This is a genomic window from Streptomyces sp. 3214.6 (genome assembly GCF_900129855.1).
GTDB classification, from domain to species: domain Bacteria; phylum Actinomycetota; class Actinomycetes; order Streptomycetales; family Streptomycetaceae; genus Streptomyces; species Streptomyces soliscabiei.
Genome location: NZ_LT670819.1, coordinates 1,600,504 through 1,658,174 on the forward strand (window position 1 = coordinate 1,600,504; position 57,671 = coordinate 1,658,174).

Here is a 57,671-nt window from a genome sequence, read left to right on the forward strand (position 1 = left end):
GACCAGGCGCTGCGCGAGTGGATGGACAGCCTGGCCCGCTTCGCCGTCGCCAAGGTGGGACTCGCCGAGGCCATGCGCCAGACCATCGGCACGTCGACCGCCTCGGAACAGCCGGGGTACGCGTTGGTGGTCGCGGCGATCGAAGCGCTGCTCGAGGCCAACCACGAGGCCGGCACCATCCGCCCCGGCGTGACCGCCGACGACTTCATCCTGGCCATCGCCGGCATCTGGCAGATCGACATCCACGGCGACTGGCACGACCAGGCGGCCCGGCTCCTGGACCTGATCATGGATGGCCTGCGCGCGGGCGCTCCCGGGCGGGACTGACGGCCGAGCAGGCGATAGCGGGAAGACCGGGCAGTGCAGCGCCGCACCGCGCCCACGCCCTGCGGCCTCGTCCTCTCGGCTCCGAGGACGAGGCGGCGGCCTTGATGCCCGGTGGGTGGACCGATACCACCCGGGAGGTCAGAGCAGGGCTTCGGGGGTGATGGGCAGTTCGCGGATCCGGCGGCCGGTGGCGTTGAAGACCGCGTTGGCGATGGCGGGCGCCACTCCGACGAGGACGATCTCACCGAGCCCCTTGACGCCGATCGGGTCCGCTTCGTAGTCCTGCCCATCGACGAAGATCGCTTTCCCGCCCGGCCGGAAGGCCGGGATTCCCTGCGAAGATCAAGGGATGGCCGGTTTCCAAGGGTCGTATGTGCTCATAGTCCACCTCTAACGCGAGGTGACCACAGCCAGGCACTCTTCCGTGACACGGAAGCCGTATTGCGCCCCCGTGCAGCCCGTCACGACGATGTCGCCACGACCCAAAGACGGGAGCCAGCCGCCATGCCGCACATCACCGCTTTCGCCAGGAACCAGTGGTACGTCGCCGCCTACAGCCACGAGGTCGGGCGTGAGGAGTTGCTCGGCCGGACGATCCTCGGTGAGCCGCTCGTCTTCTACCGGACCGAGGAGGAGGGCACCCCGGTCGCACTGGCCGACCGCTGTGTGCACCGCCGGTTCCCGCTGCACGAGAAGCCGAGCCGGCTGGACGGCGACCGGATCGTGTGCGGCTATCACGGCTTCACCTACGACACGACCGGTACCTGCGTGTACGTGCCCGGCCAGAAGCGTGTGCCGCGCACCGCCCGGGTCGCCTCCTACCCGGTCGTCGAGCAGGACTCCCTGGTGTGGGTCTGGATCGGCGACCCGGCGCTCGCCGACCCGCAGACCATCCCACGCGCCCGCCACCTCGACGCCCCCGGCTGGACGACCGTGCGGGGCATGGAGCCCATCGACGCGGACTACGGGCTCCTCGTCGACAACCTCCTCGACCTGTCCCACGAGACGTATCTGCACGGCGGCTACATCGGCACCCCCGAGGTCGCCGAGACACCGATCACCACCGAGGTCGACGAGGGCGCCGGCATCGTACGGGTCAGCCGGCACATGGACGACGCCGAGTGCCCCCCGTTCTACGCCAGGTCGACCGGCATCGAGGGCCGGATCACCCGCTGGCAGGACATCGAGTACCACGCGCCCTGTCTGTACCTGCTGCACAGCCGCATCGCACCGGTGGGCGTCCTGCCCGAGGCGGACGGCAGCGACCCGAACGGCTTCCACACCGAGATCACGTACGCGATCACACCGTCCGGGGACGGCAAGGTGTACGACTTCTGGATGGTCTCGCGGGACTGGGCGACGGACGACGACGAGGTCACCGAGTTCCTGCGCGGCAACAACCACACGGTGGTCATGCAGGATGTCGACGCGCTCAACCTCCTGCAGCGGACGCTCGGTTCGGAGCGGGCCGGGTACCAGGAGCTGAGCATCAACATCGACACCGGCGGCCTCGCCGCCCGCCGAATCCTCGCCCGGCTGGTCGAGGAGGGCGACAAGCCCGTGGAGAAGGTCCTGTGAGCACCGGCGCCACCGGCGAGATCTACCGCATCGACTGGCTGCCGGGCACCGACGTCCTGCACGGCACCTGTCACTGCGGAGCCGAGCACTCCTCGCAGGACCCGATCGAGATGTGGGAGTGGATGCTCGCCCACCCCGAAGGACACGAGCCACAAGGAAAAGCGTCATGAGCGACGTGTATGAGGCCGAACTCGTCGTCGGCCAGCGGGAGTTCGCGGCCGACGGCGTGCTCGCCCTCACCCTGCGCCACCCCCTGGGCGAGGCGCTCCCGGCCTGGGAGCCGGGCGCCCACGTCGACGTGGTGCTCGGGTCGGGCCTGGAGCGACAGTACTCGCTGTGCGGCGATCCGGGCGACCGTCACGCCTGGCGGATCGCGGTGCTGCGGGAGCCGGACGGGCGGGGTGGATCCGCCTATGTGCACGAGCAGTTGGGGCAGGGCGACAAGGTACGGGTGCGCGGCCCCCGCAACCACTTCGCCCTGCGCACGGCCGCGCGGTACCGCTTCATCGCGGGCGGGATCGGCATCACGCCGGTCCTGCCGATGCTGGCGGCCGCCGAGGCGGCGGGCGCCGACTGGACGCTCCTGTACGGCGGCCGCTCCCGCAACTCCATGGCGTTCACCGGGGAGTTGGCCCGGTACGGCGCCCGGGTCACCGTCGCCCCGCAGGACGAGACCGGGCTGCTGGACCTCGGTTCGGTGCTGGACGCGCTGCCCGAGGGCACCCTGGTCTACTGCTGCGGCCCCGGTCCGCTGCTGGACGCGGTGGAGGAACGCTGCCCGTCCGGTGCGCTGCACGTCGAGAGGTTCCAGGCGAAGGAGCAACCGGCGGGCCAGGACGGTGAGTTCGAGGTAGAGCTCGCGCAGAGCGGCCGTACGCTGACCGTCGCGCCGGGCGTCTCCGTCCTGGACACTGTGCGCGCCGCGGGCGTCGAGGTGCTCTTCTCCTGCACCGAGGGCACCTGCGGCACCTGCGAGACGGACGTCCTGGGGGGCACGCCGGAGCACCGCGACTCCGTGCTCACGGCCGAGGAGCGCGAGGCCGGGGAGACGATGATGATCTGCGTGTCGCGCTGTCTCGGGAAGAAGCTCGTCCTCGACCTCTGACCACGCGGGCAGCCGACCCCGAACCATATCCGTGGCAGTTGTCGGGCCGCATGCAGCAACGGGCGGCGATCGCCCGGGCACTCGCCTACCAGGAGCAGCTGAAGGTCGTTCTGCCGCCGGAGCGCGACCAGTTGTACACCCGGGTGGCTCCGTGTTTCGCCGAACTGCGGACCCATGTGGACCGGCAGATCCAGGCAGCCAAGCTGGGGTGTGACGGTCGCCCGCCGAGCCGGCCTGGCCGACCAGGGCGCCGTCGGCGACCTGAACGCCGACGGTGCCCGGTCGGCCTCGGGGTCGCTCGGGCCTCGGAGGCGCTCAGGCCTCGGGGGGTGGGACCACGCTGAGATGGCCCGCCGTGCGGCGCACGGGGCGCGTCCTGCGCGGTACGAACGCCGGACGGGTGTCGCGCAGCACCATCGTCAGCCGTGTGTACCCCATGTCCTGCAGCGTGCGCGGGGTGTCGCCGATAATGCGACACTCGGTGGCGCCCCAGCGCGGATCGGGGTGCAGGAGGGGGCGGACGGTCCCGTCGTGCTCGACGGCCTCCGCGCCGACCGCGCGGATCCAGTGCGGCAGGCCCTGCCGGTAGGCGGCCTCCATGATCGGGTCCGCGGCGATCTCGCGGCGGATCGCCTGCAGCACATGGTCGTGGCCCCGCCGCTCCACCGCCGCCGCGAAACAGGCGAGCATCGGCAGGCACCAGCGGGCCTCGTGATCGCCGAGAACCGAGGACGCGTCCGGATGAAAAAGGACGAACCGCATGAAGTTGTCGCCCGGCAGGGCCGTCGGATGCGGGCTCACGTCCCGGAAAAGTGACGCGAAAGCGGCGTTGGACTGCAGCACGTCCCAGCGGTGATCGAGGACGATGGACGGGAAGGGGACGGCCTCCAGGTATGCGGCGTAGTCCTGCAGATACGCCCGGGCCTCGGGACTCTCGGGGACGGGCCGCGGCACGGACCGCTGCTCTCCTGCCTGATATGCCATCGGGAGGTCACCCCTCTTGCCTATGCGGCCTTCACGCGGCGCCCCGATCCTGCTGCCCCGACGCGAGGCATGTCAACTATCGTGGCATTCCATGCTCGTTGACGGCTGAAATTGGCCACAGTTGTGGCGAGACCTGGATGTGAGTTCGAAAGACCGGTTACTCTCCACGCAGTTCAGGCGACCGTCCATGCCTGTGTGAGGGACGTGAGAGACCTAGGAGACCTTTCGGTGGCGGAGGATGGCTTCGAGGTTCCGGGCGCCACGGCGACGGTGCTGCTGTCGGCCGTCGTCGCCCGTGTCGCCGCGCTCGCCGACCGGCTCGGCGTGCCGCACGCGGAGGTCTTCGGCACCGGGCGGCTGTCCGTCGCCTCCGGTGTCCCGGAGTCCGTGGTCAAGGCCCTGCTGAGCGGCCGGCCCGCCGGTGAGCCCGATGTGCAGGCCCGCTTCCTGCAACGTCTGGACCTGCTGCGCCGTACGCGGCTCAAGCCGAATGGCCGCAAGTACACCCAGCAGGAGATCGCCGACGGCGCCGGCATGTCGCGCCAGCAGGCGGGCGCCCTCATCAACGGCGACCGGCGCCCCACGATGGAGCACTGCGACGCCCTCCAGCGCTTCTTCCGCGTCCACGCCGGATTCCTCACGGCCGAGGACCCGGAGGCGCTCGCGGGGGCCCTGCAGCACATCGAGCAGGAACTGCTGCAGAAGCTCGCCGCACGCGAGGCGGCCGCGGCCGTCGCGGACCCGCTGGAGCGGCTGTTGCAGGACCACGGCGTGCGCGGGATCGCGTGGCGGGCCGCCCAGCTGCCCACCGACCAGCACCGCGACAAGGTCGCCGAGTGGCTGGACATGCTCTTGGAGAGCGTGAAGCGGCCCGAGTCGTGATCCGGGGGAGAACTGTGAGCATCGCCAAGGAAATGCGCCGCCTCAGCGGCGAACTGGTCGCGGAACTGACCCTCTCCGCCCCGGCCGCGCCGGCCGAGCTGTACAGGGCTCTGTGCGACGGGATGAGCAGACGACGTGGCCGCCCCGTCCATTTCCGCATGGCCGCCTTCCCCGCCGACACGGCCAGCGGGCTGTGGCTCGACATGGCCGACCAGGACCTCGTCGTCATCGAGGAACGCACCGCGCCCGAGCACCAGTTGGTGATCCTGGGCCATGAGCTGTGGCACATGAAGGCGGGCCACTGCAGTCACCACGTCGAGGGCGCCGCGGTCGCGGCCCGTTTACTCACCGACGGGGCGGACCTCCAGGCGACGGTCCGCAGTGTCGCCGCCCGCACCCGCTTCGACCTGGCCGACGAGAAGCAGGCGGAGAGCTTCGGCCTGCTGCTGGCGAGCAAGTGCCGTACGTGGCTGGCCGGTTCGTCGCTCCGCGGTCGCGGCCAGCGGGACCACCTGGCGGGCCGCATCGAGGCGTCGCTGGGGTATCGGGGCCCGCAGAACTGAGACCCCGCACGGCGCGCTCAGGTCGCGCTGCGCTCGCCGGCCTCCCGCACGGCGCGTGCGGTGCCGTCCGCCCGGCCCGTCGCCCCTGCCGCGGGGCGGCCCTCGCGCAGTAGTGCCCGCCAGCGTTCGCGGCTCCAGTCGGCCGGGGCCGTGGTGCGGATGAACTCCTCGACGACCGCCCGGAATCGGGCGGGGTCGCTGTGGAACGGGAAGTGACCGGCCCCCTCGAAGATCTCCAGCCGGCTGCCCGGCATCGCCTCGTGGGCGTCGTACGCGTGCCGCACCGGCACCACGCTGTCCCGGTCTCCCCACAGCAGCATCGTCGGCATCCCGGCCGTCAGATAGCAGCGGTCGAGCATGGTCACGACCTGACCGCGCCAGTCGACGACCGCCCGCAGGGTGCGGATGAAGGCGCTGCGCGACGTCTCGTCCGGCAGCGCGTCGACGAGGTGGAGCAAGTCGGGGGCGTCCTGGCCGAGATCGGTGTCCAGCAGTTTCATCAACCGTATGACCAGGCCGACTTGAAGTCTGGCACCGGGCAACCGCAGTGCGGAGAGCGCCAGATGGGCGCCCGGCAGGGAGACCAGCCGTAGCGCGGGGTTGACCTCCCGACCGACTCCGCCCGCGCTGACGAGGACCAGCCGTTCGGTGCGCTCGGGGAACTGGTAGGCGAACTGCATCGCCACTCCCCCGCCGAGCGAGTGCCCCACCAGGGTCGCCGACTCGACGCCGAGCGTGCTGAGCAGATCACGTAGCCCGTTGGCGTACGCGGCCACCGAGTAGTCGGCGCGCGGTTTGTCGGAGGCGCCGTGACCGAGGAGGTCGGGGGCGATGACGGTGTGGTTGCGGGCGAGGTCGGGGATCAGCCCGGCCCAGGTCTTCGAGGAGTCGCCGATGCCGTGGATGAGGACCAGCGCGGGGCCCTCGCCGGCCATCCGGAAGGCGCGCCGGTAGCCGTGCACGACCCGGTACTGCAACTCCAGTTCCGCGTCGCCCACCGGGCGCAGTCGGGCGGCGCGCGCCGGGCGCCGCCGGGGGACGTCGACCATCCGCTCGCCTCCCTCGGTCGTTGGCCGTCGGCGGTCCGCCGAAAGCCGTTCACACCAGCGTAGGACCGCTTTCCGTCAGGGGATTTCGAGAAGGTTTCGCCTCCGCTAAGCGGGCGAACCATGCCCGGGCGAGACCGGATTGTCAGTGGTGGGCGGCAAGCTGGAAGGTGCGCCGCCGCACGGGGGCGTACGCGCCGTCAGGGGCGCGGGGGAGACGACGCCGACACGGGGAGAGCCGACCGATGCCCACAGCTGTACTGACCGACCGCGAGCGCACCGCCGTACGGGCATACCTGCGGCTGCTGCACACCGTACGCGCCGCCTTCGGCGACGAGGGGAGCGGCGAGGCCGTCGGCGCCTCGGGCCCGGCGCACGACCGGTTGCCGCCGATGGTGCCGCCCGCCGTCCTGGCCGAGGCGGAGCAGGCCCTGGCGGACGCGGGTCTGGCGGGCAACGAGGAGGAGTTCTTCCGGCTGCTGCACAGCTGGTACCCCGGCCCGTGACCGCCCGCACCTGAGCCGGCGCGGGCGGTGCCTCAGGCGTGCCGGACGGTGATCGCCGTGGCCACCAGCCCCCGCTGCACGGTCCAGCGGCCGTCGAAGTGCCCGAGCCGGTGGCCGCCGACCATCGGTCCGGGCACCAGCAGCCGGGCCCGGAAGGCCCCGTACGAGCGGTCCGCGGGGCCGACGGGGGTGAGGTCGATGTCGGCCTCGCCGAAGTCGAGCCACTTACGGGTGAGGGGGAACCACGCCTTGTAGACGGACTCCTTGGCGCTGAACAGGAGCCGGTCCCAGTGCACCTCGGGGCGGTCCGCGGCCAGTCGGCCGAGCCGCTCCGCCTCCGCGGGCAGGGCGACGGCGGACAGGACGCCCTCGGGAAGGGGCGCGTGGGGTTCGGCGTCGATGCCGACGGAGGCCAGATCACCGGCGCGGACCAGGGCGGCGGCGCAGTAGCCCTCGCAGTGGGTCATGCTGCCCCGCAGACCCTGCGGCCACTGCGGGGCGCCGCGCTCGCCCGGCAGCAGGGGCTGTGGGGGCACGCCGAGCTTCTCCATGGCGCGCCGCGCGCAGGAGCGTACGACGGTGAACTCGCGGCGGCGTTTGTCGACCGCCCGCACCATCAGCGCCTCCTCCTGCGGGTACAGCGGCGCGTCCCCGAACTCTCGGACGCCCTCCTCCCCGAAGGCCTCCACCGCCACCACCGACGCCGGCAACAGTTCGTCGATCACTTGGCCTCGGCCTCCCGGGGCAGGATGCGCCGCAGCCGGCCCGGGGGCTGCGGCCGCTTGCGCCATTCGCGGGGGTAGCCCACCGACACCTCCTCGAAGCGGACGCCCTCGTGCCAGGTGGTCCGCGGTATGTGGAGGTGGCCGTAGACCATGGTCTCGATCCGGAACCGGCGGTGCCAGTCGGCGGTCAGCTCGGTGCCGCACCACATGGCGAACTCGGGGTACCACAGGACGTCCATCGGGTGGCGGTGCAGGGGGTAGTGGTTGACGGGGACGACGGGCAGGTCGTCGGGGATCTCGGCGAGCCGCCGTTCGGTCTCGGCGACGCGGGCCCGGCACCAGGCCTCACGGCTCGGGTAGGGGTCGGGGTGCAGCAGGTACTCGTCGTTGCAGACGATGCCGGTGCTGTGCGCGTAGGCCAGCCCCTCCTCCTTGGTCGTACAGCCGGCCGGGAGGAAGGAGTAGTCGTACAGCAGGAACAGCGGTGCGACGGCCACCGGACCGCCGGGGCCCTCCCACACCGGGTATGGGTCCTCGGGTGTCGTCACCCCCAGGTCGCGGCAGACCTCGACGAGGTGTTCGTAGCGGGCGACGCCGCGCAGGGTGACCGGGTCGCCGGGGTGGGTCCACAGCTCGTGGTTGCCGGGCGTCCAGACGACCTTGCGGAAGCGGCTCGCAAGCGTCTTCAGCGTCCAGCGGATGTCGGCCACGTTCTCCGAGACGTCGCCGGCGACGAGTAACCAGTCCTCGTCCGACTCCGGGGCCATGGCCTCGACCAGGGCCCGGTTCTCCGGATATCCGATGTGCAGATCGCTGATGGCCAGCAGTTGTCCGGCGCCACCGGCCGTCGACGTCACCTTCCGCCCCCGCTCACTAGTCCACGCTCCGTATGCTCACGAACACATCAGTGCCACCACGAGAACACATTCACGCGTGGCGGACAAGGTCGAATCGGGTCGCCCTCGGGGCCGGCACCCGGCTCCACCTGCGCCGCAGCGCGCCTCTACACCGAGCGAGCGCCCCACGTGAACAAGATCGGAAAATCCGTAACACGCGTGTTGCACGCCGCACCCCTCGGAAGCCGTATGATCGCCCCAACACCACCGCCATGGACGTCCCTTCACGCAGGGCGGTTTGGTGACCCACCATTCCCCCTGCCCGGGCCGGGCTTGCTTCGCCCTGCCCGCGAACCGTGAAAGGCGGCCTCGCATGGTCTCTCGCGTACGCGTCTGGCTCAACCGCACGTACGCGGAGAACGTGTTCTTCACGGATCAGCTGCGACGAAATCCCAGCGACCGGGCCGTGGAGATCCACGCCACGCACGGTGACGCCGATTCCCCCGTCCTGGCCGCCGCCGACACCGCCGAGCTGGAGCCGGAGGGCCTCTCCCCCGCCGCGTACGTCGAGTACGCGCTCGCCCAGTGCAAGCGCCGGAGCATCGACGTGTTCGTGCCCCGGCTGCACCAGGAGGCGATCGTCGCGCACCGCGCCGACTTCGAGGCGGCCGGCACCGCGCTGCTCGCGCCGCCGCCGGAGGCCGTCGCCGTCTTCCATGACAAGGTGATCGCGTACGAGGCCGTACAGGCGATCGGGGTCCCCGTGCCGCCGTGGTTCCGGGTCCGCACCGCCGACGAACTCGTCGCCGCCGTCAAGGAGTTGGAGGAGGCCGGACACAAGGCGTGCTTCAAGCCCGCGTCCGGCGCGGGCGGGGTGGGCTTCCGGGTGATCACGCACGCCCCCTTCTCGCTCACACACCTCAGCGGGTTCCCGAGCCCGTACGTCCAACTGGACATGGTGGTCGAGGCGTTGAATCGGGCGGAGGAGCCGGTCGACTGGCTGGTCATGCCGCGCCTGGAGCAGCCGGAGGTGTCCGTGGACTGCCTCACGGGCCCCGACAACGTCCTGCGGATGGCCATCGGCCGGACGAAGAACGGCCGCCGCCGGGGCTTCACGCTGCACGAGCAGTGGCTGGAGCCGGCGCGCCTCATCGCCGAGGGCTTCGGACTGCACTACCTGTCCAACATCCAGTTCCGGATGTTCGGCGACCGGCCGGTGCTGATGGACGTCAACACCCGTCCGGCCGGCGGGCTGCACCAGCTGTCCCTGTGCGGCGTCAACGCGCCTTGGGCGGCAGTGCAGTTGGCGCTCGGCGAGGACCCGGGCGAGATCGTGCCGCCGTTCCTGGGGCAGGACTACACGGTGGTGTCGGGTCCGCGGCAGCTCCGCGCGGTGTCGCTGCCGCATCAGCGGGTCGAGGACACCGAGCCGTCACTGCCGGCCGTGCCCGCGCCCGCCGACCCCGTCGAGGTTGCCCCCGCGAGCGCGGCGCAGGCACTGCCGCTTTAGCCTGTCGGCTGGACAGCCCACCGGTATGGACCAATTCTGCCCGTCACCTTGACAGGTCGATTGGTCCATACCAACTTTGTTGCGCACCCCCTTGCACTCCCCCTGCACTCCCTTGCACTCCCGAACGCCCCCATTCCTCCAGGGAGATCGCGTGCGCAGCACACCGCTCGGACGCCCATGGCGTCGATTCCTCGCCCTGCTCGGCACCGCCGGGCTCGCCCTCGCCGGGGCCGTGGCCCTGCCGGGTACCGCCCAGGCGGCCAACGTCCTCAGCAACCCCGGTTTCGAGTCGGGCTCCCTCTCGCCCTGGTCCTGCACCGGCAATCTCGGCTCGGTCGTCTCCTCCCCCGTACATGGCGGCTCCAAGTCCCTTACCGGGGCGGTGAGTTCGAGCGACAACGCCAAGTGCAGCCAGACCGTCGCCGTCCAGCCGAACACCACCTACGCGCTGACCGGCTGGGTGCGCGGCTCCTATGTCTACCTCGGCGTCGACGGCGGAGCCTCCACCTGGACGTCGTCGCCGTCGGCGTACAGCCAGTTGTCGGTGTCCTTCACCACCGGGGCCTCGCAGACCAGCGCCACGATCTACGTCCACGGCTGGTACGCGCAGGGCGCCTATTACGCCGACGACATCAGCCTCGACGGGCCCGGCGGCGGGGGCGGCGGCACGGACACGCAGGCGCCGACGGCGCCCGGCGGACTGACCTCGACCGGCAAGACGTCCTCCAGTGTGTCCCTGGCGTGGAACGCCTCGACCGACAACGTGGGCGTCACGGCGTACGACGTCTACAGCGGGTCCGCGCGGGTGCTCACCGTCTCGGGGACGTCCGCGACGGTCAGCGGACTGTCCGCGAGCACCGGATACACCTTCACCGTGAAGGCCCGCGACGCGGCCGGGAACGTCTCCGCGGCCTCCAACGCGGTGTCCGTGACGACGAACGCGGGCAGCGGCGGCGGGACCGGGTTCAAGCAGGCCGCGCCCTATCTGTTCGAGGGCTGGGGAGACCCGCCGAACGTGTCGACGGTGATGAACTCCACCGGCGTCAAGTGGTTCACGATGGCGTTCGTGCTGGACGGCGGCGGCTGCAACCCGATGTGGGACGGCAACCGTCCGCTGACCGGCGGGGTCGACCAGAGCGTCATCAACCAGGTCCGCTCGGCGGGCGGTGACATCGTGCCGTCGTTCGGTGGCTGGCAGGGCAGCAAGCTCGGCGCCAACTGCTCCTCGGCGAGCGCGCTCGCGGGCGCGCTGCAGAAGGTGATCGACGCCTACTCCCTCAAGGCGATCGACATGGACATCGAGAACACCGACGAGTTCGAGAACGAGGCCGTGCAGGCGCGGATCCTCACCGCGTTGAAGACGGTCAAGGCCAACAATCCGGGCCTGAAGACCATCGTGACCTTCGGGACCTCCACCACCGGGCCGACGTACTACGGCAACCGCCTCATCGAGCAGGCCAAGTCGCTCGGCGCCGACATCGACGTCTTCACCATCATGCCGTTCGACTTCGGCGGCGGTGCGGACATGTACGGCAACACCGTGAACGCGACGGAGGGGTTGAAGGCCAAGCTGAAGTCCGCCTTCGGGTGGGACGACGCGACGGCCTACGCCCACATCGGCATCTCCGGCATGAACGGCCTGTCCGACCAGCAGGAGAACACCACTCCGGCGATCTGGACGCAGATCCGTGACTGGAGCAACAGCCACCACATCGCGCGGCTCGCCTACTGGGCCGTCAACCGCGACCGGCCGTGCCCGGGCGGGGGCGTGGTGAGCAACTGCTCCGGCATCAGCCAGAGCACCTGGCAGTTCACCTCCATCACGGCCGGCTTCACGGGCTGAGCTCCTCGGAAGCGAAACGAAAGTCCCCCGGATTCCGGTCCGGGGGACTTTCTTTCGCGGAAGGTGTATCAGGACCCGGGGTGGCTGCTCTTAAGGGTGAAGGGCCCCACGGGGGGAGCTTGGGGGAAGCGCCGGGGCCCGGCGGGGGAAGCACAGGGATCGACGGGGGAAGAACGGGAATCGACGGGGGATTCCCGGGGGATCGGGGGATCGGGTCGGTCGGCCGCTGTCACGGGGAGCGACCGACCGACCCGAACGCATGTCCCCTCTTCCCTTCAGAAGCGTCCCGAGCCCCGGTACAGCTCCAGTTCGCCCTCCAGTTCCACCGCGAGCACCGTGGCGTGCGGGTCGAGGTCGGACCCCGCCGGGGGGTCGATCCACAGCACACCGACGGCCTCGTGCAGCCCGCCGACCACGCGATGGGCCAGTTCCGTTCCGGTGCCGAGCACCGTGACCCTACGGACCGGTGTGACCAGACCCCGCACACCGATCTCGGAGCGCGGGATGTCGAACAGCGTGAGGTAGAGCGTGCGACGGTCGGCGGACAGGGTGCTCGGCCCGTAGTGGTGCCCGGCCGGGAGCCCCCGCACCGTCCCGTACACGGCCTCCGCGTGTTTGCGGATCCACTCCCCCAGCCCTTCGAGGCGCTCGACCTGCGGCCGCGGGATGGTGCCGTCCTCCATCGGGCCGACGTCGAGCAGCAGATTGCCGCCGCCCCCGATGGTCTCCGTGAAGTAGCGGACCAGCTGGGTGAGCGACTTGTGGTTCTGGTCGTGGTGCCGGTACCCCCACGAGTCGTTGATGGTGAGGCACAACTCCCAGGGCCCGGGCGGGGGTTCGATGGGCGCGCCCTGTTCGGGGGTGGCGTAGTCGCCCTCGCTGAGCATGCGGGCGTTGAAGACGACGTCCGGGGAGTACGAGCGGATCAGCGCGGCGAGTTCCTTGATGCGCCACTGCTCCTCGCTGCGGTCCCATTCGCCGTCGAACCACATGAGGTCGGGCCGGTAGCGGGAGGCCAACTCCGTGATCTGGCCGTCCCGGTAGGCGATGAACCGCTCCCAGGCCACCAGGTCCTCGTCCTCGGCCGAGCACTCCGAGTAGCGGTTGTCCTCCATCTCCGGCGGGCGGCCCGGCTTGCGGGTGGTGGCGTAGTCGGGGTGGTTCCAGTCGGAGTGCGAGTAGTACAGGCCGACCTTGAGGCCCTTCTCGCGCAGGGCTTCGGCGTAGCCGGTGAGGTAGTCGCGGCCCAGGTTGAGGTTCCCGTAGGCGGTGTCCCACAGGGCGACGCCGTCGTGGTGGCGGCTGGTGAGGACGGCGTACCCGGCGCCCGCCCGGGCGAACAGGTCGGCCCAGGCGCGCGGGTCGTAGTGCGCGCCGGTGAAGCGGTCGAGCTGGGACATGTACTGGTCGTGCGGCACGATGTCGTCGTAGAACGACCAGGACTCCTGGACGCCGTCGACGGCGTAGATCCCCCAGTGGACGAAGATCCCCAACTTGGCGTCGGTGAACCAGGGTTGCATGGGCACGGCTGAACTCCTCCGCAGGGCAGGGCACTTCGAGGGCCGGGGGCGGGCGCGCGGTGAGGCGTGATGCCTGGTGTGGGTCGCGGGCCCGCCCCCTGGGGGGCCGTTGCTAACGGCTGGTGGCGGCGCGTTCCAGACGGAGCGTCAGGATCTGGAAGGGGCGCAGGACGACGTCGACGGCGCCGTCGGCACCGAGGGTCGCCGGTTCCAGGGGCCGCTCCAGCAGGTCGGTGATCTGCGCGCCCGCGAGCGGGAAGCCCGTGCGCAGGGCGCCGGTGGCCCGGCCGCCGCGGGACTCGTAGAGCCGGACGACGACGTCGCCGGACTCGTCGTCGGCGAGCTTCACCGCCTCGACGGTGATGCCGTCGCCGGTCACCGAGACGACCGGCTCGGGCGCGCCCGCCGCGTCCGCCACGCGCAGCGGAAGGTTGAGGGCGTAGCCCTCGGCGACCGCGTCCTCGATGCTCGCGCCGGGCAGCAGCGCGTAGGTGAAGCGGTGCCGGCCCTGGTCGGCCTCGGGGTCGGGCACGCGCGGGGCGCGGACCAGGCTCAGGGCGACCGTGGTCGTCGTACCGCCGTCCTCCCGGACCGTGCGTGAGACGTCGTGGCCGTAGGTCGAGTCGTTGATGACCGCGACGCCGTAGCCGGGCTCGCCGATGTGCACCCAGCGGTGGCCGGAGACCTCGAACCGGGCGGCCTCCCAGCTGGTGTTGGTGTGGGTGGGGCGCTGGATGTGGCCGAACTGGATCTCCGCGGAGGAGTGCGGTGCCCGGACGTCGACCGGGAAGGCCGCCTTGAGGATCTTCTCCGCCTCGTGCCAGTCGATGTCGGTCTCGAAGTCGATGCGGGGGCTGCCGGCCCGCAGGGTGATCGTCTGGGTGATGGTCGAGCCCTTGCCGAAGGAACGGGTGACCCGGATCGCGCCGACCAGCGGGTCCTCCTCCACGACCGTCACCGCGTCCGGCTCCAGCAGGTCGGTGTAGCGGTTCTTGTAGTGCTTGTCGATGTCCCAGGCGTCCCAGTAGTTGGGGAGGTCGGTGTGCAGGCGCAGCAGATTGCCCGGGTCGGCGAGGACTTCGCGGTTCGAGCGCAGATCGTAGACGGAGGACAGGGTGCCGTCTTCCGCGACCTGTACCCGGACCAGGCCGTTGTCGAGGATGCGTCCGGCGACCGTCACGGGCTGCGGGAGCCCGGCGGCGGTCGGGCCGGCCAGCGGCGCGCTGCCGCTCGCGGACACCTCGACATACGCGGGTGCGCCCTCGGGCGTGCGGACCACCTCGGCGCGGGCGTACGGGCTGGTGTTGAAGACACGGGCGTCGCCACCGCCCAGTGCGGCCACCGCCTGCGCCGTCAGCGCCTCCAGTTCCTCGGCGACACGCGCGTACTCGGCCTCCGCCTCACGGTGCACCCAGGCGATCGAGGAGCCCGGCAGGATGTCGTGGAACTGGTGCAGCAGGACCGTCTTCCACAGCCGGTCGAGCTTGTCGTACGGGTAGGCGTAGCCCGGCGCGTGCAGTGCGGCCGTCGTCGCCCAGAGCTCCGCCTCGCGCAGCTTGTGTTCGCTGCGCCGGTTGCCCTGCTTGGTGCGGGCCTGGGTGGTGTAGGTGGCACGGTGCAGCTCCAGGTAGAGCTCGCCGACCCAGACCGGCGCGTCCGGGTACTCGGCGCGGGCCTTGGCGAAGAACGCGTCGGGGTGTTCGACGACGACCTTCGGCGACCCTTCCAGGTCGGCCAGCCTGCGTGCCCGTTCCATGATCTCGCGGGTGGGGCCGCCACCGCCGTCGCCCCAGCCGAAGGGGGCGAGCGACCGCGTACCGCCGCCCTTCTCGGAGTAGTTGCGCACGGCGCGGTCCATCTCCTCGCCGCTGAACCGGGCGTTGTAGGTGTCGACCGGCGGGAAGTGCGTGAAGATGCGGGTGCCGTCGATGCCCTCCCACCAGAAGGTGTGGTGGGGGAACTTGTTGGTCTGGTTCCAGGAGATCTTCTGGGTGAGGAACCACTCGTTGCCGGCGAGCTTGGCGAGCTGCGGGTAGGCGGCGTTGTAGCCGAAGGAGTCCGGCAGCCAGACGCCCTTGGTCTCGATGCCGAAGTGCTCGATGAAGAACCGCTTGCCGTGCACGAGTTGGCGGGCGATGGCCTCGCCGCCGGGCAGGTTTCCGTCGGACTCGACCCACATGCCGCCGACCGGCGCCCACTGCCCCTTCTTCACCGACTCCTGGATCCGCGCCCACACCTGCGGGTAGTTGTCGCGCACCCACTCGTACTGCTGGGCCTGCGAGCAGGCGAAGATGAAGTCGTCGTACTCCTCGGCGAGCGAGGTGACGTTGGAGAAGGTGCGGGAGGTCTTGCGCTTGGTCTCGCGGATCGGCCACAGCCAGGCGGAGTCGATGTGCGCGTGGCCGACGCCGGAGATGGTGTGGGCGCTGGCGTGCGCGGGGCGGGCCAGGACGGGGGCGAGGACCTCGCGGACGGCGGCGGCGGTGCCGGAGATGTCGTCCAGGTCGAGGGCGTCCATGGCGCGGTCCAGGGCGTGCATGATCTCGTGGCGGCGCGGCTCGTGCTCGCCGAGGTGGACCATGAGCTCGCGCAGCACCTGGAGGTCGAGGTCGAGGTGCCAGACCTGCTCGTCGAGGACGGCGATGTCGGCGCGGCGGAAGGTGTAGAGGGGACGGTCGCCCGCCGTCAGCACATCGCCCAGCGGGGTCGGGCCCGCGAAGTCGTTCGCCAGGATGTCCGGGTTGGAGGCCGCCTCCACCAGGTAGTCGATGCTCTCCCCGCCCGTCGCCGGGTTGCCGATCGGCACATACTGGTTGAGCGGGTTGACCGCCTTCAGCGGGGTTCCGTCGGTGCGGTGGACGAGGGCCTCGGCCTGGTTGCCGGGCCAGTCGCCCACGAAGCCGAGGTCGATGACGGCCTCGACGCGCTTGCCGGCCCACTCGGCGGGCACCTGGCCGCGCATCCGGAACCAGGTGGTGCCCCAGGGCGGGCCCCAGGGGGTGTCCATCGCGAAGGGCTCGTAGGCGGCGGCCGCGGCCTCGGCGAAGGGGACCGGCTCCCCCGGCGCCTGCCAGGCCTCGACCTCGAAGGGCACGGTGGCCGCGTAGATCGCGGGCTTGATGCGCTGGTTGTGGACGCGCTCGACGCGCTCCTCGATGCGGCGGCGTTCGTCATGCATGGGGAATCTCCAGAGAGGGACCACGGAGGGCGGGGAAGGCGGGGAGGCCCGGGGCCGGGGGGCTGGGCGGAACGAGAGGCGGGAAAGCGCTTTCCGTCGGGCGCCTACTTAAGGTACGCCAGCCCGGGGTGGACGTCGGTGTAGCCCTCGACCAGCCGGCGGGCCACGTTCACCGAGTCCACCAGCGGGTGCAGCGCGAACGCCTTCACGGCCGTCGTGCGGGAGCCGGACTCGGCAGCGGCGAGCACCTCGCGCTCGACGCCCTTCACCGCGCAGACCAGGCCGGTGGCGTGCTCGGGCAGCGGGGCCACGGCGACCGGGTGCGCGCCGTTGGCGTCGACGAGGCAGGGCACCTCGATGACGGCGTCGGTGTCGAGCACCGAGAGGGTGCCCTGGTTGCGGACGTTGAGGATCAGGGTCGTGCGCTCGTCCCGGGCGATGGCCCGCATCAGGGCGAGGGCGACCTTCTCGTAGCCGCCGGAGAGGTCGTCGGCGTCGCGTTCGCCGGCGCCGGCCGTCTCCCGGTTCTCTGCCATGTAGGTGGCCTCGCGCTCGGCGCGGGTGCGGTCCCAGGTGGTCAGGGCCGCCGCGTCGGGGCGCTTCATCTCCTCGTAGAAGCGGGCCTGCTGGTCGGCGAGGAAGGCGCCGCGGGTCTTCTCGGCCTGCTGGTAGGCGCGGACGGCTTCCCGGTTGAAGTAGTAGTAGTGCAGGTACTCGTTGGGGATCGCGCCGAGGGACCGCAGCCAGTCGACGCCGAAGAGCTTGCCCTCCTCGAAGGAGCCGAGCAGGTCGGGGTCGGCGAGCAGCCGCGGGAGTTCGTCGCGTCCGGCGACGCGCAGGCCGCGGACCCAGCCGAGGTGGTTGAGACCGACGTAGTCGATCCACGCCTCCTTCGGGTCCGCGCCGAGGACGCGGGCGATCCGGCGGCCGAGGCCGACCGGGGAGTCGCAGATGCCGATGACGCGGTCGCCGAGGTGACGGGACATGGCCTCGGTGACCAGGCCGGCCGGGTTGGTGAAGTTGATGACCCAGGCGTCGGGGGCCAGGCGGGCCACCCGCCGGGCGATGTCGACGGCGACGGGGACCGTGCGCAGGCCGTAGGCGATGCCGCCGGCGCCGACCGTCTCCTGGCCGAGGACACCCTCGGCGAGAGCCACCCGCTCGTCGTGGGCGCGGCCTTCGAGGCCGCCGACGCGAATCGCGGAGAAGACGAAGTCGGCGCCGCGCAGCGCCTCGTCGAGGTCGGTGGTGGCGGTCACCTTCGGGGCGTCGGGGACGCGGGCCGCCTGCTCCTCCAGCACCTTGGCGACCGCATACAGCCTGCTGTCGTCCAGATCGTGCAGGACGACCTCCGTAACCCGCCCCTCGGCGCGGTCCGTCAGCAGCGCCCCGTACACGAGCGGCACCCGGAACCCGCCGCCGCCCAGAATCGTCAGTTTCACCCTCGCACCTTTCCTGCCACGACCACCTCTACGCCCGCCTCCTCCAAGGAGGACCGGGTCACCGGGTCGACCGGCGTGTCCGTCACCACCACGTCCAGGTCCTCGGGACCGCAGACCTTCGCCATGCCCGTACCCGGGAACTTCGCCGAGTCGGCGAGCAGGACGACCTTGTCACCGGCCTTGATCATGGCCCGTTTCACCGGCACCTCGACGACCGTCGTGTCCATCACCTGCCCGGCCGGGCGCACTCCACTGGTGCCGAGGAAGAGCCAGTCGGCGTGCAGCTGGCGCAGATTGTCCTCGGTGAGGAAGCCGACCAGGGAGCGGTACTCGCGGCGGACCATGCCGCCGAGCAGCACCAGTTCGATGCCCTCGTCGTCGGCGAGCTCCTCGTAGACCACCAGGTTGGAGGTGATCACCGTCAGGCGGCGGCCGTGCAGCTGGCGGGCCAGGCGGTAGGCGGTGGTGCCGATGTCGAGGAGCACCGACTGGCCGTCCGCGACCATCGCCGCGGCGTGCGCGGCTATCGTGTCCTTCTCGGCCACGCGCACCTCGGCCACCTCGGCGAAGGGCTGGTCACCCTCCTCCGCTACGGCGCCGCCGTGCACCCGGGTGAGCAGGCCGTCCTCCTCGAGTTTGACCAGGTCACGCCTGATCGTGGCGGGGCTCACACCCAGCTGCTCGGAGAGATCGGTCACGGCCGCGGGACCGCCTGAGCGCAGGGCCCGCAGGATGAGTTGATGTCGTCGTTCTGCCAGCACGACGTGAACACTACTCGTCATCTTCAATCAAATCCATGCTCAGTTCTGCTGAGGTATTGACCAATCTCGCCGAGGGGCGCACGATTCCGGTCACCGAATTGAAGAGTTTTGACGAGAGGATGTGCGGTGGACGACGACCGGCCCGAGGTGCTGCTCACCGGGCTGCTCTTCTACGACCTCGTCCTCACGGGGCTCGGCAAGCCGCCGACGCCCGGCGAGGAGATCTGGACGGCGGGCATGGGCTGCGGCCCCGGCGGCATCGCCAACCTCGCGGTCGCCGCGTCCCGCTTCGGCCTGCGCACCTCGCTGGCCACGGTCTTCGGCGACGACTTCTACGGCGTCCACTGCCAGGAGGTCCTCGCCGGGCAGGAGGGCGTCGACCTTGCCCTGTCCCGCGTGGCGGACGGCTGGCACACCCCCGTGACCGTCGCCCTCGCGCACGGCCACGACCGGGCGCTGGTCACCCACGGCCAGGAGCCGCCGTACTCGCAGGACCAGCTGATGGGCGACCCGCCCGAGGCGCGCACGGCCCTCGTGCACCTGGAGGCCGAACCGCGCGCCTGGCTCGCCAAGGCGGCCGCGGGCGGCACGCAGATCTACGCCGACGTCGGCTGGGACCCCACCCAGCAGTGGTCCACCGACCTCCTCGAGCAGCTCGCCCTGTGCCACGCCTTCCTCCCCAACGAGACCGAGGCGATGGCGTACACCCGCACCGACAGCGCGGTCGCCGCGCTCGGCACGCTCGCGGAGCTGGTGCCGGTGGCCGTGGTCACCCGGGGCGCCGAGGGCGCCCTCGCGGTCGACCAGACGACCGGGGAGTACGCCGGGGTCCCCGCCCTCGCCGTCGACGTCCTGGACGCGACGGGCGCCGGGGACGTGTTCGGGGCGAGCTTCGTCGCGGCCTCCCTGGGCGGCTGGCCGCTGGAGGAGCGGCTGCTGTTCGCCGTCCTGTCCGCCGGGCTCTCGGTGCAACACCACGGCGGAGCCCTCGCCGCGCCCGGCTGGTACGGCATCGACCGCTGGTGGCGCTCGGTGACCGACCCCGAGCTGAAGCGGACGTACGGCTTCCTCGCCGACCGCATCCCGGCGGACGTGGGTCCGGCCGTGCACTACGCGCCGGTCACCCCGCCCGTCCGGCTCTGACCCCGCCCGCCCCCGAACACGACACCACCTCACGCTTGCCCCTCGAATGGCACATCGTCTGCGAAGACGCGAACAGATCCGAAAGGCGGTGGGAGCTGTGCGGCTCTCCCGTAGAGGCCTGCTGCGAGCGAGCCTGGCCGGTTCGGCCGTCACGGCGCTCGGCGGCCTGGCGTCCGGCTGCGCCGTTCCGACCGGTTCGACCGGGCGGAACATGGTCCTGTGGTACTGGGACGGCGGCCTCGGCGACACGGTCGTCAAGAACGCCAAGGCCCGATACGACACCTCCGTCGACCTCCAGGCCATCAAGATCGGCGGTTACTACCGGTCGAAGCTGATCACGACGATGGCCGGCCGCGCCCACATCCCCGACATCGCGGGCCTGAAGGGCGAGGACATGGCGTCCTACCTGCCCAACGCCGACCAGTTCGTGGACCTGCGCACGCTCGGCGCGGACAAGTACAGGTCCCAGTACCTGCCCTGGAAGTGGGAGCAGGGCATCGCCGACGACGGCACGATGATCGGCTTCCCGATCGACTGCGGCCCGGTGGGGCACTTCTACCAGTACGCCGTCTTCCAGAAGGCGGGACTGCCCTACGAGCCCGCCGACGTGTCGAAGGAGCTCAACACCTGGGAGAAGTTCTTCGCGGCGGGCGAGCAGCTCAGAAAGCGGATCCCGGGTGCCTCGCTGCTCACCGACGTCAACAGCGTCTACGACAACGTGGTGAACCAGGGCAGCAAGCGTTACGTCGACAAGGACCGCCACTTCATCGGCGACCAGGAACATGTGCGCGACGCCTGGGCGCTCGCCGTCGAGGCGAAACAGCGCAAGATCGTGTCGAACCTGGTCACCGGCACCCCGGACCAGCTGTCGGCGGTGGAGGACGGCAAGCTGCCGAGCCAGCTGGGCGCCTCCTGGGCCACCAGCGACCTCAAGAACGGTGTGCCGAAGACGAAGGGCCGATGGCGGGTGGCCGACATGCCGGTGCGGCCCGCCAACAACGGCGGCTCGTTCCTGTCGATCACCAAGGCGTGCCGGGAGCCCGAGCAGGCCTTCCAGATCATCAGCTGGATGCTCGACGCGGGCAACCAGGCGCAGGGCTTCGTCGACGCGGGACTCTTCCCCTCCACCCCCGCCTCGTACGGCGCGGCGCAGCTGCGCGAGCCCGACCCCTTCTTCGGCGGCCAGGTCACGATGGATGTCTTCGGGCCCGCCGCGCAGAAGATCGTCGTCGCCTACAACAGCCCGTTCGACATCGCGCTCGGGCAGCCCATCAAGGACGAGATCAAGAACGTCGGCGTCCTCGGCAAGGACCCGAAGCAGGCCTGGAGTGACGCCATGAGCAAATGCCGGCGGATCGCGAAGCACCTGGGGGTGAGCTACTGATGGCCACCCTCCCCGCCCTGGAGAAGCCCCCGGCGGTTCTCACGGAGACACCCGTGACACAGCCCCGGAAAGGTTTCCGCAAGTACTGGCACCTCTACGCCGCGATCTCCCCTTTCTACCTGCTCTTTCTCTGTTTCGGCCTGATACCCGTCGGCTTCTCGCTCTATCTCTCGTTCCACCGCTGGGACGGCCTCGGCTCGATGGAGTGGGCGGGGCTGTCGCAGTACCAGTACCTGCTGAGCGACTCCGAGTTCTGGAGCTCGATCGGGACCACGATCGTCATCTGGGCGCTGGCCACCTTCCCCATGATCTTCCTGGCGATGGTGACGGCCGTGATGCTCAACTCGGCGGTCCGTTTCAAGAACCTCTACCGCGTTGCCTACTTCCTGCCGAACGTCACCTCGGTCGTGGCGATCGCGATCATCTTCGGTTCGGTCTTCTCCACCAACTTCGGTCTCGTCAACGCGTTCCTTCAGGCGATCGGTTTCGACCAGATCGCCTGGCTCAACACCCCGTGGGGCATCAAGGTCGCCATCGCGACACTGATGACCTGGCAGTGGACCGGTTACAACGCGATCATCTTCCTCGCCGGGCTCCAGACCATCCCGGGCGAGCTGTACGAGGCGGCGCGGATGGACGGCGCGGGCCCCGTGCAGACGTTCTTCCGGATCACGCTGCCGATGATGCGTCCGGTGCTGCTGTTCGTGCTCGTCGTGTCGACGGTCACCGGTCTGCAGAGCTTCTCCGAACCCCAGGTCCTGCTGCAGAACACCTCGAACGACTCGACGTTCTCGGGCGGGCCCGGCCACGCCGGCCGGACCATGGTCCTCTACTTCTTCCAGCAGACCTTCGACAACAACGACTTCGGCTACGGCGCCGCCGTGGCATGGGGCATCTTCCTCGTCGTCGTCCTCTTCTCGATCATCAACTGGCGTCTGGTGCAGCGCCGGGGCGAAGACTAGGAGGCCCGCTCACCATGACATCCATCCAAGAAACCAGGCCCCGGCGTACCAAGAGGATCGACGGGTCGCTGCGCAGAGGGCTGGCGCTGCACGCGAGCCTCGTCCTCGGCGTCCTGCTCTCGGCCTTCCCGTTCTACTGGGCCGTGATCATGTCGACGCACACGTCGTCGGAGATCTTCTCCTACCCGCCCAAGCTGCTGCCGGGCACCCACTTCCTGGAAAACGTCCGCAACCTTTTCGACAACATCGATTTCTTCGGCTCGATGTTCAACTCGCTGCTGGTCGCGGGTTCGGTGACGTTCCTGGTCCTGTTCTTCGACTCGCTGGCGGCCTTCGTCTTCGCCAAGTTCGAGTTCCCGGGCAAGCGGCTGCTGTTCGTGTTGCTCATGTTCATCTTCATGGTGCCGGCACAGCTCCAGGCGATCCCCCAGTTCGTGATCATGGCGAAGCTCGGCTGGATCGGCTCGATGACGGCGCTGATCGTGCCGGCGGCCGCCAACGCGTTCGGCATCTTCTGGATGCGCCAGTACATGACGGGCGCGATCCACGACGAACTCCTCGACGCCTCCCGCATCGACGGCGCGAACTTCCTGCGCCAGTACTGGCACGTGGCCCTCCCGGTGGTCCGGCCGGGCCTCGCGTTCCTCGGCATCTTCACGTTCATGGGCCAGTGGAACGACTACGCCTGGCCCCTGATCGCCCTCACCAACCCGGACAACGTGACCCTCCAGGTCGCCCTGTCCCAGCTCAACGGCACCCACGGCACCACGGACTACGGAATGGTCATGACCGGCGCACTGCTCGCCCTCGTCCCGCTGCTGATCGTGTTCGCGATCGGCGCCCGCCAGATGATCGGGGACCTCGCCAAGGGAGCGATCAAGTGAGCGATCACGTGACGGACCCGCTGCTGGCGCTGCGCCCGTGGGAGGCACCCGAGGTGACCTCCTGGGGCCGGCTGCCCATGAACGCCGTCGACCGGCGCACCGGAGCACACTCCCTGGACGGCGACTGGCGTTTTCGGTTGCTGTCCGCTCCGGACGCGCCGGTCGGCGGTCCCTGGTCGACGGCGACCGTGCCCGGCGTATGGACCATGCAGGGCACGGACGACCTTCCGCGGTATCTGAACATCCGGATGCCGTATGCGGAATTTCCTCCCCTGTCGCCGGCCGGCAATCCGACCGGGGTGTACGAGCGGGAGATCGACGTCCCCGCCGAGTGGGCAGGGCGCCGGATCGTGCTCCAGGTCGGGGCCGCCGAGAGCGTGCTGCTGGCGCACGTGGACGGGCGGCCCGTCGGCGTCTCCAAGGACTCCCATCTGGCGGCCGAGTTCGACCTGTCGAGCGTCGTGCGCCCCGGCGGGAGGTCCGTGCTGCGGCTGACGGTCGTCAAGTGGTCGGACGCCTCGCACATCGAGGACCAGGACCACTGGTGGCACGGCGGGATCACCCGCTCGGTGCTGCTGTACGCCACCGACCCGCTGCACCTGGCCGACGTGACCGTGCGGGCGGGGCAGGACGGTGAACTGCGCGTCGACTGCCAGGTACGGCGCGCCGGCGGCGGGGCGCTGCCCGAGGGCTGGTACGTCAGCGGGGACCTGGACGGGCTGCCGGTGACCCAGGACGCCGCGTTCGACCTGGCCAACGCCGAGGACGAGCGTGTCTCCGACTTCCTCGGCGAGGCCCGGCTGACCGCACGCGTGCCCGAGGTGCGCACCTGGACGGCCGAGACGCCCGAGCTGTACGGCCTGACGGTCCGGCTGCACCGCGCCGACGGCACCGTCGCCGACACCTCCCGGCACCGCGTCGGCTTCCGCGACGTCGAGATCGTCGGCCGGGACCTGCTGGTCAACGGCGAGCGGATCTTCGTCCGGGGCGTCAACCGGCACGACTTCCACCCGCTGACGGGGCGGACGGTGTCGTACGACGACATGCGCGCGGACCTGGTCCTGCTCAAGCGTTTCGGCTTCAACGCGATCCGCACCGCCCACTACCCCAACGACCCGACGCTGTACGACCTGGCCGACGAAATCGGTTTCTACGTCGTCGACGAGGCGGACATCGAGTCGCACGACCACGCCCACGAGATCGCCGACGACCCGCGCTATCTGAACGCCTTCGTCGACCGGGTCTCGCGCATGGTGCTGCGCGACAAGAACCATCCGTCGGTCATCATCTGGTCGCTGGGCAACGAGTCCGACTACGGCGCGAACCACGACGCGGCCGCCGGCTGGGTGCGCCGGCACGATCCGACCCGGCCGCTGCAGTACGAGGGGGCCGCCAAGCGCGGCTGGGCGGATCCGGGGCTCGCCTCCGACATCGCCTGCCCGATGTACGCGCCGCTGGAGGACTGCGTCGCGCACGCGCTGTCCGGGCAGCAGACCAAGCCGCTCATCCAGTGCGAGTACTCCCACGCGATGGGCAACAGCAACGGCACGCTGGCCGACCACTGGGCCGCCATCGAGGCAACCCCGGGTCTTCAGGGCGGGTTCATCTGGGAGTTCTGGGACCACGGAATCCTTCAGTCCGTGAACGACGGAAGACCGGTCGGGCGTGGGGGCGCCGGGCTCTACGACAACGGTGTCGCCGCACCCGGGTACCGCTGGGCGTACGGCGGCGACTTCGGCGAGAAGGACCATGACGGCGCGTTCATCGCCGACGGCGTCGTCTTCCCGGACCGCACTCCGAAGCCGGTGATGTACGAACACCGTGAGCTCGCCGCGCCCCTGCGGCTCCAGGGCTTCCGGCACGAGGGGCTGGTCCTCTCCAACCACCAGCACTTCCGCGGCCTGGAGTGGCTCGCCGGCGAGTGGGAGCTGTCTCTCGCCCACGGCGGGACGCTCACCGCGACGGCCGAGCTGCCCGACCTGCGGCCGGGCGAGACGACCGTGGTGCCGCTGCCGTTCGCGCTGCCCGAGGACGGCGGCGAGGCATGGCTGACGCTGCGGGTGACGACGGCGCAGGACCTGCCGTGGGCGCCGCGCGGCACGGAGGTGTGCGCACCGCAGGTGCAGCTCCGAGCGGCCGCTCCGGCCGAGGAACCGGTGGGATCCGGTCGGGTCGAGATCGACGCCGACGGACTCCTCGTCCACCCTCTGCTGACCGCCGCGCCCACGCTGTCGCTGTGGCGGGCGCCCACCGACAACGACGAGCTGGGCGGGATGGCGCTGCGCTGGCGGACGTGGGGCCTGGACTCCCTCGTGCGCAAGCTGCTCTCGGTCCACCAGGAGGGCGACGGGGTGAGCGTGCTCTCCGAGTACGCCGGCACCACCGGCGTCGTCCGGCACCGGCAGGTGTTCACGCCGGTGGAGGGCGGGGTGCGGATCGACGAACAGGCCGAGCTGCCCGAGGAGTTCGACGACGTCGCGCGGGTCGGCTCGGTCTTCGAGACGGTCGCGGGGCTGGACCTGCTGGAGTGGTTCGGGCAGGGCCCCTGGGAGTCGTACCCGGACCGCAGCGGTGGCGCGCCGGTGGGCCATCACTCGGTCCCCGTCGACGAGTTGTTCACGCCGTACCTGCGTCCGCAGGAGAGCGGGGGCCGGCACGGGGTGCGGCGCTTCACGCTCTCGGCGCCGGACGCCACCGGCCTCGCCGTCACGCTGGACGAGCCGCGCCAGGTCTCCGTCACGCGGTACCGCGCCGAGGACCTGACCGCCGTCTCCCACCATGACGAACTCGTCCCGCGCGCCGGCTGCGTGGTGCACCTCGACGCGGCGCACCGCGGCCTCGGCACGGCATCGTGCGGGCCCGACACCTTCCCCTCCTACCTCGTCGCACCGGGCGTCCACCGCTGGAGCTGGACCCTGCGCGTTCTTTAGAACTTCCTCTCCCGGCAACGGACTTCCTTACGGAGCACACATGTGTACTTCGCATGCCCACGATTGCGGCGAAGCCGCGCAGGCCGGTGCCGGAAGACGCGGTTTCCTCCGCGCCACCGCGCTGCTCGGCGCCGCCGCCACGGCCGGCATCGCCCTGCCGGCCACCGCCGAGGCCGCCTCCGTCGAGGCGGCCTCGGCCAAGACCTGGCGTCCCGACCCCGACAGCCGCCGCTTCACGCTCGCCGTCATGCCCGACACGCAGTACCTCTTCGACGGCCCGAGCATCGACAAGGCGCCGGTCGAGGCGTCGCTGCGCTATCTGCTGGAGCACGGCAAGGACGAGAACATCGTGTTCCTGTCCCACCTGGGCGACCTCACCCAGAACGGGACGAAGGACGAAGTCACCGCGATCAGCGAGGCGTTCGGGCTGCTGGACCGGCGCGGGGTCGGCTACAGCGTGCTGGCCGGCAACCACGACGTGAAGTCGTCGACGACCGACCAGCGCGGCGCGACCCCGTACCTGGAGGCGTTCGGTCCCCAGCGCTTCCGGGGGAAGTCCACGTTCGGCGGGGCCTCCCCCGACGGCTACAACTCGTACCACCTGTTCCGGGCGGGCGGCCGGGAGTGGATGGTGCTGGCGCTGGACTGGCGGTTGTCGGACCAGGGCTACGCCTGGGCCGCCGGCGTCCTCGCCAAGCACCCGAGGACTCCGGTCGTCCTGACCACGCACGAACTGGTCGTCGAGGACGACTCCCTCTCGGCCTACGGGCAGCAGTTGTGGGACCGGCTGATCGAGGACCACGACCAGATCTTCCTCACCCTCAACGGGCACTACTGGCCGGCCGGCCGGGCCACGCGCAAGAACGCGGCGGGACACGACGTCCACCTGCATCTGACGAACTATCAGAACCGTTACTTCGGCGGTGCGGCGATGATCCGCCTCTACCGCTTCGACCTCGACCGCGACGTGATCGACGTGGAGACCGTCTCCCCGTGGATCCTGGGCCGGGCCGCGAAGGGGCTCAACGAGCTGGAGCGGCAGGAGATCGAACTGAGCGGCGACGCCGACCGGTTCTCCGTCGACATCGACTTCACCGAGCGTTTCTCCGGCTTCGCCCCGGTGCCGGCCCGGGCCGCGCGTCCCGCCTCCAAGGTCGTCATCTCGGGCACGGTCGCCTACTGGCGCTTCGACGGGCACGCCGACGCCACGACCGTGTCCGGCACCGTCCGTGACCTGTCCGGGCGCGGCAACGACCTCACCGTCGTCCCGGTCGGCGGCGGTACCCTCGGCTGGTCGTCCGACCACCACCCCGACCAACCCGGGCACGGCAGCCTGGAGTTCCAGGGTTTCAAGTCCCCGCTGAAGGGGGCGTACCTGCGCACCGTCGACGGCGCGCCGCTCAACTCGGCCACGTTCAGGGACGGTTACACCATCGAGGCGTTCTACCGCCTTCCGGCGGACTGGGACCCCTCGCACCACGCGTGGTCAGGACTGGTCAGCCGGACGGGAACGGGCGGCGCCGCGGGCAAGACCGGCGACGACCCCGACGAGCCGCTTGCCACCCTCTCCCTCTCCAACGACCGGGAGCCGCAGTGGGCGATGCGCCCGCTGAACCAGGAGGGCATCGCCACCAACTGGGGGCAGGAGACGCCGCTGGAGACCTGGTGGCACCTCGCGGTCGTCAACGACGGCCGGCACACCACGCTGTACGTCGAGGGCTGCCCGGTCGTGCGCAACCCGAAGGCGGCGTCCGTCGGCATCACCTCCGTCGGGCTGCCGTGGCTGCTCGGCGGCTACGAGTACGGCGGCGCGATCGACCAGATCCTGCACGGCCGCCTCGGCGACGTCCGCATCGTCGAGCGGGCGCTGCCCGTGACCTCCTTCATGAACCACTGACGCCCTCGAAGAGGACGAAGAACCATGACCGAGCAGCAACTGCCCGTCTGGGCCGACCCTTCCGTCTCCCCCGCCGCTCTCGACGCCCAAGGCGTGTCGAGACGTCAACTCCTGCGCCGTGCCGGTCTGTTCGGGGCCGCGTTCGCGCTCGGCGGGGCGGCCACCCCGGCCGTCGCCGCCACCGGCCACGGCTACGGCGGCGAGGACCCGTGCCTCGCCTACCTCGTCGGCGACCACCATGTGCACTCGGTGTACAGCCACGACGCGAAGTACACCTTCTCCCAGCAGGCGCGGGCCGCCGCCCGGTACGGGCTCGACTGGATGGTGTTCAACGAGCACTCCAACTTCGGGCACGCCCACTACGGCGCCGCCATGGAGCACCAGGAGATCCTCAAGGCCCGCGCCGAGAACCCGCGCCAGCTGATCTTCCAGGGCCTGGAGTGGTACATCCCGGCCGCCGAGCACTGCACGGTGTTCGCCGCGCCCGGCCCGCACGAGGTCGACCTGCTCACGCAGTTCGAGCTCGCCTACGACGGCAAGCTGCTCGGGTACACCGAGGGCTCCGCCGGCGCGGCCGACACCGCCCGCAACGAGGCGCACGCCGTCAAGGCGATCAAGTGGCTGGCCGAACAGCGCCGTTCTGGCTACGTCGACGACGTCCTCGTCCTCGCCAACCACCCGCTGCGCCTCGGCATCGACTCCCCGCACGAGATGCGGGGCTGGCGCGACGCGGCCCCCGAGATCATGATCGGCATGGAGGGCGCGCCCGGTGCCCAGGGCGCGGCGATCCCCGGCTGGCGTGGCAGCACGTCCATCCGCGGCGAGTACGAGAACAAGCCGTCCGCGCAGTCCTGGGCGGGCTACCCGGCGGACGCCTACCTCACGTACGGCGGCTTCGACTGGGCGACGGCGACCGTCGGCGGCCTGTGGGACTCGATGCTGGCCGAGGGCCGGCTGTTCTCGATCACCACCAACTCCGACAACCACCGCACCGTCTTCGACACCTGGAAGAACGGCGACTGGCCGGCCGGGCAGAACTTCGACAACACCGGCAGGCTGCCCGACCCGGTGAACACGGACGCCCCTCAGCCGGGCAGCGACTTCTGGCCGGGCCAGTTCAGCCGCACCCATGTGGGCGTGACCCGGTACGGCTACCGGGCGGTGATGACGGGGCTGCGCGAGGGCCGCGTGTGGCTCGACCACGGGCATCTGCTCGACGGGCTCGAGGTCCGGCTGCGGCGGGAGCACAGCAGCGGCCGGGGCGTCACGCTCGGCGGCCGGCTGCGGGTACGCAGAGGCGAGAAGCTCACCCTGAACATCACCGTCACCACCGCCTCCCGGCCCAACCCCCAGGGAATCCTGCCGGAGTTGGCGCACCTGGACGTCATCCGGGGCGCGGTGCGCGGCGCGGTGTCCGACCGCGACACGTGGAAGGCGCCCGACACGAAGGTCGCCCACACGACGCAGGTGAGCGGCCGCAAGGGCACGTACACCCTGCGCGTCCCGCTCACCGTGGGTGAGGAGTCCTTCTACGTCCGCCTGCGCGGCAGCGACGGCAACCGGAACGGAACCGGTTACCTGGGCGCTTCCGTGGACCCCCACGGCCCGATCCCCCACGAGCCGGGCAACGGCGACCCGTGGGCCGACACCTGGTTCTACTCCAACCCGATCTTCGTCGACGTCGTCAGCTGAAGGTTTCAGAGGGGCGCGGGGAACTGCGCGACCAGCCACGTACGGTCCGCAGTTCCCCACCTTCTTCAGCCCCGACGGCGCTGAACGGCTGAAGCGGCGCAGCCTCCCCTCACGCGTAGAACCGCGACAGGCTCTGCAGCACCGCCGCAGGCTTCGCGCCCCCCTCGATCTCGATCGCCCCGTCGACGGTGATCTGCACCCCACCGGGCACGTCCTCGACCTCGGTCAGCTTGCCGACCAGCCGAATCCGCGAGCCGACCTTCACCGGCGAGGGGAAACGGACCTTGTTCAGCCCGTAGTTGACCTTGGTCGTGACCCCCTCGACGTCCAGGAGCTCGGTGAAGAGCGGGATGAACAGGGAGAGGGTCAGGTAGCCGTGGGCGATCGGCGCCCCGAAGGGCCCTTCCTTGGCCCGCTCGGGGTCCACGTGGATCCACTGGTGGTCCCCGGTCGCGTCGGCGAACGTGTCGATGCGCTCCTGGGTGACCTCGATCCACTCGCTGGTGCCCAGGTCGCTCCCGGCCAGCTTCTTCAGCTCGTCGATGCCGTTGACGGTGATGCTCATATGCCGTTCCTCACAGGGGAGTTGTTCAGGATTTGGTGCCGAACCGGGAACGCACCCGGGACTTCAGGAGCTTTCCGGAGGCGGTACGCGGAAGTTCGTCCGCCACCACCACCGACTTGGGGATCTTGTACTTGGCGAGGCGGCCCGCCAGAGACGCGAGCACCTCGTCGGGATCCAGCGCAGCGCCCTCGCGGGGCACGACGACCGCACGCGGCACCTCGCCCCACTTGTCGTCGGACACGCCGATGACCGCGCACTCGACGATGTCGGGGTGGGCGAGGAGCAGGTCCTCGATCTCGGCGGGGTAGATGTTCTCCCCACCCGAGATGATCATGTCCTTGATGCGGTCGACGATGTGCACATAACCGTCCTCGTCGACGCGGGCCGCGTCCCCGCTGCGGAACCAGCCGTCGGCGAAGGAGGCGGCCGTCTCCTCGGGCAGCCCCCAGTAGCCGGGCATGACGTGCGGCCCGCGCACGACGACCTCGCCGGTCTCGCCGACCTCGACCGGGGCGAGGTCGGGGCGCAGGACGCGTACGTCGCTGAAGAAGTGCGGGACGCCGGCCGAGCCCGCCTTGCTGATCGAGTGCTCGGCGTCCAGGAACAGGGTGCCGGGCGAGGCCTCGGTCATGCCGTAGCCCTGGAGGAAGGTCAGTCCGCGTGCCTGGTAGGCGGCGATCAGCGGCGTCGACACCGGGGAGCCGCCGCAGGTCAGGATCCGCAGCGACGACAGGTCCGCGTCCGCCCAGCGGGGATGCCGGGCGACCTGCTCGAACATCGTCGGCACCCCGAACATGAAGGTGATCCGGTGCCGCGCGATCAGGTCGAACGTGGCGTCCGGGTCGAAGGCCTCGACCAGGACGCAGCAGCCGCCCTTGAGGAGCACCGGCAGGGTCAGCATGTTCAGGCCGGCCGTGTGGAACAACGGCGCGGAGACCAGGGCGCGTTCGTCGGCGATCAGGTCGGTGTCGACGAGGACGTTGATCGCGTTCCAGGTGAGGTTGCCGTGCGTGAGCATGGCGCCCTTGGGGCGGCCGGTCGTGCCCGAGGTGTACATGATGATGCAGGTGTCGTCGGGGGTGACCGGCGTGTCGATCGGTTCGTCGGAGGCGTCGCCGAGCGCCTCCTCGTATTCGGCGCCGACCTCGAGGTAGGCCCGGACGTCCGTGTTCCCGGGCAGTCCAGCGACCAGGCCGGCGTGCGTGGGGCCGTAGACGAGGGCCTTGGCGCCGGAGTCGGCGAGCTGGTAGGCGATCTCGGGGCCGGCGAGGCGGGTGTTCAGGGGGACGAACACCGCGCCGAGGGTGCCGGCGGCGAACAGGGTCTCCAGGTAGGAGGGGTGGTTCGGGCCGAGGTAGGCGATGCGGTCGCCGCGCCGCGCGCCCCGGGCGCGCAGGGCGTGGGCCAGGCGCGTGGTGCGTGCGTACAGCGTGCGGTAGTCCGTCGACCGTTCACCGTGGACCAGGGCGGTGCGGTGCGGGGTCTTGCGGGCCCGGCGTGCGGGCCATGACCCCAGTCCCTCGTTGCGCATCTTCCATGCCCCTTACGGTGTGGTCAGCCCGAGGAGCCGAGCGGCGTTCTCCTTGAGGATCTTCGGCTTCACCTCGTCCTTGATCGTCAGCTTGTCGAAGTCGGCAAGCCAGCGGTCGGGGGTGAGGACGGGGAAGTCGGAGCCGAAGAGGACCTTGTCCTTCAGCAGCGTGTTGGCGTACTGCACGAGCTGCGGCGGGAAGTACTTCGGCGACCAGCCGGACAGGTCGATGTGCACGCCCGGCTTGTGGGTGGCGACGGCCAGGGCCTCGTCCTGCCAGGGGAAGGACGGATGCGCCAGGATGATCTTGAGGTGGGGGAAGTCGGCGGCGACGTCGTCCACGTGCAGCGGGTTGGAGTACTTCAGCCGGATCCCGCCGCCGCCCGGGACGCCCGCTCCGATGCCGGTCTGGCCGGTGTGGAACAGGGCGATGGTCCCCGTCTCCTCGATGACCTCGTAGAGGTCGTACGCGACCGAGCGGTCGTTGGGGAAGAAGCCCTGGATGCTGGGGTGGAACTTGAAGCCCTTCACCCCGTACTCCTCGACCAGGCGGCGGGCCTGCCGCACACCCGCCTTGCCACGGAAGGGGTCGATGGAGGCGAACGGGATGAGGACGTCGGCGTTGGCGGCGGCGGCCTCGGCGACCTCCTCGTTGGGGACGGGCGCGGTGCCGGTCGCGGACTCGGCGTCCACCGTGAAGATCACGGCGGCCATCTTCCGCTCCCGGTAGTAGCGGGCCGTCTCCTCCAGGGTCGGCTTCCGCTTGCCCTCGACCTTGAAGTAGGCGGAGGAGGCATCGTGCAGGTCGTCGTCGAGCGAGGAGTGGCCCTTGGAGGACACCTCCGCGTGCGTGTGGACGTCGATCGCGACGAGTTCCTCGACGTCGATGGTCGCCATGGTCAGGCCTCCGGGAACTTCGGGGCGGGGATGCCGACGCTCTGGAGCTCGGCGCCCACCGAGGTGGGGAAGGCGTCGGCCAGGGTCTCGGGGGTCCAGCCGCCGTCGGCGTAGGCCGCGCGGATCTCCTGCGGATGCGACCAGAGTGCCACCTTGTCGCCGCCGATGCCGATGGCCTGGCCGGTGATGGTCCGGGCGGCCTCGGAGGCCAGGAAGGGCACGAGGGCCGCGCAGTCCTCGGGGGTGCCGAAGCCCTCGCCCTTGCGCAGGAAGTCCGGCAGCGGCTCGCCGTTCTTCAGCGCCTCGACGTAGGGGGCGAAGGCGGGGATGGTCTCGGTCATCGCGGTGGCGGCGACCGGCACGATCGCGTTGACGGTGATGTTCGCGCGGCCCAGTTCCATGGACCAGGTGCGGGCGAACGCGGCGATGCCGGCCTTGGCGGCGGCGTAGTTCGTCTGACCGAAGTTGCCGCGCTGGCCGGCCGGGGAGCCGACGAGGATCAGCGTGCCGCCCTCGCCCTGCTCGCGCATCCGCACGGCGGCGGCGCGGGCGCAGGTGAAGGTGCCCTTGAGATGGGTGGCGATCACCGCGTCGAAGTCGTCGTCGGTCATCTTCCACAGCACCTTGTCGCGCAGGATGCCCGCGTTGGTGACCAGGATGTCGAGCCGCCCGAACTCCGCCACGGCCCGGTTCACCAGCCGCTCGGCGGCCTCGGTCGTGCCGACCGGCACCACCTCGGCGACGGCCGTGCCGCCGGCCTCGGTGATGGACTTCACGGCTTGCTCGGCGACCGCCTCGTCGACGTCGTTGACGACCACGGCGGCGCCGTGGGCGGCGAGGGCGTGCGCGTAGGCGAGGCCGAGGCCCCGGCCGCTGCCGGTGACGACGGCGACCTTGCCGGTGAGATCGATGCTGGGCACGACGGTGTCCCTTCACATGGGTGCACATACGTGCACATGGGTTCGCGCGGGTTCGCGTGGGGTGCGGCTTCGCGTCGCTTGGAGCGCGACTTCGAGATCGAAGCTAAGAGCAATAATTGTTGTCGTCAATAGTTGTTGTCGACCTATGGGGTGCGTCATGCTGGAATCAGTACGACGCACCACCCCCGGAACACGACGCACCGCCCCGGAAGGGGACCGAGCCCAGGGAGCCCGCCATCGCCCGCCAGGACAACGCAGTGAACGCCGCGCCGATCGACGCGGACGAGCCATGGATGCGCGAGCTGCACGCGGACACCGGCTACCTGCTCTACCGCCTGGGGCTGCGCTCGGGTCAGTTGTTCAACACGTTCCTCCAGGAGTCGGGGCTGCGCCTGCGCCACTACGCGGTGCTGCGCTTCCTCGCCACCTCCGAGGGCGCCCTCCAGCGTGAGCTGAGCACCCGGCTCGGCTACGACCCCAGCGCGATCGTCGGGCTGGTCGACGACCTGGAGAAGCTGGGCTTCGCCGAGCGCCGCCCGGCCCCGGACGACCGCCGCAGCCGGATCGTCGTCCTCACCGAGGACGGCCGCGCCTTCCTGCGCGGCACCGACGAGGCGGGCCTGCGAGTGACGAACGAACTGCTGGACCCCCTCGACCCCGCCGACCGCGCCACCCTGCACACGCTGCTGATGCGCATCGCCGGGGACGGACTCGCCTGACGCAGTGAGGAGTTGCTGATGGACCGGGACGCCCTCGCCATGACTTCCCGTTCCGCGCCGGACCGGCTGCTGGCCGTGCTCGCCGCCTTCGACCACACGCATGCCGCGTTGTCGCTGACCGACATCAGCCGCCGCGCCGGGCTGACCCTCAGCACCGCGCACCGACTGGTGGGCGCGCTGACGGAGTGGGGCGCCCTGGAACGGGACGCGTCCGGCGTCTACCACGTGGGGCTGCGGCTGTGGGAGATAGCGGCGCTGGCGCCGCGCGGCCTGGCGCTGCGCCAGGTCGCGCTGCCCTATCTGGAGGACCTGTACGAAGCCACCCACGAAAACGTGCAGTTGGCGGTGCGGGACGGGTCCGAGGTCGTCTACACCGAGTGGCTGTCGGGGCGTTCGGCGGTCGGTGTGCACATCCGGGTGGGCGCCCGATGGCCGCTGCACGTCACCGGCGTCGGGCTCGCACTGCTCGCGCACGGCGAGACGGAGCTCCAAGAGACCTACTGCGCCCGGCCGTTGGTGCCCTACACGGCCCACACCATCACCGATCCGGCGCGGTTGCGCCGGGTACTGGCCGAAGTACGGCGTACGGGTGTGGCAGTGAGCAGCCGTCAGGTCACCGAGGACGCCCTGTCGGTGGCCGCTCCGGTGCGCGGTCCGGGCGGCGCGGTGGTGGCGGCCGTGTCGGTCGTCGTGCCGCACGCCGACGCGGCCGTCCCGGTGCTGGCGCCTGCGGTGCGGCTCGCGGCGCGCGGGATCTCGCGGGCCCTGGGCTGGCAGCCGGAGGGCCGACCCGAGTGAGCCCGCCGCCGGGACTGACGGTCACGGGTTCCCCCGGCGAGAATGCCCACCCATGATCGAGATCGGTTCACCGGGCCCGGAGGATCGCGCCGCCTGGGAAGTGCTGGCGCGCGGCTACCGGATTTCATTCGCAGTGCATCGGCCTTCAGGCCGGTGGTGAAGCGAATCTGACAGTGGCGACGCGGAGCGTCGCAGACTCAGGTCCGGCGGAGCCGGAACCGGCTCGTGACGGTGACGGATCGTTCACACGTTCCCGATGACGACGCGGGTTCGACGTGCCTAGTGTGATCGTCATGCAGCTCCGGTACAGCTTCCGCGTGTACCCCGACGCCACTCAACAGGGTGCGCTGGTCAGGGCGTTCGGGTGTGCCCGTGTCGTGTTCAACGACGCCGTGCGGGCCCGTGAGGACGCCCGTCGGGCCGGGCAGCCGTTCCCGACGGCCGGTCAGCTGTCCCGGAAGCTGGTCACCGAGGCGAAGCGGACGGCCGGGCGGTCCTGGCTGGGTGAGGTGTCCGCGGTGGTGCTCCAGCAGTCTCTGCGGGACGCCGAGACGGCGTACCGCAACTTCTTCGCCTCCCTCAAGGGCGCCCGCAAGGGCCCGAGACTGGGTGCGCCGCGGTTCAAGTCCCGCAGGGACGCCCGGCAGTCCATCCGGTTCACCGCCAACGCCCGCTGGAGCATCACCGACAGTGGCCGTCTGAACCTGCCGAAGATCGGCGCGGTGAAGGTGAAGTGGTCCCGCGCCCTGCCCGCCGCACCTTCCTCCGTCACCGTCGTCAAGGACGCCGCGGGCAGATTCTTCGCCTCCTTCGTCATCGACACCGACCCCGCCGCCGACGTGACGCGAATGCCCGACACCGACCGCACCATCGGCATCGACCTCGGCCTCACCCACTTCGCCGTCCTGTCCGACGGCACGAAGATCGACTCCCCGCGCTTTCTGCGGCGCGCGGAGAAGAAACTGAAGGAGGCCCACAAGGAGCTGTCCCGCAAACAGAAGGGATCCAAGAACCGGGCCAAGGCCCGCCTGAAGGTCGCCCGCGCCCACGCCAAGGTCGCTGACGCACGCCGCGAGTTCCACCACCAGCTCTCCACACAGCTGATCTGCGAGAACCAAGGGATCGCCGTGGAGGACCTGGCAGTGAAAGCGCTGGCACGTACCCGGCTGGCCAAGTCCGTTCACGACGCGGGCTGGTCGTCATTCGTGCACATGCTGGAGTACAAGGCGCAGCGGTACGGCCGCACGCTGGTGAAGATCGGCCGGTTTGAGCCGACCTCCCAGACCTGCTCTGCCTGCGGCGCCGTGGACGGGCCCAAACCCCTGAACGTCCGGGAATGGACCTGTACCGCCTGCGGCACGGTCCACGACCGGGACCACAACGCCGCGATCAACGTGAAGACGGCCGCCGGACTGGCGGTGTCGGCCTGCGGAGCGCCGGTAAGACCAGAATCCGTTCTGGCACAGCGCGAAGAAACAGGAAGCCACGGATTCCCGACCGAACCGCGTGCCGCGTAGCGGCACAGCAACCAGTCAGGGAAGGCCTGAATCCTCGGGCTTCAGCCCGAGGAGCAAGTCAAGACTACCCGCTCACGTAACCCTCGCGGCTCTCGCCCCTTTCGCGGCCCTCGCGCGGCGCTCGTGACGGGGCGAGCGCCGCGGCTGCACGCGTTTGGGCGGTTTCAAATCGTGAACTTCCCCGTGAGGATGGGACTTTCCTTGTTTTAAGTCTTGACGGCCTTCGGGACGGAGAGCACATTGGGCCCACTTTGAGAGCGCTCTCAAAGTGCTCTCGAAGTCACCCGCGCACCTCCCCCGTACCCGAGAGGCACCCCCATGAGTGCAACCTCCGGCATACCCAGACGGCGACGCGCGCTCGTCGCCGTACTCAGCACGCTCGGGCTGGCGGCCGCAGCGGCGGCGGCCGTCACCCTGCCCGCGAACGCCTCCGCGCCCACGCCCCCGTCCGGCTGGACGCAGGTCTTCCTCGACGACTTCACCGGCGCCGCGGGCACCGGCGTCAACACCTCCAACTGGCAGTACAGCACCGGGACTTCGTATCCGGGCGGGCCGGCCAACTGGGGCACCGGCGAGGTCGAGACGATGACCAACAGCACCAGCAACGTCTCACTCGACGGCAACGGCAACCTGCGCATCACCCCGCTGCGCGACTCGGCCGGCAACTGGACCTCGGGCCGCATCGAGACCAAGCGCACCGACTTCCAGCCGCCGTCCGGCGGCAAGCTGCGGGTCGAGGCCCGGCTGCAGATGCCCAATGTGACCGGCACCGCCGCCGAGGGCTACTGGCCGGCGTTCTGGACGCTCGGCGCGCCGTACCGGGGCAACTACCAGAACTGGCCGGGCGTCGGCGAGCTGGACATCATGGAGAACGTCCAGGGCCTGAACAAGGTGTGGGCGACGATGCACTGCGGCACCAACCCGGGCGGCCCGTGCAACGAGACCACCGGCATCGGCAACTCCGTCGCGTGTCCGAACACGACCTGTCAGTCCGGCTTCCACACCTACGCCATGGAGTGGGACCGCTCGGTGACTCCGGAGGCGATCCGCTTCTACGTCGACGGTGTCAACTACCACACGGTCACCGCGAACCAGGTCGACGCGACGACCTGGACGAACGCCACCAACCACGGCTACTTCGTCATCCTGAACGTCGCGATGGGCGGGGCGTTCCCGGACGCCTTCGGCGGCGGCCTGGACGCCGCCACCGAGCCGGGTCACCCGATGGTGGTGGACTACGTGCAGGTGCTCCAGGCGGCCGGCAGCGGCGGCGGCACCACCCCGCCGCCGTCCGGCAGCCGGGACGCCTACGGCACGATCCAGGCCGAGTCCTACGACAGCCAGTCGGGCACGGCCACCGAGGCCACGACCGACACCGGCGGCGGCCAGGACATCGGCTCCCTCGCGAACGGCGACTGGGCACTGTTCAAGGCCGTCAACTTCGGTTCCACGGCGGCGACCCAGTTCAACGCGCGGGTCGCGAGCGGTGCGGCCGCAGGGGTGAGCGGACTGGTCGAGGTGCGCCTCGACAGCCGTACGGCACCGCCCATCGGAAGCTTCTCGGTGGCCAACACCGGTGGCTGGCAGTCCTGGCGGACGATCCCCGCGAACATCAGCTCGGTCACCGGCACGCACGACGTCTATCTGACCTTCACCAGCGGCCAGTCGGCGGACTTCGTGAACGTCAACTGGTTTACCTTCGGTCACTGAGCAACTCCCCAGCGACGCTGGGTGGTTGACCTTCACGCATAGGTCAACCCCTAGCGTCGCCGTCATGCCGAACTCCACCACGGGCCTGGAGGTCCGCCTCCGCACCCGCCCCACCGGACTCCCCGTCCCCGACGACTTCGAACTCGTCGAGGCGCCCGTCCCCGATCCGGCCCCCGGCCAGGTCCTCGTCCGCAATCTGTTCATGTCGCTCGATCCCGCCATGGCCTGGCTGGCGGCGGGCGAACCCGGGCTCCCCCTGCCGCGCTACGAGCTCGGCGAGGTCCCTTACGGGGACGCCGTCGGTGAGGTGACCGCCTCCGCGGATCCCTCGCTCGCCGAAGGGGACCTGGTGGTGCACCGGCTCGGGTGGCGGGAGTACGCCCTCGCCCCGGCCGGGGCACTGCGCCGGGTCGACCGGGCCGCCTACCCGAGCCCGTCCCTGTACCTGGGCTTCGGCCTGGTCGCCTACGTCGGACTCATGGAGATCGCCCGGCTCCGGCCCGGCGACACGGTGTTCGTCTCCAGCGCGGCCGGGGCGACCGGTGGCATGGCCGGTCAGATCGCCCGGCTCAAGGGCGCGGCCCGGGTGGTCGGCAGCGCGGGCACCCCGGGGAAGGTCGCCCATCTGACCGGGCGGCTCGGCTTCGACGCGGCGTTCGACCGTCACGACGGCCGCGTCGTCGACCGGCTGCGCGAGGCCGCCCCCGACGGCATCGACGTCTATTTCGACAACGTGGGCGGCGAGCAACTGCGGGCCGCCGTCGAGGTGATGAAACCGCACGGCCGGATCGCGGTGTGCGGCGCCCTGAACCGGCAGTGCGGCGGCCGGCCCGACTCCGGCCTCGAGGACCTGCTCCCGGTGCTCGCCAAACGCCTCACTCTGCGCGGTTTCACCCTCTCCGAACACCTCGGCAGAGCGGCGGAGTTCGGGGAGCAGTTCCGCGGCTGGCTGCGCGACGGCGCGATCCACTACGACGAGACGGTGATCGACGGCCTGGCGAACGCTCCGCAGGCCCTCGCCGATCTCCTGCGCGGCACGTTCACGGGGAAGACGGTGGTACGACTGGGGAGTTGACGTCGACGTACCCATACACCGCACCTCGATTTGGGAGTTGACCGTCATGCTGATCGGAGACCTGGCCGCACGGACCGGGACCACGACCCGCGCCCTGCGCTACTACGAGGAGCAGGGGCTGCTGGAGTCCGAGCGGACGGCGGCCGGTTACCGCGTGTACGGGCCGGCCGCTCAGACCCGGGTGAGCAACGTCCGCGACCTGCTCGCCTCCGGGTTCACGGTGGAGAACGTCAAGTCCTTCGTCCGTTACCTCGACAGCGACCTGCCCGAGGTGTTCGCGTACACGGAGGCGTGCGCCGCCAACTACGCGGTGGGTGCCCGGCGGGTGGCCGAACTCCAGGAGCGCATCGAGGCGTTGATCCGGATGCGGGACACGCTCGTGCGGCGGATGCCGTGGCTGGACGAGGTCAGCCGACGGCCGGGGCCCGGGGTGCGAACGGGGCCGTGAGGTGCGTCCGGGCGAGCTTGCGGAAGGCGGTCACCAGGCGGCCGCGATCGCCGGCGCGGGTCGCCAGGACAACATGGCTCGGCTCGACACCTTCGAGAGGAACGCTGGTGAGGTCGGGGCGCAGGACGAACCCGGGGGCGGCTGCCGACACGGCCACCGTCTGTCCCGCCGCGACGAGTTCGAACTTGTCCTCGACCTCGTCCACGTACGGCCCGTCCGGCACCGGCAGCCCGTCGGGGCGCGGTTCGAGGCGCCAGAACGCGCTCCAGGCGGGGGCGGATCCCCGTACCCGGGGCATGGGTTCGCCGGCGAGGTCGTCGACGGTGACGGACTCCTTGCCGGCCAGCCGGTGGTCGAGGGGGACGACCAGGATGCGGGGTTCGTCGTAGAGAACGGTTACGTGCAGCCCCTCCGTCGGGAACGGAAGCCGGGCCACCATGGCGTCCACCCGGTGGTCGAGCAGGGCCTGGGGCAGTTCGTGCCAGGCCAGGTGCAGGGTGCGGACGTCGGCGTCGGGGTGCCTGCGGCGCAGTTCGCGTACGGCCGGAGTGACGATGGTGGCCGTGACGTAGCCGACGGTGAACCGGCTGGGCTCGGCGGCGGCGCGCGTGAAGGTGGTGGCCTCGGCGGCCGAGCGCAGCAGCGCCCTGGCATGGGGCATGAAGACCTCACCCGCCGCGGTGAGCCGGGTGCCGCGCGGGGTGCGGTCCAGTAGCCGCGCCCCCAACTGCTGCTCCAAACGGCGCACTTGGCGGCTCAGGGACGGCTGGGTGACGTGCAGGGCGAGGGCGGCGCGGCCGAAGTGCCCGTGCTCGGCGACGACGGTGAAGTAGCGCACCAGCCGCAGGTCGAGGTCGGCCACAGGGGTGGGACCGGTGCCGGGGTCGGGGTCGGGCATGGCACAAGGGTACCCGTCGACCGCTGTCGATGGCCGTCGGCAGCTGTGCGGCCGGGCTGCTGGACCTGTGGTGATGCCTGAAACGTATTGCTCGATGCGATACAGGCCTTGGACCCGGACGGCCCCTCCTTCGGAGGATGGAGGCACGAAACCCCTTACGGAAACCACTCAAGGAGTGCGCTGTGCGCGTGTTCATCACCGGCGCGACCGGGTTCATCGGTTCCGCCGTCGTCCGGGAACTCATCGGCGCCGGACACCAGGTCGTGGGCGTGGCCCGTTCGGACGCGGGCGCCGCGTTCCTCACCTCCGCGGGCGCCGAGGTGCACCGCGGCGACCTCGCCGACCCCGACGGGCTGCGCCGCGGTGCGGCCACCGCCGACGGTGTCGTCCACCTGGCCTTCCAGCACGACTTCGCGAACTTCGAGGCCTCCGCCCGCGCGGAGCGGCGGGCCATCGAGATGCTGGGCGAGGAACTCGCGGGCTCCGACCGGCCGTTCGTCGTCACCTCCGGCACCGCGGGCCTGCCGCCGGGCCAAGTGGGCACGGAGGACGACGGGTTCGTCGCCGACTCGCCCGCGGCGGCGCGGATGCCCACCGAGGCGGTGGCCCTCGCCTTCGCCGCACGGGGCGTCCGCGTCTCGGCGGTCCGCCTCGCGCCCTCGGTGCACGGCGCCGGCGACCACGGCTTCGTGCCGCGGCTGATCGACCTAGCCCGCCAGCGGGGCGTCTGCGCGTACGTCGGCGACGGCGCCAACCGCTGGCCCGCCGTGCACCGGCTCGACGCGGCCCGGTTGTACCGTCTCGCCCTGGAGTCGGCCCCGGCGGGCACCCGGCTGCACGGCGTCGACGACGAGGGCGTGCCGTTCCGCGACATCGCCACCGTCATCGGCCGCCACCTGGACCTGCCGGTCACCGCGATCCCCGCCGCCGAGGCGGACGCCCACTTCGGCTGGCTGGGCATCCTCGCCGGCCGTGACATCCCCGCGTCCAGCACCCGGACGCGCAAGCTGCTGGACTGGCATCCCGAACAGCCCTCCCTCATCGCCGACTTGGACGAGGGGCACTACTTCGGGCAGGGGGCGGCGCGGGCCTGACACCGCGTCACACGCCACACGGGGCGCACCCCGGTCGGTCTCAGCGCAGTTCGGCGCGGAAGGCCACCGGGGTGTGTCCCGTGTGCAGTTGGAAGAACTTGGAGAAGTTCGCCGGGTCGGGGAAGCCCACGGCCGCGCCGACCCGGCCGATCGGCAGGTCCGTGTGAGCCAGGAGCCGCTTCGCCTCCAGGACGACCCGCTTGTCGATGAAGCCCTTGGGCGTCTCACCGGTGGCCGAGCGGACCGCGCGCACCAGGGTGCGACGGGAGTAGCCGAGGGCGTCGGCATAGGCGCTGACGCTGTGGTTGGTGGCGAAGTCCTTCTCGACGGCGTCCCTGAAGAGCGTGAAGGTGGTGTCGGCCTGGCGGCGCGCCGCCTCCGCGCCGCTCGCCGCGAGGTGCGCCAGCCGCAGCAGGAACGCGGTCAGCGAGTGCCGCAACACCGCCGTGTGCAGACTGACGGGCAGGGTGCCGTCGGCGCCGCCGTCGTCGTACTCCCCCTGGAGGTGGGTCAGGGCCGCGCGCAGGCCCGCGAGCTCCCGTTCCCGCGGGTGCAGCAGCGGCGGCAGGTCGTAGCGGTACAGGCCGGTGGCCTCGACGGTGGCACGGGGCAGAAAACCGGGCTGCATGGTCAGGACCGTTCCGCGGTACTCGCTCGACTTCGAGAAACGGTGGACCTGGCCCGGGCGGATCCACAGCACGTCGCCGGCCGTCGCCTCGTACTCGGCGAAGTCGATCATGTGGCGGACGGGGCCGTCGTCGAAGAGCATCACGACGTGGAAGTCGATGCGGTGCACGCGGTCCAGCGGCGCGTCGTCCGCGTGCCAGGTGCGGCCGGCCCCCATGAGGCCCACCTGCATGCCGACGCCGCCGACGCTCAGCTCGACCGGGAAGGGGAACGTTCTGATCCCGTCAACGCCGCCGTCACCGTCTCCGTCTTGGATGGTTCTGTCCACCATGTCCTTCTCGCGCCGCCCCGGCCACGCCGTCCGTGTCCCACTTTCACCACAGGCTGACACACGGCGACCTTCCCCCGTAAAAGTCTGACTTTTAAGTTTGAACGCATCAGAGCAGATGACCCCCTCCTATCGAGGACTTCTTGAAGATGAGCACGCAGACACCGAACAGCTTTGAGTGGACCGACATCGACCGGCGTGCCGTCGACACCGCACGTGTTCTCGCGGCCGACGCCGTGCAGCGGGTGGGCAACGGGCACCCCGGAACGGCCATGAGCCTCGCCCCGGTCGCGTACACGATCTTTCAGAAGGTGATGCGGCACGATCCGGCGGACCCCGAGTGGACCGGCCGCGACCGCTTCGTCCTGTCCCCCGGACACACCTCGCTGACGCTCTACACCCAGCTCTTCCTGTCCGGCTACGAACTGGAGCTGGACGACCTCAGGAGCTTCCGTACGCACGGCTCGAAGACGCCGGGTCACCCCGAGTACGGGCACACCGCGGGCGTCGAGACCACCACCGGACCGCTGGGCCAGGGTGTCGCCAACGCCGTCGGCATGGCGATGGCCGCCCGCTACGAGCGCGGTCTGTTCGACCCGGACGCCCCCGAGGGCGCCTCGCCGTTCGACCACACGATCTGGGCGATCGTCTCCGACGGCGACCTGGAGGAGGGCGTCTCCGCCGAGGCGTCCTCGCTGGCCGGCCACCAGAAGCTCGGCAACCTGGTCTTCGTCTACGACGACAACCACATCTCCATCGAGGGCGACACCGCGACGGCGTTCTCCGAGGACGTGCTGGGGCGGTACGAGGCCTACGGCTGGCACACCCAGCGTGTGGAGCCCGCGGAAAACGGTGACATCGACGTCTTCGCCCTGTACGCGGCGCTGAAGACCGCCCAGGCCGAGACGGAGCGCCCCTCGATCATCTCGCTGCGCACGATCATCGCCTGGCCCGCCCCGAACGCCCGGAACACCGAGGCCTCCCACGGCTCCGCCCTCGGCGCGGACGAGGTCGCCGCCACCAAGCACGTCCTCGGCTTCGACCCCGAGCAGTCCTTCGAGGTGACCGACGAGGTCCTCGCCCACACCCGCGCCGCCCTGGACCGCGGCGCCGAGGCCCACGCGGCCTGGGACAAGCGGCTGGCCGAGTGGCGGGCCGCCAACCCGGAGCGCGCCCAGCTGTTCGACCGGGTCGTCGCAGGTCAGCTCCCCGAGGGCTGGGAGGACGCGCTGCCGGTGTTCGAGCCCGGCAGGTCCGTCGCCACCCGGGCCGCGTCCGGCAAGGTGCTCCAGTCGCTCGGCGCGGTCCTCCCCGAGCTGTGGGGCGGCTCCGCCGACCTCGCCGGCTCCAACAACACCACCATCGACAAGACGTCCTCCTTCCTGCCCAGGGGCAACCCGCTGCCCGAGGCCGACCCGTACGGCCGTACCGTCCACTTCGGGATCCGCGAGTTCTCGATGGCCGCGGAGATGAACGGCATCGCGCTGCACGGCAACACCCGCATCTACGGCGGCACGTTCCTGGTGTTCTCCGACTACATGCGCAACGCCGTGCGGATGGCGGCGCTGATGCAACTGCCGGTGACGTACGTGTGGACGCACGACTCCGTCGGCCTCGGCGAGGACGGCCCCACCCACCAGCCGGTCGAGCACCTCGCCTCGCTGCGCGCCATCCCGGGCCTGAACGTCGTCCGCCCCGCCGACGCCAACGAGACGGCGATCGCCTGGGCCGAGATCCTCAAGCGGCACGCCACCCACCCGGCCCCGCACGGCCTGGCCCTCACCCGCCAGGGCGTCCCGACGTACGCGCCCAACTCCGATGCGGCGAAGGGCGGTTACGTGCTCCAGGACTCCTCTTCCGAGGTACCGGACGTCATCCTCATCGCCACCGGCTCCGAGGTGCAGCTCGCCGTCGCCGCGCGCGAGGCGCTCCAGGCGGAGGGGATCGGCGTCCGCGTGGTGTCGATGCCGTCCGTGGAGTGGTTCGAGGAGCAGCCGCGTGAGTACCGCGACCGGGTGCTTTTGCCGTCGGTGAAGGCCCGGGTCGCGGTCGAGGCCGGTATCGGTCTCACCTGGCACCGGTTCGTGGGCGACGCGGGACGCATCGTCTCGCTGGAGCACTTCGGCGCCTCCGCCGACGCGGGGACCCTGTTCGCCGAGTACGGCTTCACCGCCGAGAACGTCGCCGCGGCAGCCCGGGAATCGCTCGCCGCCGCGCGTGGTTGATCCGAACGCCAGAAAGAAGATGATCACAGTGACCGAAGCAACCGCGACCGCGGGAGCGCTCAAGCGCCTGTCCGACGAGGGCGTGTCCATCTGGTTGGACGACCTGTCGCGGCGCCGGATCGCCTCCGGCAACCTCGCCGAACTCGTCGAGACGAAGAACGTCGTCGGCGTCACCACCAACCCGTCCATCTTCCAGGCCGCCATCGGCTCCGGCGAGGGCTACGAGGAGCAGCTCGCCGACCTGGCGGTGCGGGGCGTCACGGTCGACGAGGCCGTGCGGATGATGACGACGGCCGATGTGCGGGCCGCAGCCGACATCCTGCGTTCCGTGTACAGCGCATCGCATGGTGTCGACGGCTGGGTCTCCATCGAGGTCGACCCCCGTCTGGCCCATGACACGGCGGCCACCGTCGCCGAGGCCAAGCAGCTGGCCTGGCTGGTCGACCGCCCCAACGTCATGATCAAGATTCCGGCGACGAAGGCTGGCCTGCCGGCGATCACCGAGGTCATCGGCCTCGGCATCAGCGTCAACGTCACGCTGATCTTCTCGCTGGAGCGCTACCGCGAGGTCATGGACGCCTATCTGGCGGGCCTGGAGAAGGCGCAGGCCAGGGGCCTGGACCTGGCCGCCATCCACTCCGTCGCCTCCTTCTTCGTCTCCCGTGTCGACTCCGAGATCGACAAACGGCTCACCGTCCTCGGCACCGAGGAGGCCCTCGCGCTGAAGGGCCGGGCCGCGCTCGCCAACGCGCGCCTCGCCTACGAGGCCTACGAGGATGGGTTCGGCTCTGCCGACAATTCGACACGCGCCGGGGAACGCTGGACCGCGCTCGCCGGGGCCAGGGCGAACAAGCAGCGTCCGCTGTGGGCGTCCACCGGGGTGAAGGATCCCGCGTACAAGGACACGCTGTATGTGGACGATCTCGTCGCACCGGGCACGGTCAACACCATGCCCGAGGCCACGCTGAACGCCACCGCCGACCACGGCGACATCACCGGCGACACGGTGACCGGCGGCTATCCGCAGGCCCGTGCCGACCTCGCCGCCATCGAGGCGCTCGGCATCTCCTACGACGAGGTCGTCACCCGGTTGGAGGACGAGGGCGTCGCCAAGTTCGCGACGGCGTGGCAGGACCTTCTGGACGCGGTCACGAAGTCGCTGATGAGCAAGGGAGTTGACGCGTAATGAGTACCGGTACGCTCGGCGCGGACTGGGAGAACCCACTGAGGGATCTCCGCGACCGACGCCTCCCCAACGTCGCGGGCCCGTCCGGCCTCGTCATCTTCGGCGTGACCGGCGACCTGTCCCGCAAGAAGCTGATGCCCGCGGTGTACGACCTCGCCAACCGCGGTCTGCTTCCGCCGGGCTTCTCCCTCGTCGGCTTCGCCCGCCGCGACTGGGAGGACCAGGACTTCGCGCAGGTCGTCCATGACGCGGTGCGTGAGCACGCGCGGACCCCGTTCCGCGAGGAGGTCTGGCAGCAGCTCGCCGAGGGCATGCGGTTCATCCCCGGCGACTTCGACGACGACACGGCGTTCAAGCAGCTCAAGACGGCCGTGGACGAGCTGGACACCTCCCGAGGCACGGGCGGCAACTTCGCCTTCTACCTTTCCGTGCCGCCGAAGTTCTTCCCCAAGGTCGTCGAGCAGCTGAAGAAGCACGGGCTGGCGAAGGCGCCGGAAGGGGCCTGGCGACGGGCCGTCATCGAAAAGCCGTTCGGGCACAACCTGGCCAGCGCCCAGGAGCTCAACGCGGTCGTCCACGACGTGTTCGAACCCGACCAGGTCTTCCGCATCGACCACTACCTGGGCAAGGAGACCGTCCAGAACATCCTGGCGCTGCGGTTCGCGAACACGATGTTCGAGCCGATCTGGAACCGGTCGTACGTCGACCACATCCAGATCACGATGGCCGAGGACATCGGCATCGGCGGCCGGGCCGGCTACTACGACGGCATCGGCTCGGCCCGGGACGTCATCCAGAACCACCTCCTGCAGCTGATGGCGCTCACCGCGATGGAGGAGCCCGCCTCCTTCGACGCGGCCTCGCTGCTCACCGAGAAGCTGAAGGTGCTGAAGGCGGTGAAGCTGCCCGAGGACCTCGGCCGGCACACCGTGCGGGCGCAGTACGCGGGCGCCTGGCAGGGCGGCGCGAAGGTACGGGGCTACCTGGAGGAGGACGGCATCGACCCGGCCTCCACCACGGACACGTTCGCCGCGGTCAAGCTGAACGTCGACAACCGCCGCTGGGCGGGCGTGCCGTTCTACCTGCGCACCGGCAAGCGGCTCGGCCGCCGGGTGACCGAGATCGCGGTGGTCTTCCAGCGGGCCCCGCACTCCCCCTTCGACTCCACGGCCACCGAGGAGCTCGGGCAGAACGCCATCGTCATCCGCGTCCAGCCCGACGAGGGCATCACGGTGCGGTTCGGCTCCAAGGTGCCGGGCACCTCGATGGAGATCCGGGACGTCACGATGGACTTCGCCTACGGCGAGTCCTTCACGGAGTCCAGCCCCGAGGCGTACGAGCGTCTCATCCTGGACGTGCTGCTCGGCGACGCCAACCTGTTCCCGCGCCACCAGGAAGTGGAAGAGTCCTGGAAGATCCTCGACCCGATCGAGGAGTACTGGGCACGGCACGGCAGGCCCGCGCAGTACGCCTCGGGCAGCTGGGGACCCGAGGAAGCCGACGAGATGCTCGCACGAGACGGACGGAGCTGGCGCAGGCCATGAAGATCGACCTGACCGACACCACGGCAAGCAAGATCAACAAGGCGCTGGTGCAGGGTCGCCGCGCCATCGGCACACCGGCCGTGGGCATGGTCCTGACGATGGTGATCGTCACGGACGAGGAGAACGCCTACGACTCGATCAAGGCGGCCGAGGAGGCGTCGCACGAGCACCCGGCGCGCACCCTGGTCGTCATCAAGCGGCACGCCCGCACCCCGCGCGACCGTACGGCCTCCCGGCTGGACGCCGAGGTCCGGGTGGGCGCCGACGCCGGCACCGGCGAGACGGTGGTCCTGCGGACGTACGGCGAGGTGTCCGAGCACGCCGACTCCGTCGTCCTGCCCCTGCTGCTGCCGGACGCGCCGGTCGTCGTGTGGTGGCCGGTGGACGCGCCGGAGAACCCCGCCAAGGACCCGCTGGGCGCGCTCGCGCAGCGCCGGATCACCGACCTCTACGCCGTCGAGAACCCCCTGTCCGCACTGGAGGCCCGGACGCGCTCCTACGCCCCCGGCGACACCGACCTCGCCTGGACCCGGCTCACGCCGTGGCGCTCGATGCTGGCGGCGGCCCTGGACCAGGCACGCGTGCCGATCGTCTCGGGGGCCGTGGAGGCCGAGGCGGACAACCCCGCCGCGGAGCTGCTGGCCCGCTGGCTGGAGGCGCGGCTGAACGTCACGATCGACCGCGTCGTCACCGCCGGACCGGTCGTCACCGCCGTGCGCCTGGGCACCGCGGACGGCGACATCGTCATCGACCGCCCCGAGGGCCCCCTGGCCACGCTCACCCTGCCCGGCCAGCCCTCGCGCACCCTCGCCCTGAAGGTCCGCGCCACCTCCGAACTCATCGCCGAGGAACTTCGACGCCTCGACGCGGACGAGATGTACGCCGTCGCCCTGCGGGGCGAGGCCGCCAAGGAGACCCCTTCCCATGTCTGACACCCCCTCCTCCCGGCTCGACCGGCGGCCCGAGTGGGCCGCCCTGGAGGACCACCGCGCCCGCTGGCAGGCGCACCTGCGGGAGCTGTTCGCGGCGGACCCGGGGCGCGCGCAGCGCTACGTGGTCCGCGTCGGCGACCTGCGCATCGACTACTCCAAGAACCTGGTCACCGACGAGACGCTCGCCCTGCTGCATGAACTCGCCGCCGCCACCGACGTGTTCGGGCTGCGCGACGCCATGTTCCGCGGCGAGCGGATCAACCTCACCGAGGACCGCGCGGTCCTGCACACCGCGCTGCGCGCCCCCTCCGGCGCCGTCGTCGAGGTCGACGGCGAGAACGTCGTCCCCCAGGTGCACGCCGTGCTGGACAGGATGAGCGGCTTCGCCGAGCGCGTCCGCTCCGGCGAGTGGACCGGACACACCGGCCGCCCGATCCGCAATGTCGTCAACATCGGCATCGGCGGCTCCGACCTGGGTCCCGCCATGGCGTACGAGGCCCTGCGGGCGTACACGGCACGGGAGTTGACGTTCCGCTTCGTGTCGAACGTCGACGGCGCCGACCTGCACGAGGCGCTCCTCGACCTGGACCCCGCCGAGACGCTGTTCATCGTCGCCTCCAAGACGTTCACCACGATCGAGACGATCACCAACGCCACCTCGGCCCGGACCTGGCTGCTGGAGGGGCCGGACGGACTCCGCGACGAGAAGGCGGTCGCCAAGCATTTCGTCGCGCTGTCGACCAACGCCGAGAAGGTCGCCGACTTCGGCATCGACACGGCCAACATGTTCGAGTTCTGGGACTGGGTCGGCGGCCGCTACTCCTTCGACTCGGCGATCGGCCTGTCGCTGATGATCGCCATCGGCCCGGAGCGGTTCCGGGAGCTGCTCGACGGGTTCAGGATCGTCGACGACCACTTCCGCACCGCCCCCGCCGAGTCCAACGCCCCGTTGATCCTTGGCCTGTTGGGCATCTGGTACGGCAACTTCTTCGACGCGCAGTCGCATGCCGTACTGCCCTACAGCCACTACCTGTCGAAGTTCACCGCCTATCTCCAGCAGCTCGACATGGAGTCCAACGGCAAGTCGGTGGACCGCGAGGGCCGGCCGGTGCGGTGGCAGACCGGGCCGGTGGTGTGGGGCACCCCGGGCACCAACGGGCAGCACGCCTACTACCAGTTGATCCACCAGGGGACGAAGCTCATCCCGGCCGACCTCCTGGGCTTCGCCCGTCCCGTCGACCAGCTGAGCGACGAACTCAAGGCGCAGCACGACCTGTTGATGGCCAACCTGTTCGCGCAGGGGCAGGCGCTCGCCTTCGGCAAGACCGCCGAGGAGGTCCGGGCGGAGGGCGTCGCGGAGGAACAGGTCGCGCACCGCACCTTCCAGGGCAACCACCCCACGACCACGATCCTCAGCTCCGAGCTGACCCCGTCGGTCCTCGGTCAGCTCATCGCCCTCTACGAACACAAGGTGTTCGTGCAGGGCGCGGTGTGGAACATCGACTCCTTCGACCAGTGGGGCGTGGAGCTGGGCAAGGTCCTCGCCAAGCGCGTCGAACCCGCCCTCACCCAGGGCGCCGAGGTCCCCGGCCTCGATCCCTCCACCGCCGCTCTCGTCGCCGCCTACCGCGAACTGAAAGAAGTAGTGAACTGATATGCAGCTCGGTCTGATCGGTCTCGGCAAGATGGGCGGCAACATGCGCGAGCGGATCCGCCGCGCCGGCCACACCGTCGTCGGCTACGACCGCAACCCCGAGGTCTCCGACGTCAAGGACCTCGCCGAACTCGTCGACAAGCTCGAAGCCCCCCGCACCGTCTGGGTGATGGTCCCGGCCGGCGCGCCCACCCAGTCCGTCATCGACGAACTCGCCGACCTGCTCCAGAGCGGCGACACCGTCGTCGACGGCGGCAACTCCCGCTGGACGGACGACGAGAAGCACGCCGAGGAGCTCGGAGCCAAGGGCATCGGCTTCGTCGACGCCGGTGTCTCCGGCGGCGTCTGGGGCCTGCAGAACGGCTACGCCCTGATGGTCGGCGGCGAGAAGGAGCACGTCGACCGGCTCCAGCCGATCTTCGACGCGCTCAAGCCCGAGGGCCCGTACGGCTATGTCCACGCGGGCAGGGTCGGCGCCGGGCACTTCTCGAAGATGGTCCACAACGGCATCGAGTACGCCATGATGCAGGCCTACGCCGAGGGCTGGGAGCTGCTGGAGAAGGTGGACTCCGTGGAGAACGTGCGCGAGGTCTTCCGGTCCTGGCAGGAGGGCACGGTCATCCGTTCCTGGCTGCTCGACCTGGCCGTCAACGCCCTCGACGAGGACGTGCACCTGGACAAGCTGCGCGGCTACGCGGAGGACTCCGGCGAGGGGCGGTGGACGGTCGAGGCCGCCATCGACAACGCCGTACCGCTGCCCGCCATCACGGCGTCCCTCTTCGCACGGTTCGCGTCCCGCCAGGAGGACTCGCCGCAGATGAAGATGATCGCGGCGCTGCGCAACCAGTTCGGCGGCCACGCCGTCGAGTCGGCGAAGTAGGCCCGCCGTGGGGGATCTTCTGCTGGTCCGCCACGGGGAGACGGAGTGGAGCGTGTCGGGACAGCACACCAGCTGGACCGACCTGCCCCTCACCGCGCACGGCGAGGAACAGGCCAAGTCCCTCGCCCCGCTCCTGTCCGGCCGGACCTTCTCGCTCGCCCTGACCAGCCCCCTGCACCGGGCGATACGCACCGCCGAACTCGCCGGCATCGCCGGAGCCGGGCCCGAAGCCGACCTGCACGAGTGGGACTACGGCGCCTACGAGGGCGTCACCACCGTCGACATCCACCGCACCCGCCCCACCTGGGACCTGTGGACGGACGGCGTGCCGCCCGGTCCGCAAGGCCACCCCGGGGAGTCGCCCGAGGAGATCGGGCGACGTGCCGACCGGGTGCTGGCCCGGGTGGACACGGCGCTCACGCAGGGCGACGTCGTCCTCGTCGCCCACGCTCATTTCCTCCGGGTGCTGACGGCCCGTCGGCTCGGACTGCCGCCCGCCGAGGGCCGGTTGTTCCAGCTGGCCACGGGCACGGTCAGCCGGCTCTCCACGGAGCACGAGCGGCCCGTGATCGCCGAATGGAACGTCCGCGCATAGTCGGTTGACACCGCTTCAGAAGGCCCGCCAGAGTCGCGGCTGATGGAGATCAACGATCTGACACCGGCCGAACAGCGACTGTGGCGGGCCTTCGCCACGGGGGCGACCGTGGACCTGCGCGGGGACGGCGAGGAGGACGGCCCCGAACGGACGGTCCGAGCCGCCGTGTTGCGGGCGCTGCTCCTCAACGGGCCACGGGAACCCGGTGAGGTGGCGGCCCTCAAGCTCATGGGGGCATGGATCACCGGTGAGTTGGATCTGCGGTACGCGACCATCGACAGTGTCGTCCGCGTCAATCACTGCCGCTTCGACGCCGTGCCCCGCCTCGCCGGCGCCCACCTCAACTACCTCAATCTGCGCGACTGCGTGCTGCCCGGTCTGGCGGCGGCGCGCAGCCGGATCGAGGGCAGCCTGCGACTGACGCGCTGCCGGATCGAGGGCCCGGTGCGGCTCGGCGGGGCGCAGATCGCCGGAGCCCTCTTCGTGGACCAGGCCGACATCACCTCCACGGATCCCGCGCAACCCGCGCTCGCGCTCAACCAGCTCACCCTCGACGACGACCTGTGCGCCCGTGGTCTGCGCTCCCACGGGACCATCCGGCTCGACGGCGCCACCGTGGCCGGCTCGATCGACCTGGAGGACGCCCAGCTGACCAACCCCGGCGCCTTCGTCCTCCAGGCGGAGGCCCTCGACGTGGGCGCCAACCTGCTGGGCCGGCGGATGCGCGCACAGGGCAGGATCGATCTGCGCGGCGCCCGCATCCCCGGCCGGGTGGACCTGCTGCACACCTCGCTGACCAACCCGGGCGGCACCGCCCTGCGGGCCAGCAGCTGCGTCATAGGCGAGCTCTGGCTGCGCGAGGGCACCCCCGTGGAGGGCAGGCTCAATCTGCGGCGCGCCGAGATAGGCCAGCTCCAGTTGGAGCCCGAGATGCTGCCCGACCAGGTGCGGCTGCTGGACCTCACGTATACCTTCCTCACCCCGCACGAGCCCGCCGAGCGGCGCCTGCCGATGCTGGAACGCGACGACGGCACGTTCGACCCGCACGCCTACGAACAGCTGACGGCCGCCTACCGCCGCATCGGCGACGACCGGGCGGCGCGGGTCGTGCAACTGGCCAAGCAGCGCCGTCACCGCTCCACGCTCTCGTGGTACGGCCGCCTGTGGGGCCACCTCCAGGACGGAGCCGTCGGTTACGGCTTCCGCCCGCTGCGCGCGGCCGTCTGGCTGCTGTCGCTGCTCGCCGTCGGCTCGATCGTCTACGCGGGACACCACCCGCCCGCGCTCAAGGCCGGCGAGGCACCCCACTTCAACCCGGTCTTCTACACCCTCGACCTGCTGCTTCCGGTGATCTCCTTCGGGCAGGAGGACGCGTTCGCGCCGACCGGCTGGTACCAGACGCTGTCCTACGTCCTCATCGTCACCGGCTGGATCCTCGCCACCACGGTCGTCGCCGGTGTGACGAGGACCGTCAGCCGGCAGTAGGAGGTCAGCGCACGGCGTGTTGCGCGGCCAGCCGCACCGGCGCGCCCGCGGCGCCGTACCCCTGGTAGCCGCCGTCGCGCTGGACGAGTTCGAAGAAGACGCGGCCGACGGTGTGCGTGTAGCAGTGCCTGAAGACGCCGTGCTCGTCCCGGTCGTAGAGGATGCCGAGGTCGCGGTAGGTCTCCAGCTCGCCGTCGGCGAACGCGAAGCGGGCCGCGAGATCGTCGTAGTAGTTCGCCGGGATGCGCAGCAGGCGGCCGCCGGCCGCGGTGACGCGGCGGGCCGCGGCGAGCACGTCGTCGGTGGCCAGCGCGATGTGCCGGGCCTGCGCGGTGCCGTCGCCGGGGGCGGCGCCGACGATGAGCGGAAAGCGGACGCTGCCGTCGGCGTTGGTGACCGCGCGGCTGCGCAGCAGCCCGTAGGGGTCGGCGACGTCGACGCTCTCCCGGGCGTCGAGGCCGAGGACACCGCGGTGGAAGAGGACCGCCTCGTCGAAGTGGTGCCAGGGCTGGGTGAGCGCGATGTGGTCGATGCGGACGTCCGCCCGGGCCGCGGACGCCGGGGCGGGTGCGGGGACGGGGCTGCGCGGCAGATCTTCGAAGTCGGCGCGCCAGTCGGGCAGTTCGGGCCGGTTCGTCGCGCACAGGAAGAGCTCGGTGCCGTCGGGGGCGGCGACGGCATCGAGCGGGGCGTCCTCGGCGGCGCGGCGGCGGGGCAGCACGGGGGCGAGCAGGGCCTCGGCGCGGCGCGCGGTGGCGGCCGGGTCCGGTGACTCCAGGCCGATCGCGGCGAGGGCGGTGCCGTCGGTGGAGGTCCCCCCGCTCGGGCGAAGCCGAGGGTGGAGGAGGGCGGCCGGGCCGGTGTTGACCAGGATGCGGGCCTCGCCCTGCTCCCACAGCTCGACCGGTTTGCCGCGGTGGCGGGCGGTGCGGGCGAAGCCGAGCCCGCCGAGCAGGGCGGTGAGGGGTTCGGCGTCGTGGGTGACGAGTTCGGCGAAGGCGACGCCGGTGGGGGCGGCCGGGGAGGGCAGGTCGGTGAGACCGAGTTCCTCCTGCAGGAGGAGCAGGGAGCGGCGGGCGTCGACAGCGGTGGGGCCGGCCTCGGCCTGCCGGAAGACGTCGTTGAAGACCTCGAGGGAGAGCGGTCCCTCGTAACCGGTGCGCAGGACGTGTCTCACCAGCCCGGCGACATCGAATCCGCCCTGGCCGGGGAAACAGCGGTGGTGCCGGCTCCACTGCAGGACGTCCATGCCGAGCAACGGGGCGTCGGCCAGTTGGAGGAAGAAGATCTTCTCGCCGGGGATGTCCTCGATGGCTTTCGGATCGCTGCCCCGGGAGAGGATGTGGAAGCTGTCCAGGCAGGTGCCGAGCGCCGGGTGACCGGCCGTCTCGACGATGTGCCAGGCGTGGTCGTACGTGCTGACGTGCCGTCCCCAGGCGAGCGCCTCGTAGGCGACGCGGATGCCGAAGTCCTGGGCCAGGTCGGCCAGTCGGCTCAACTGCTCGGCGGCGAGGGCGTCGTCGTCCGTGGCCTGCGGGGAGACGCTGGAGCAGACCAGGACGGTGTCCGCGCCGAGCCGGCCCATCAGCTCGAACTTGTGCCGGGCGCGGCGCAGGTTGCGGGCGAACTCCTCGGCGGGGACGGCCTCGATGTCCCGCATCGGCTGGTAGAGGTCGACGGTCAGGCCGAGGTCGGCGCAGCGGGCGCGGATCTCCTGCGGGGTGAGGGGGCTGGCGAGCAGGTCGTTCTCGAAGATCTCCACGCCGTCGAATCCGGCCCCGGCGGCGGCCGTGAGCTTCTCGGTGAGGGATCCGCTGAGGGAAACGGTTGCTATGGACGTACGCACCTGGGCACCTCTGCTTCGGATTACTTCGGGGCGGCGACGGCGCCGGCCAGCTCGGCGATGTCGGCGAGCATGCGGGCGCTGTCGGGCTCACGGCCGGTGAACAGACGGAACGCGTCCGCGGCCTGGAAGACGGCCATGCCGCCGCCGTCGAGCGTGGCGCAGCCCAGGGCTCGGGCGGTGCGCAGCAGCTCGGTCTCCAGGGGGCGGTAGACGACCTCGGCGACCCACAGGCGGGGGCGCAGCAGCTCCGCGGGGAAGGGCAGGCCGGGGTGGGCGGCCATGCCGGTGGGGGTGGCGTGCACGATGCCGTCGGCACGCGCGAGCAGGTCGGCCAGCCGGTCCGGGGTGGCGTACGCGGCCCGGCCGGGACCGAAGTGGCGGTTCAGCGAGCCGGCGAGGTCCGCGGCCCGGTCGGGCAGCGCGTCCACGACGGTGACCTGTCCGGCGCCGAGGGTGAGTGCGGCGTGCGCGACGGCCGCGCCGGCGCCGCCCGCACCCAGCTGCACGACCCGCTCCAGCGGGACGTCCGGCAGCCCCCGTGCGAAAGAGGCGGCGAAACCGGTTACGTCGGTGTTGTGGCCGACGGCCCGGCCGTCCTCGAAGACGACCGTGTTGACCGCGCCGAGCGCCTCGGCCTGCGCGGAGAGCGCATCCAGGTGCGGGATGACCAGCTGCTTGCACGGATGCGTGATGTTGAGGCCGTCGAAGCCGAGGTCGCGCGCGGCCCGCACCAGGTCGCCCACCGCCTCGGGGCCGACCTCGAGGGCGTCGAGGTCGAGGAGGCGGTACAGGTACCGCAGCCCCTGCCGGTCGGCCTCCCGTTCGTGCAGCGCCGGGCTGAGCGACGGGCCGATACCGGAACCGATCAGCCCGACGAGATACGAGTCCTGGGAGACGACGGCCACGGCAGACCTCCTATGCGCTGACTAATGTACGAACTAGTGAGTTAGTCATAGCACCAAGTCGGGCCGCGGGGGAAGCCCTCTCTCGCCGCGGGACCGGGCCGGGCTTCTAGAATCCCGTCACGCGACCATGCAGCGCCCCACCGCCCGAAGGAACCCGATGACCAGCGTCGACGAACCGGTACGACCCGCCGGGCGCAGCCGTGACGCCGCCCGCACCCAGGCCGAGATCCTCGACGTGGCCACCCGCGAGTTCGCCCGGGTCGGCTACGCGGGCGCCCGGGTGGACGACATCGCCGCCCTGACCAGCACCACGAAGCGGATGATCTACTACTACTTCGGCGGCAAGGAGCAGCTGTTCACGGCCGTCCTGGAGCGGGCGTACGGCGTGATCCGCGAGGCGGAGCAGCGGCTCGACGTGGAGCACCTCGACCCGGTCGCGGCCATCCGCCGGCTGGCGGAGCTGACCTTCGACCACCACGAGGAGCATCCCGACTTCATCCGGCTGGTGAGCATCGAGAACATCCACGAGGCCGAGCACATCGCCGCCTCCGAGAAGCTCGGGCGGATCGGCTCCCCCGCCCTCGACGTGATCCGCCGCATCCTGGCCTCCGGGCAGGAGTCCGGCCTGTTCACGGCCGAGGTGGACGCCGTCGACCTGCACGCGATGATCAGCTCGTTCTGCTTCTTCCGGGTGGCCAACCGGCACACGTTCGGCGCGCTGTTCGGCCGCGACCTGGTCGACCCGGCCCAGCGCGAGCACTATCGCACCATGCTCGGCGACATGGTGATCGCCTATCTGACGGCGGAGCGGACGACGGGGCCGTCGGCGAACTGAGCCGACCGGGCGGACCGGGCGGGCCGAGGGAACCGAGCGGGCCGAGCGGGCCGAGCCGCGGCGTACGCGCAACCTCTTGACACCCGGGAAACGTGAGCGCAACATCCCTACCCATCGCCACTAACTACCTAGTGGGTTAATTAGCCGGAGCGCGCCCGGCGCGGCCGGGCCGTCCCGTCACCCCTGGGATCCGGCACTTCTCCCCATCGCTCACTCCGCTTACGTTGGAGTCCCCCCGAAGGAGCACGCCGTGTCCGTCCCCTCCGCCGCACCCCCCGGCCAGCCGAAGAAGGCCGCCATGGCCGCCTGGATCGGCAGCGCCCTGGAGTACTACGACTTCTTCATCTACGGCAGCGCGGCCGCCCTGATCTTCCCGAAGGTCTTCTTCGACGAGTCGGACCCGGCCACCGCGACCCTGCTGTCGCTGGCCACGTTCGGCGTCGCCTACGCGGCCCGGCCCGTCGGCGCGCTCTTCCTCGGACACTTCGGCGACCGGGTGGGCCGTAAGAAGATCATGGTCTTCACGCTCATCCTGATGGGCGTCTCGACGTTCCTCATCGGCTGTCTGCCCACCCGCGCCCAGGTCGGCGGCCTCGCGCCGGTCCTGCTGGTGCTGTGCCGTGTCCTGCAGGGCATCTCCGCGGCCGGCGAGCAGGCCAGCGCCAACTCCATGACGCTGGAACACGCGCCGCCGCACCGGCGGGGCTTCTTCACCAGTTTCACCCTCAGCGGCACCCAGGGCGGTCAGCTCCTCGCCAC

Annotated in this window: 49 protein-coding genes and 1 pseudogene (2 of these 50 only partly in view); 34 read left to right on the forward strand and 16 right to left on the reverse strand. The window is 70.7% G+C overall.

Annotated features, from left to right (window positions below; genetic code table 11):
• The 5 genes and pseudogenes from B5557_RS07160 to B5557_RS44900 all read left to right on the forward strand — a co-directional run.
• On the forward strand, positions 1 to 327 hold the 3' portion of the coding sequence (locus B5557_RS07160) for a TetR/AcrR family transcriptional regulator (protein WP_079658326.1). It extends 249 nt beyond the left edge of the window; the window shows 327 of its 576 coding nt (coding positions 250-576); its start codon lies beyond the left edge, outside the window; it ends in the stop codon at positions 325 to 327.
• A 504-nt stretch (positions 328 to 831) separates the two neighbouring features.
• On the forward strand, positions 832 to 1,905 hold the full coding sequence (locus tag B5557_RS07165) for an aromatic ring-hydroxylating dioxygenase subunit alpha (protein WP_079658327.1): 1,074 nt from the start codon (positions 832 to 834) through the stop codon (positions 1,903 to 1,905).
• Entirely contained in the window at positions 1,902 to 2,075 is a 174-nt protein-coding gene (locus tag B5557_RS44180; protein WP_099935498.1) for a hypothetical protein, read from the forward strand. Before B5557_RS07165 ends, B5557_RS44180 begins: the two co-directional genes overlap by 4 nt.
• Positions 2,072 to 3,010 (forward strand): PDR/VanB family oxidoreductase, encoded by a 939-nt coding sequence (locus tag B5557_RS07170; protein ID WP_079658328.1) that lies wholly within the window; start codon positions 2,072 to 2,074, stop codon positions 3,008 to 3,010. The genes B5557_RS44180 and B5557_RS07170 overlap by 4 nt, the downstream gene beginning before the upstream one ends.
• 26 nt (positions 3,011 to 3,036) lie before the next feature.
• A pseudogene (locus tag B5557_RS44900) lies at positions 3,037 to 3,219 on the forward strand (hypothetical protein); the annotation flags it as partial.
• A gap of 106 nt (positions 3,220 to 3,325) precedes the next feature.
• On the opposite strand, the gene B5557_RS07180 reads toward B5557_RS44900, so the two are convergent.
• Positions 3,326 to 3,994, reverse strand: a complete 669-nt coding sequence (locus B5557_RS07180; protein WP_079658329.1) for an MmyB family transcriptional regulator — start codon at positions 3,992 to 3,994, stop codon at positions 3,326 to 3,328.
• Positions 3,995 to 4,222: 228 nt separating this feature from the next.
• Between B5557_RS07180 and B5557_RS07185 the strand changes: the two genes are divergently transcribed.
• Entirely contained in the window at positions 4,223 to 4,876 is a 654-nt protein-coding gene (locus tag B5557_RS07185; protein WP_079658330.1) for a helix-turn-helix domain-containing protein, read from the forward strand.
• 32 nt (positions 4,877 to 4,908) lie between these two features.
• On the forward strand, positions 4,909 to 5,439 hold the full coding sequence (locus B5557_RS07190; protein WP_079658331.1) for a toxin-antitoxin system, toxin component: 531 nt from the start codon (positions 4,909 to 4,911) through the stop codon (positions 5,437 to 5,439).
• A 17-nt stretch (positions 5,440 to 5,456) separates the two neighbouring features.
• Here B5557_RS07190 and B5557_RS07195 read toward each other — a convergent pair whose 3' ends face one another.
• Positions 5,457 to 6,488: an alpha/beta fold hydrolase gene (locus B5557_RS07195; protein ID WP_079658332.1), complete on the reverse strand. Its 1,032-nt coding sequence runs from the start codon at positions 6,486 to 6,488 to the stop codon at positions 5,457 to 5,459.
• Positions 6,489 to 6,730: 242 nt separating this feature from the next.
• On the opposite strand from B5557_RS07195, the gene B5557_RS07200 reads away from it, so the two are divergent.
• Positions 6,731 to 6,991 (forward strand): hypothetical protein, encoded by a 261-nt coding sequence (locus B5557_RS07200; protein ID WP_079658333.1) that lies wholly within the window; start codon positions 6,731 to 6,733, stop codon positions 6,989 to 6,991.
• A gap of 32 nt (positions 6,992 to 7,023) precedes the next feature.
• Here the strand turns inward: B5557_RS07200 and B5557_RS07205 are convergent, their stop codons facing one another.
• Together B5557_RS07205 and B5557_RS07210 are read right to left on the reverse strand one after the other, a co-directional pair.
• A complete protein-coding gene (locus B5557_RS07205; protein ID WP_079658334.1) occupies positions 7,024 to 7,716 on the reverse strand; it encodes a 4'-phosphopantetheinyl transferase family protein in 693 nt (230 codons plus the stop codon).
• Positions 7,713 to 8,573 (reverse strand): metallophosphoesterase family protein, encoded by an 861-nt coding sequence (locus B5557_RS07210; protein WP_079658335.1) that lies wholly within the window; start codon positions 8,571 to 8,573, stop codon positions 7,713 to 7,715. The genes B5557_RS07205 and B5557_RS07210 overlap by 4 nt, the downstream gene beginning before the upstream one ends.
• A 352-nt stretch (positions 8,574 to 8,925) precedes the next feature.
• Here B5557_RS07210 and B5557_RS07215 point away from each other — a divergent pair, with 352 nt between their 5' ends.
• Complete coding sequence (locus B5557_RS07215; RefSeq protein WP_079658336.1) at positions 8,926 to 10,062, forward strand: ATP-grasp domain-containing protein; 1,137 nt, start codon at positions 8,926 to 8,928, stop codon at positions 10,060 to 10,062.
• A gap of 151 nt (positions 10,063 to 10,213) precedes the next feature.
• Positions 10,214 to 11,905, forward strand: a complete 1,692-nt coding sequence (locus B5557_RS07220) for a carbohydrate binding domain-containing protein (RefSeq protein ID WP_079658337.1) — start codon at positions 10,214 to 10,216, stop codon at positions 11,903 to 11,905.
• 275 nt (positions 11,906 to 12,180) lie between these two features.
• On the opposite strand, the gene B5557_RS07225 is transcribed toward B5557_RS07220, so the two are convergent.
• The 4 genes from B5557_RS07225 to B5557_RS07240 form a co-directional block, all read right to left on the reverse strand.
• Positions 12,181 to 13,431, reverse strand: a complete 1,251-nt coding sequence (locus B5557_RS07225; RefSeq protein WP_173877648.1) for an alpha-L-fucosidase — start codon at positions 13,429 to 13,431, stop codon at positions 12,181 to 12,183.
• Between the two features lie 106 nt (positions 13,432 to 13,537).
• Positions 13,538 to 16,603 (reverse strand): alpha-mannosidase, encoded by a 3,066-nt coding sequence (locus B5557_RS07230; RefSeq protein WP_079658339.1) that lies wholly within the window; start codon positions 16,601 to 16,603, stop codon positions 13,538 to 13,540.
• A gap of 104 nt (positions 16,604 to 16,707) precedes the next feature.
• Positions 16,708 to 18,045 carry a 6-phospho-beta-glucosidase gene (locus B5557_RS07235; RefSeq protein ID WP_079658340.1) on the reverse strand — a complete coding sequence of 446 codons (1,338 nt, stop codon included), beginning with the start codon at positions 18,043 to 18,045 and terminating at the stop codon, positions 16,708 to 16,710.
• Positions 18,042 to 18,806, reverse strand: a complete 765-nt coding sequence (locus B5557_RS07240; protein ID WP_079658341.1) for a DeoR/GlpR family DNA-binding transcription regulator — start codon at positions 18,804 to 18,806, stop codon at positions 18,042 to 18,044. The genes B5557_RS07235 and B5557_RS07240 overlap by 4 nt, the downstream gene beginning before the upstream one ends.
• Before the next feature lie 126 nt (positions 18,807 to 18,932).
• Here B5557_RS07240 and B5557_RS07245 point away from each other — a divergent pair, with 126 nt between their 5' ends.
• The 7 genes from B5557_RS07245 (at position 18,933) to B5557_RS07275 (ending at position 29,698) form a co-directional block, all read left to right on the forward strand.
• On the forward strand, positions 18,933 to 19,949 hold the full coding sequence (locus B5557_RS07245) for a carbohydrate kinase family protein (RefSeq protein ID WP_079658342.1): 1,017 nt from the start codon (positions 18,933 to 18,935) through the stop codon (positions 19,947 to 19,949).
• A gap of 97 nt (positions 19,950 to 20,046) precedes the next feature.
• Positions 20,047 to 21,333 carry an ABC transporter substrate-binding protein gene (locus tag B5557_RS07250; RefSeq protein ID WP_079658343.1) on the forward strand — a complete coding sequence of 429 codons (1,287 nt, stop codon included), beginning with the start codon at positions 20,047 to 20,049 and terminating at the stop codon, positions 21,331 to 21,333.
• The gene (locus B5557_RS07255) at positions 21,333 to 22,295 is read left to right on the forward strand and encodes a carbohydrate ABC transporter permease (RefSeq protein WP_079658344.1); all 963 of its coding nucleotides are present in this window, start codon (positions 21,333 to 21,335) and stop codon (positions 22,293 to 22,295) included. Before B5557_RS07250 ends, B5557_RS07255 begins: the two co-directional genes overlap by 1 nt.
• A 14-nt stretch (positions 22,296 to 22,309) precedes the next feature.
• Complete coding sequence (locus B5557_RS07260) at positions 22,310 to 23,179, forward strand: carbohydrate ABC transporter permease (protein ID WP_079658345.1); 870 nt, start codon at positions 22,310 to 22,312, stop codon at positions 23,177 to 23,179.
• An 8-nt stretch (positions 23,180 to 23,187) separates the two neighbouring features.
• Complete coding sequence (locus B5557_RS07265) at positions 23,188 to 26,109, forward strand: glycoside hydrolase family 2 TIM barrel-domain containing protein (protein ID WP_079664641.1); 2,922 nt, start codon at positions 23,188 to 23,190, stop codon at positions 26,107 to 26,109.
• Positions 26,110 to 26,149: 40 nt separating this feature from the next.
• Entirely contained in the window at positions 26,150 to 28,006 is a 1,857-nt protein-coding gene (locus B5557_RS07270; protein WP_079658346.1) for a LamG-like jellyroll fold domain-containing protein, read from the forward strand.
• A gap of 24 nt (positions 28,007 to 28,030) precedes the next feature.
• The gene (locus B5557_RS07275) at positions 28,031 to 29,698 is read left to right on the forward strand and encodes a histidinol-phosphatase (RefSeq protein ID WP_079658347.1); all 1,668 of its coding nucleotides are present in this window, start codon (positions 28,031 to 28,033) and stop codon (positions 29,696 to 29,698) included.
• A gap of 109 nt (positions 29,699 to 29,807) precedes the next feature.
• Here B5557_RS07275 and B5557_RS07280 read toward each other — a convergent pair whose 3' ends face one another.
• The 4 genes from B5557_RS07280 to B5557_RS07295 are packed head-to-tail and all read right to left on the reverse strand — an operon-like array spanning position 29,808 to position 33,611.
• Complete coding sequence (locus B5557_RS07280; RefSeq protein WP_079658348.1) at positions 29,808 to 30,263, reverse strand: MaoC family dehydratase; 456 nt, start codon at positions 30,261 to 30,263, stop codon at positions 29,808 to 29,810.
• A 25-nt stretch (positions 30,264 to 30,288) separates the two neighbouring features.
• Positions 30,289 to 31,794, reverse strand: a complete 1,506-nt coding sequence (locus tag B5557_RS07285; RefSeq protein ID WP_079658349.1) for an acyl-CoA synthetase — start codon at positions 31,792 to 31,794, stop codon at positions 30,289 to 30,291.
• A gap of 12 nt (positions 31,795 to 31,806) precedes the next feature.
• A complete protein-coding gene (locus B5557_RS07290; protein WP_079664642.1) occupies positions 31,807 to 32,682 on the reverse strand; it encodes an amidohydrolase family protein in 876 nt (291 codons plus the stop codon).
• An 11-nt stretch (positions 32,683 to 32,693) separates the two neighbouring features.
• Entirely contained in the window at positions 32,694 to 33,611 is a 918-nt protein-coding gene (locus tag B5557_RS07295; RefSeq protein ID WP_079658350.1) for an SDR family oxidoreductase, read from the reverse strand.
• 293 nt (positions 33,612 to 33,904) lie between these two features.
• Here B5557_RS07295 and B5557_RS07300 point away from each other — a divergent pair, with 293 nt between their 5' ends.
• The 6 genes from B5557_RS07300 (at position 33,905) to B5557_RS07325 (ending at position 39,878) form a co-directional block, all read left to right on the forward strand.
• Positions 33,905 to 34,330 carry a MarR family winged helix-turn-helix transcriptional regulator gene (locus B5557_RS07300; protein WP_079664643.1) on the forward strand — a complete coding sequence of 142 codons (426 nt, stop codon included), beginning with the start codon at positions 33,905 to 33,907 and terminating at the stop codon, positions 34,328 to 34,330.
• 39 nt (positions 34,331 to 34,369) lie between these two features.
• Positions 34,370 to 35,128 (forward strand): IclR family transcriptional regulator, encoded by a 759-nt coding sequence (locus tag B5557_RS07305; protein WP_079664644.1) that lies wholly within the window; start codon positions 34,370 to 34,372, stop codon positions 35,126 to 35,128.
• 293 nt (positions 35,129 to 35,421) lie between these two features.
• Positions 35,422 to 36,645: an RNA-guided endonuclease InsQ/TnpB family protein gene (locus B5557_RS07310; RefSeq protein ID WP_079664645.1), complete on the forward strand. Its 1,224-nt coding sequence runs from the start codon at positions 35,422 to 35,424 to the stop codon at positions 36,643 to 36,645.
• Between the two features lie 318 nt (positions 36,646 to 36,963).
• Positions 36,964 to 38,355, forward strand: coding sequence for a glycoside hydrolase family 16 protein (locus B5557_RS07315; RefSeq protein WP_079658351.1), 1,392 nt, complete (start codon positions 36,964 to 36,966; stop codon positions 38,353 to 38,355).
• A gap of 64 nt (positions 38,356 to 38,419) precedes the next feature.
• Positions 38,420 to 39,430 (forward strand): NADP-dependent oxidoreductase, encoded by a 1,011-nt coding sequence (locus tag B5557_RS07320; RefSeq protein ID WP_079658352.1) that lies wholly within the window; start codon positions 38,420 to 38,422, stop codon positions 39,428 to 39,430.
• Between the two features lie 46 nt (positions 39,431 to 39,476).
• Entirely contained in the window at positions 39,477 to 39,878 is a 402-nt protein-coding gene (locus B5557_RS07325; RefSeq protein ID WP_079658353.1) for a MerR family transcriptional regulator, read from the forward strand.
• Here B5557_RS07325 and B5557_RS07330 read toward each other — a convergent pair.
• Entirely contained in the window at positions 39,838 to 40,776 is a 939-nt protein-coding gene (locus B5557_RS07330) for a LysR family transcriptional regulator (protein ID WP_079658354.1), read from the reverse strand. The genes B5557_RS07325 and B5557_RS07330 overlap by 41 nt on opposite strands.
• Positions 40,777 to 40,958: 182 nt before the next feature.
• On the opposite strand from B5557_RS07330, the gene B5557_RS07335 reads away from it, so the two are divergent.
• On the forward strand, positions 40,959 to 41,870 hold the full coding sequence (locus tag B5557_RS07335; RefSeq protein ID WP_079658355.1) for an SDR family oxidoreductase: 912 nt from the start codon (positions 40,959 to 40,961) through the stop codon (positions 41,868 to 41,870).
• Positions 41,871 to 41,910: 40 nt separating this feature from the next.
• On the opposite strand, the gene B5557_RS07340 is transcribed toward B5557_RS07335, so the two are convergent.
• Positions 41,911 to 42,828 carry a helix-turn-helix domain-containing protein gene (locus B5557_RS07340; RefSeq protein WP_079658356.1) on the reverse strand — a complete coding sequence of 306 codons (918 nt, stop codon included), beginning with the start codon at positions 42,826 to 42,828 and terminating at the stop codon, positions 41,911 to 41,913.
• 146 nt (positions 42,829 to 42,974) lie between these two features.
• Here B5557_RS07340 and tkt point away from each other — a divergent pair, with 146 nt between their 5' ends.
• From tkt to B5557_RS07380, 8 genes are read left to right on the forward strand one after another with little or no spacing between them, the layout of a single operon-like run.
• A complete protein-coding gene (tkt, locus tag B5557_RS07345) occupies positions 42,975 to 45,050 on the forward strand; it encodes a transketolase (protein WP_079658357.1) in 2,076 nt (691 codons plus the stop codon).
• Positions 45,051 to 45,069: 19 nt separating this feature from the next.
• Positions 45,070 to 46,236 carry a transaldolase gene (gene tal, locus B5557_RS07350; RefSeq protein WP_079664646.1) on the forward strand — a complete coding sequence of 389 codons (1,167 nt, stop codon included), beginning with the start codon at positions 45,070 to 45,072 and terminating at the stop codon, positions 46,234 to 46,236.
• Entirely contained in the window at positions 46,236 to 47,780 is a 1,545-nt protein-coding gene (gene zwf / locus B5557_RS07355; protein WP_079658358.1) for a glucose-6-phosphate dehydrogenase, read from the forward strand. The genes tal and zwf overlap by 1 nt, the downstream gene beginning before the upstream one ends.
• Positions 47,777 to 48,712 (forward strand): glucose-6-phosphate dehydrogenase assembly protein OpcA, encoded by a 936-nt coding sequence (gene opcA, locus B5557_RS07360; protein ID WP_079658359.1) that lies wholly within the window; start codon positions 47,777 to 47,779, stop codon positions 48,710 to 48,712. The genes zwf and opcA overlap by 4 nt, the downstream gene beginning before the upstream one ends.
• Positions 48,705 to 50,366, forward strand: a complete 1,662-nt coding sequence (gene pgi, locus B5557_RS07365) for a glucose-6-phosphate isomerase (RefSeq protein WP_079658360.1) — start codon at positions 48,705 to 48,707, stop codon at positions 50,364 to 50,366. Before opcA ends, pgi begins: the two co-directional genes overlap by 8 nt.
• Before the next feature lies 1 nt (position 50,367).
• Positions 50,368 to 51,246 carry a phosphogluconate dehydrogenase (NAD(+)-dependent, decarboxylating) gene (gene gnd / locus B5557_RS07370; RefSeq protein WP_079658361.1) on the forward strand — a complete coding sequence of 293 codons (879 nt, stop codon included), beginning with the start codon at positions 50,368 to 50,370 and terminating at the stop codon, positions 51,244 to 51,246.
• Positions 51,247 to 51,253: 7 nt separating this feature from the next.
• Positions 51,254 to 51,841 (forward strand): histidine phosphatase family protein, encoded by a 588-nt coding sequence (locus tag B5557_RS07375; protein WP_079658362.1) that lies wholly within the window; start codon positions 51,254 to 51,256, stop codon positions 51,839 to 51,841.
• 42 nt (positions 51,842 to 51,883) lie between these two features.
• Positions 51,884 to 53,326 carry a membrane-associated oxidoreductase gene (locus tag B5557_RS07380; protein WP_079658363.1) on the forward strand — a complete coding sequence of 481 codons (1,443 nt, stop codon included), beginning with the start codon at positions 51,884 to 51,886 and terminating at the stop codon, positions 53,324 to 53,326.
• Between the two features lie 4 nt (positions 53,327 to 53,330).
• On the opposite strand, the gene B5557_RS07385 is transcribed toward B5557_RS07380, so the two are convergent.
• Together B5557_RS07385 and B5557_RS07390 are read right to left on the reverse strand one after the other, a co-directional pair.
• Positions 53,331 to 55,172, reverse strand: a complete 1,842-nt coding sequence (locus B5557_RS07385; protein WP_079658364.1) for a bifunctional sugar phosphate isomerase/epimerase/4-hydroxyphenylpyruvate dioxygenase family protein — start codon at positions 55,170 to 55,172, stop codon at positions 53,331 to 53,333.
• A 20-nt stretch (positions 55,173 to 55,192) separates the two neighbouring features.
• Positions 55,193 to 56,077 (reverse strand): shikimate dehydrogenase, encoded by an 885-nt coding sequence (locus tag B5557_RS07390; RefSeq protein ID WP_079658365.1) that lies wholly within the window; start codon positions 56,075 to 56,077, stop codon positions 55,193 to 55,195.
• A gap of 157 nt (positions 56,078 to 56,234) precedes the next feature.
• On the opposite strand from B5557_RS07390, the gene B5557_RS07395 reads away from it, so the two are divergent.
• Positions 56,235 to 56,912 carry a TetR/AcrR family transcriptional regulator gene (locus B5557_RS07395; RefSeq protein WP_079658366.1) on the forward strand — a complete coding sequence of 226 codons (678 nt, stop codon included), beginning with the start codon at positions 56,235 to 56,237 and terminating at the stop codon, positions 56,910 to 56,912.
• 250 nt (positions 56,913 to 57,162) lie between these two features.
• On the forward strand, positions 57,163 to 57,671 hold the beginning of the coding sequence (locus B5557_RS07400) for an MFS transporter (protein WP_079658367.1). Its footprint extends 835 nt past the window's final position; the window shows 509 of its 1,344 coding nt (coding positions 1-509); it begins with the start codon at positions 57,163 to 57,165; the stop codon falls past the right edge of the window.

Excerpts from the sequence above, each read along its gene's own strand:
- zwf (WP_079658358.1), top strand. The coding sequence starts at position 46,236 with ATGAGTACCGGTACGCTCGGCGCGGACTGGGAGAACCCACTGAGGGAT.
- B5557_RS07280 (WP_079658348.1), bottom strand. The coding sequence starts at position 30,263 with ATGAGCATCACCGTCAACGGCATCGACGAGCTGAAGAAGCTGGCCGGG.
- B5557_RS07310 (WP_079664645.1), top strand. The coding sequence starts at position 35,422 with ATGCAGCTCCGGTACAGCTTCCGCGTGTACCCCGACGCCACTCAACAG.
- B5557_RS07305 (WP_079664644.1), top strand. The coding sequence starts at position 34,370 with ATGACTTCCCGTTCCGCGCCGGACCGGCTGCTGGCCGTGCTCGCCGCC.
- B5557_RS07165 (WP_079658327.1), top strand. The coding sequence starts at position 832 with ATGCCGCACATCACCGCTTTCGCCAGGAACCAGTGGTACGTCGCCGCC.
- B5557_RS07300 (WP_079664643.1), top strand. The coding sequence starts at position 33,905 with ATGCGCGAGCTGCACGCGGACACCGGCTACCTGCTCTACCGCCTGGGG.
- B5557_RS07285 (WP_079658349.1), bottom strand. The coding sequence starts at position 31,794 with ATGCGCAACGAGGGACTGGGGTCATGGCCCGCACGCCGGGCCCGCAAG.
- B5557_RS07330 (WP_079658354.1), bottom strand. The coding sequence starts at position 40,776 with ATGCCCGACCCCGACCCCGGCACCGGTCCCACCCCTGTGGCCGACCTC.
- B5557_RS07190 (WP_079658331.1), top strand. The coding sequence starts at position 4,909 with ATGCGCCGCCTCAGCGGCGAACTGGTCGCGGAACTGACCCTCTCCGCC.
- B5557_RS07395 (WP_079658366.1), top strand. The coding sequence starts at position 56,235 with ATGACCAGCGTCGACGAACCGGTACGACCCGCCGGGCGCAGCCGTGAC.
- B5557_RS07170 (WP_079658328.1), top strand. The coding sequence starts at position 2,072 with ATGAGCGACGTGTATGAGGCCGAACTCGTCGTCGGCCAGCGGGAGTTC.
- opcA (WP_079658359.1), top strand. The coding sequence starts at position 47,777 with ATGAAGATCGACCTGACCGACACCACGGCAAGCAAGATCAACAAGGCG.
- tkt (WP_079658357.1), top strand. The coding sequence starts at position 42,975 with ATGAGCACGCAGACACCGAACAGCTTTGAGTGGACCGACATCGACCGG.
- gnd (WP_079658361.1), top strand. The coding sequence starts at position 50,368 with ATGCAGCTCGGTCTGATCGGTCTCGGCAAGATGGGCGGCAACATGCGC.
- B5557_RS07260 (WP_079658345.1), top strand. The coding sequence starts at position 22,310 with ATGACATCCATCCAAGAAACCAGGCCCCGGCGTACCAAGAGGATCGAC.
- B5557_RS07315 (WP_079658351.1), top strand. The coding sequence starts at position 36,964 with ATGAGTGCAACCTCCGGCATACCCAGACGGCGACGCGCGCTCGTCGCC.
- B5557_RS07215 (WP_079658336.1), top strand. The coding sequence starts at position 8,926 with ATGGTCTCTCGCGTACGCGTCTGGCTCAACCGCACGTACGCGGAGAAC.
- B5557_RS07180 (WP_079658329.1), bottom strand. The coding sequence starts at position 3,994 with ATGGCATATCAGGCAGGAGAGCAGCGGTCCGTGCCGCGGCCCGTCCCC.
- B5557_RS07230 (WP_079658339.1), bottom strand. The coding sequence starts at position 16,603 with ATGCATGACGAACGCCGCCGCATCGAGGAGCGCGTCGAGCGCGTCCAC.
- B5557_RS07255 (WP_079658344.1), top strand. The coding sequence starts at position 21,333 with ATGGCCACCCTCCCCGCCCTGGAGAAGCCCCCGGCGGTTCTCACGGAG.
- B5557_RS07275 (WP_079658347.1), top strand. The coding sequence starts at position 28,031 with ATGACCGAGCAGCAACTGCCCGTCTGGGCCGACCCTTCCGTCTCCCCC.
- B5557_RS07270 (WP_079658346.1), top strand. The coding sequence starts at position 26,150 with ATGTGTACTTCGCATGCCCACGATTGCGGCGAAGCCGCGCAGGCCGGT.
- B5557_RS07340 (WP_079658356.1), bottom strand. The coding sequence starts at position 42,828 with ATGGTGGACAGAACCATCCAAGACGGAGACGGTGACGGCGGCGTTGAC.
- B5557_RS07320 (WP_079658352.1), top strand. The coding sequence starts at position 38,420 with ATGCCGAACTCCACCACGGGCCTGGAGGTCCGCCTCCGCACCCGCCCC.
- pgi (WP_079658360.1), top strand. The coding sequence starts at position 48,705 with ATGTCTGACACCCCCTCCTCCCGGCTCGACCGGCGGCCCGAGTGGGCC.
- B5557_RS07200 (WP_079658333.1), top strand. The coding sequence starts at position 6,731 with ATGCCCACAGCTGTACTGACCGACCGCGAGCGCACCGCCGTACGGGCA.
- B5557_RS07380 (WP_079658363.1), top strand. The coding sequence starts at position 51,884 with ATGGAGATCAACGATCTGACACCGGCCGAACAGCGACTGTGGCGGGCC.
- B5557_RS07195 (WP_079658332.1), bottom strand. The coding sequence starts at position 6,488 with ATGGTCGACGTCCCCCGGCGGCGCCCGGCGCGCGCCGCCCGACTGCGC.
- B5557_RS07325 (WP_079658353.1), top strand. The coding sequence starts at position 39,477 with ATGCTGATCGGAGACCTGGCCGCACGGACCGGGACCACGACCCGCGCC.
- tal (WP_079664646.1), top strand. The coding sequence starts at position 45,070 with ATGATCACAGTGACCGAAGCAACCGCGACCGCGGGAGCGCTCAAGCGC.